Source organism: Acinetobacter sp. RIT698 (genome assembly GCF_009668065.1).
Lineage (GTDB): Bacteria > Pseudomonadota > Gammaproteobacteria > Pseudomonadales > Moraxellaceae > Acinetobacter > Acinetobacter guillouiae.
In genome coordinates, this window is record NZ_WJYH01000030.1 from 1 (window position 1) to 57630 (window position 57630).

Consider the following 57630-nt stretch of genomic DNA (forward strand, 5'->3'; position numbering starts at 1 on the left):
GAAAAGAAAGAATCGTATTTGGGTGCTGGGAGTCATTATTTTATTTTTGATTTGTATTTTTTTATTTATTTACTATAAGCATCATTTTACACATAGTATTTAAATTGTTAGACAATACCTATCAAAAGCTGTCCTTAACTGATATTTGTGTGACCTAATCTGCAATTATTAAACTTTCATATAAACGTAATATAAAGAAAGAGAAAAACAAACATAAAGAATTTAAGTGAAACTCACTTAATAGGAGGAATCGCAATGAATGCAAAAGTGAATATTTCAAACCGTGCTGGTGCATCTTTCCCTGTACGTCGTATGGATTTTAATTTTGACGATGTACCTGAATATTGGGCAAGTGGTTCAGCGGGTATTACACATTTCATGACTGCATTGTCAGCATTGTTCCCAGATGGCGAAAAACTTTTTATCGATTCTGTGCGTGCGGTACGTTATCACCCTGCGATCAAGGACAATGAAGCATTACAAAAAGAGATTAGTGCTTTCATCGGTCAAGAAGCTATGCACACCAAAGAGCATGAAAACTTTAATGCTTCAGCAAAAAAGTTTGGTCATGATGTTGAGAAATACGAGCGTGAAACAGGTGTGTTAATTCAAGGCGCACGTAAATGGTTTGCACGTGTAGTCAAGCCTTTTGGTATGACTCAAGAAATGGTGGATTTAACCGCGACTACTGCATTAGAGCATTTTACTGCAACAATTGCTTCGCAACTGCTGGTCAATGGGCATATCCAAAAGTTAATGACTGATCCAACCATGTCGTATATGTGGTATTGGCATGCTGTGGAAGAAAATGAACATAAAGCAGTGGCTTATGATGTTTATGAAGCGGTGTTTGGTAAAGGTATCAAGGCTTATGGCTTACGTACCACGGCTTTAGTTTTTGCAATGGTACTCATCTTTATGGCGCAATCATCTTTTGTGGTGCGTTTATTAAAAGAGGATGGCAAGCTCAACCTAAAAGAGCTCGGTATTATTTATAAATATGCTTATAGTCCATCTAAAGGCATTATCGCAGGAATGACCAAAGAAATGTTGGCATACTTTAAGCCAGGTTTCCATCCAAATGATCTCGATACAGTGAGTTTGCTCGAGACATGGAAAGCGAAACTGGGTCTGTGACGCTTAAAGTCAGCATTTTGCTTAAGGAGCAACAATTGTTGCTCTTTTTTATTAGACTTCTTGGTTTAATTTCTTATAATTCATTTTTTATATTGAGTTGATGAACGCAGATGATTCGTTTAATGCAATCTTCAGATCTGCACGCTGTTTCTCAAATTGAAGACTTGGTACAAAGTCATCCTTGGAAAAAAAGTCAATTTGAAGAGTCCATAACAAGTTATCTAAGTACAGTGATTGAGCAAGACCATCAAGTGGTGGGCTTTTGTATTCTGCAACCTGTTTTAGATGAAGCGAATTTATTGCTTATGGCGATTCATCCGAGCCAGCAGGGTAAAGGGCTCGGCTATCAACTGTTAGATGAATCGATTGCATTATTAAAAAATAATCCAGTACAAATCTTTCTTGAAGTGCGTGAGTCAAATAAAGCTGCGATTGCGCTCTATGAAAAGGCCAACTTTCATCAAATTGATTTAAGAAAAAATTATTATCCAAATCAACAGGGTGGCCGTGAACATGCAATTATTATGGTCAAAGCCTGTAGTGATGATTTTTCAAAATTATTTAAATAAGTCTAAGTAATATCGAAAATGCGAACAGCGAAAGCCGATTATTTGATAATCGGCTCATTCCATTCTGAAGGCAGGGTGGTCATCAACATATCGCCCAATTCTTGAATTTCTTTGGCTTCCAAGTGACGATTGATCCGTCGCCATTGTCCATCTAATAATAATTCAAATGGTGCATATTGAGATTTGTAATTCATTTTCTCGGCATGTGGAACCCAATACCCGAGGTAGACAAAATCTAAATTCAACGATTTTACATATTCAATTTGTTTGAGAATCGCAAAAACCCCGAGTGAGCGTTTACTCTCATTGGGATCAAAGAAGGTATATACCGCAGAGACACCATCATCCAATTGATCACAAGTAGAGACACTAATTAAACGATCATCCTTCCACAGTTCAAGGAAAAAACTGTTGGTACAGCTATGGATCAGGAATTTTTCAAATTGGTCATAACTGGGTGGGAACATATCACCATCAGCATGTCTTTCAATAATATAACGCTCGTACAGATGATAATGCGTTTGTGTTGCCTCTTGGGTCGAAATAATTTTAACGGTTAAATCTTGATTACGTTTCCAGGCTTTTTTCTGAGCACTGCTCATTTTAAATTCAGTCACTGGCACCCGACAAGATAAACATTGGCGGCAAAGATGACATTCAGGGCGATAAACAAAGTCGCCACTGCGTCTAAAACCTACACGCGATAATTCTGAAAGTGTGACGACATCAATACGATGTACAGGATCGAGAAACACCATCCGTGCAGATTTATTTTCTAGATAACTGCAATCATGCGGTGGCGTAATATAGTACTGTAAGTCGTTTAATAGGGACTTAGGATGATAAGAATTCATAAATCATGTCCCTCCTTTTATTTTCATTCCATTAAGCGCGATAAAATCGCTATTGTTTTACTTGAAAATACACGCTCTTGATAACTTTTCCAATCTATAGAGGGTTGTTTTATTACATCTTGTAACGATTTAAGGTATTCATGGCGAGAAAGTGTACAAGCACCGAGGCTGAGTAAGTGATCATTGACCAACTGACAGTCAATCCACGGTAAATTATTTTCTCGGCCTAATAACATCAGTGTGTAAAAAGCCATTTTGGAAACATCGGTTTGAGTGCTAAACATCGACTCACCAAAGCAACCATGGCCAATTGTCACACCATACAGCCCACCTACAATTTTGTCTTGATCCCAGACTTCAACACTATAGGCATAGCCAGCTTCAAATAGTTGACAATAACCGTGAATAATCTCCTCAGAAATCCACGTTTCATCCGCATAGCTACGTGGGAGCGAACAAGAACGAATGACCTGTTCAAAAGCATGATTGATGGTAATTTTATAATCAAACTTTTTCATATTTCGCAGTAGTGATTTACTTGGATGATAATCCTGAGGGCGAATGATGCACCGGGGTTCTGGACACCACCAACAAATTGGCTCACCTTCGGAAAACCATGGAAATAAGCCATGCGTATAAGCTTCATATAATGTAGAAGGTGCTAAGTCTGCACCTATACAAATCAAGCCTTGTTCATCTGGATCAGCTTCTATTGGATCTGGAAAAATAAATTGTGAAAGGGGGAGTTGATTCACGAGAATTCATCAATAAAAAAGATCAGCTTTATCTTAGCTGATCATGTAATTAAATGTCTAAACAGACCCTATGCAAAAAGTTTCAAATGTTTTGCAATTTTGAGTTTGTCACTATCTATAAAGAATTGGGCTTTCTCTTGAATGACTTCAAGGCTGGTTTTTGGATCTGAAACGGTGTTGCCTTGTTGGTCCAATACCAGCCAGCCTAATTGAGTCAGCACATCCCAAACATATTGTGCAAATTCTGCGGCAGAGTCTAAACCATCGATAAAGTGAGCGCGGTAGAAGAGTTGGGTAAACTGATCGGCTGGAATACCAATCCCTGTGAGTGGACAGGCCAATACTTGATAATTGGTATGATAGCTGGCTTGCTCAAGGAAATAACGATTTAATTTCTGAGCATGTTCAACCATATCTTGATTTGAAGCCGCCTGACAAGGTTGTGCCAAACCTAAGTGGCATAAAATCACCAAGGCATTGAGTAGCTTTGAATAGGTAATATCAGGAATGGCCTGTTCAAGCTCTGCAATCGTCTGTGGCTTATAGTCACATTGCTTAAAATAAGCACCGAGTGGTTGATAAATCTCTTGGATTAAATCGAATTCCCCTAAGTATCCTGAAATTGTTTTTGGCAATTTTTCTGGTGCTGTTAATAAGACAAAGGCTGTATTTCTCAAACGATGCTGAATTTCTAATGCAGTTAAGGTATTTTTCCCGCGGATATATAAATCTTTTCTAAATTGTGTATTGGCAAAATAATCACGGCATTGCTCTTTAAAAACAGGATGTTCAATGGTGTTTAAAAATTGCTGATGTTGTTCACTAAAATTAATGTTATCTAGATGTGAATTTAAATCTGTTGAACCCGCATAGGTCAGTTTAATTTCTTCTAAAATTCGCACCACTTGTTGAAAAGAAAAACACTGCCAATCTTGATTTAAGTATTCGTGGATCAAATAGTTTGGATTTTGTTTTTTTAAATCTTGCACTTTGTTGAGTGCATTTGGATTTCTCTGAGCAAAGAGGGGATTTTGCGCTAATAGCTCTTCACTAAAGTTAAGTGAATCATTTACTTTTTGTAGCGGGTTGGTACTGGTGCTATTAAATTTAAAATGACTGTGAAATAACTCGCGGACTGGCATATTGGCAGCCCAACCGGTCAGGCAGTTATAGCTGATATAGACAATCCCATTGGGACTTAAAAATTTTCGGATAAATTGCAAAATAATATGTTGGTTTTCGTGGCTAATCCAACTCCAGATTCCGTGTAAACTAATCGAGTCAAACATCGGTAAGTCTTTGTTGAGCAACTCTTCAAAACTTGCATCATAGAAATGATGCGGGACTTGATTTTGTTCAGCCAAGACATTGGCATGGGCAGCATGAGCAGGGTTAAAGTCTGTACCAAAAAATAAACCAAAACTGGATGCAGCATGAATATTTAGACTGACACCTTGACCAAAGCCGAGTTCACAATGTTTGTGACGTTCATTGGTGGGTGGGCAATCAACCCCATTGAGTAATAAGCAAAACTTTTGGTAGTTCGGGCTTAAGTCTCTGTAGTAACCATAGGTGTAATTTACTTCTGTCTGGTAGCCATCGGTCCACGCTGTTGTCATGTTTTTTCCTATAGTTTGTATTCGTTTAAAGTCATTTCTCTTGTTTATTTATAAATCAAAAATAAACAAACCGCCATGTAGGCGGTTTGTTTTTACACAAAATAAATCAATTATTCTAAGCCATCTAAATAGCGGTCAGCGTCAAGTGCTGCCATACAGCCTGAACCTGCAGATGTAATTGCTTGACGATAAACATCATCAGCAACATCACCTGCAGCAAATACACCCGCTACAGATGTCGCTGTGGCATTGCCCGCAGTACCACTGCGTACTTGAATATAGCCATTACGCAGTTCAAGTTGATTTTCAAACATTGCGGTATTTGGTTTGTGACCAATTGCCACAAACATACCTGATACGTCAACGTCTTGAGTTGAATCATCTTGGGTAGACTTAATACGTACAGAGGTCACACCAGAATTACTATCACCTAAAACTTCATCAACTTGATGGTTCCAGATGATCGAAATTTTACCTTCTTTAACTTTTTCGTTGAGATGGTCTTGAAGGATTTTTTCAGAACGTAATTTGTCACGACGGTGAACAAGGGTAACGTGTGAAGCGATATTGGAAAGATATAGTGCTTCTTCAACAGCAGTGTTACCACCACCCACAACCATCACTTTTTGGTTTTTATAGAAGAAACCATCACAAGTTGCGCAAGCACTTACACCTTGGCCCATATAAGCCTGTTCAGACTCAAGGCCTAAATATTGTGCTGTTGCACCTGTTGCAATAATTAACGCATCACAGGTGTACTCGTCCATATCGCCTTTAAGCACAAAAGGGCGCACCTGAAGATCAACTTCATTGATATGATCGTATAAAATCTCAGTACCAAAACGTTCAGCATGCGCTTGCATACGATCCATTAACGCTGGACCTGTTAAACCTTCAGCATCGCCAGGCCAGTTCTCAACATCAGTCGTCGTGGTTAATTGACCACCGAGTTGCATACCTGCAATTAAGGTTGGTTTTAAATTTGCACGCGCGGCATAAACAGCAGCACTATAACCAGCAGGGCCAGAACCTAAAATAATTAACCGAGAGTGACGAGCGCTCATGAGTCATCCTTTTTTATGAAAAATATAGAAATTGTTTGAATTATACGTGAAACTTTATCAAAGTTGTGTGGCTTCAATGTCGATAATATTGATCATCTAAATCGAATTGAGCTATATAGAATAATCAAATAATATTGTTTGGCATTTTTATCGAAATAAAAGCTTAAATTTCTAACAATGCTTTACAACACAAGTAAATAATAGTGCATCTTTTTTTTAAGAACAGGTGCATAATATAAAAATTTCTTCTCTCAAGAAAGCTGATCAAGCTTCAGAAAAGAGTAATTTGAACAATTGGTTACAGGATAGTATATGACTGCGGTGTCAAATGTTTATGCACAGCGCTTTTTAACAACAATATTCTTGATTTCATTTGGGATATATCTGTTCCTTGCAACAGTGACATATACCCCATTTGATCCAGGCTGGATGCATATTTCGAGTGATACACAACAGGTTTCAAATGCCAGTGGTGTAGCGGGTGCTTGGATTGCTGATTTGTTGTTTGGTTTTTTAGGTTGGGCAAGTTTACTCATTCCTGTATTTATTTTTATAGAAGCAGTCCAAGTATGGTGGCCACGAAGTTTTGTGAGTCGTCCGTTTCGTTACGCTGCTCAATTTTTTATTTTGCTTGCGACCTCAAGTCTATTGTATTTGCTTTGGAATGTACCAGCAGACACATTAGCCAATGCTTCTGGTGGAATCATTGGTTATGAACTTGGTGAAAGCCTATCTCAACTGATGAGTATTTATGGGGCAGTTGTATTTATTTTGCTCTTGCTCGTTGTTCTATTTACCTTAGCGTTTGGTATTCAATGGAATAGAACGTGGGCAACACTAAAAGCCACGCCTGCTTATTTACAAGATTTGTTTTATAAAAATGTTCCTGAAAGTGAATCTGCTTTTGATTTGACATCACCGCAGAAAAATAAAAATCATGCGCATACGCATAAAGCTGAACCAATAACAGCTCAAGCTGAATTTGTCGAAGCTGAAGATCAGGCACCAGCAAAAGAGCATTTGACTGTTAAAAATACGAAACACAATCAAACAGCAGAACGCTTATTTGATGACATGATTGAGCAAGAAAATAAAACTCAACATCATGTTCAATTTGATCAAGACGATATTGATGATTTGGAATTAGAGCGGACTTTAGAAAAAGCACATCGTCTAGAACAAGACAGTCAACGTACTGTTTCATCTGGTGAAGTATGGAAAGCCCTACATCAAGATCAAGACCATAATCGTGATATTGATGCCTTGATCAAAGCGTCAGAAGATCAAACTGAAGATAAATATGCAGACCATTTGCCACGCGCGCATCAACATGATGTTGATCCTGTGCAGATCAATAAAAAATCTTCGCTTGATTGGGATGATGATCAAGTGTTTGATGAATTGCTGTCGGTTGTGCCAAATGGACAAACTGCCACAGATATTCATAGCCCATTTAATACCGCTACGGTGCAGACTCAAGCTGAAGCTGGTTATGTAGATACTGCTGTTCATGGTGGAGTAAGCTTTGCGAGTGGGGTAGCAGCAGCGACAACTTCAGGCGTGGCAATACAAAATTTAGCCAATGAACTAGATGAGCTTGCATCGCTTGCAGATGAAGAACTTACTGAACCCCCAACTGCGTACCAACCAAATCAGCAATCTACAGATGTTCGCACAACCAGTAATTATGCTCAATCTACACCATTTACTCGTGCCAATATTCAAACCAATTTAAATGCTTCAACCTTGGTCAGTGAAGAAGAAAAGTCTTTAATTGCTGCAGATAAAGATGCATTTAGAGATGCTTGGCAAGAAACTGCGGGTAAACCTCAAGACGAATTGCAAAGTGAGTTTGCAGAACTTGAAGATGATTTCGACTTAGATGCACCATTAACCGATGCATTTGGTCGTCCAATGTCACATGCAATGCAAGTTGCAAATAAGCGTCGAGACCTACCAACATTGCCAGGTTATGAACTGTTGGATAAAGTCGACCCAAATAAAAAAGTCAACTTTACTGCAGAACAACTGTCACGTTTATCTGAACTGTTAGAAATTAAACTTCAAGAGTTTAATGTCAAAGCTAAAGTGATCGAAGCCCAACCTGGGCCAGTGGTTACACGTTTTGAGTTAGATTTGGCACCTGGGGTAAAAGCCTCTAAAGTGACCAATATTTCCCGAGATTTGGCGCGTTCTATGTCAATGGCATCTGTACGTGTGGTTGAAGTGATTCCCGGAAAACCTTATATCGGGATTGAAGTGCCGAATAGCAGTCGTGAAATGGTACGCCTGATTGAATTGTTAGAAACTCCCGTTTTTAAAGATCCAAATGGTTTGCTTTCAATGGCAATGGGTAAGGATATTTCTGGTAATCCTGTGATCACTGACTTAGGTAAAGCGCCGCATATGCTGGTTGCGGGGACAACAGGTTCAGGTAAATCAGTTGCTGTAAACTCAATGATCCTGTCGATGTTGTTGAAATATACTCCTGATCAATTGCGTTTGATTCTGATCGATCCAAAACAATTGGAATTAGCGAACTACAATGATATTCCTCATTTATTGACACCTGTTGTGACTGACATGAAAGATGCTGTCAGTGCATTGAATTGGTGTGTCAATGAAATGGAACGTCGTTATAAGCTGATGTCTTTTTTAAAGATCCGTAAATTAGCCGACTATAACCGTAAAGTGGAAGAAGCCATTGCAAATGGTGAGGATCTGATTGATCCAACTTGGAAACCAAGTGATTCTGCAACACAAGACAGAGCGCCACGTTTGCAACCATTGCCTTCGATTGTGATTGTTGCCGATGAATTTGCAGATATGATCATGCAAGTGGGTAAAAAAGCGGAAGAAATGATTACCCGTCTGGCACAAAAATCTCGTGCGGCAGGAATTCATTTACTGTTAGCAACGCAACGTCCATCGGTAGATGTCATTACTGGTTTGATTAAAGCCAATATTCCAACCCGTGTGGCATTACGTGTAAACAGTAAAATTGACTCGCGTACTATTCTAGATGGTGGTGGTGCAGAGGATCTCTTGGGCCATGGTGATATGTTATTCCTCGGTCCAGGTAAAATTGATCCTGAGCGTGTACATGGTGCATTTATTTCCGATGATGAAGTCAACCGTATTTGTGACGCATGGCGTGAACGCGGTGAACCGAATTATGTTGATGAAATTCTCACGCCGTTTGACGAAGAACCGACCACACGTGGTTTCGAAGATGGTGATGGCGATCCGAACCGTGATGCACTCTATGACCAATGTGTTTCATTTGTCTTAGAAACACGTAAGGTGTCTGTATCTTCACTGCAACGTAAGTTTAGCTTAGGTTATAACCGTGCTGCCCGTATTGTTGATCAAATGCAGGAGCAGGGTATTGTCAGTGAACAAGGACCGAATGGTAAGCGAGATATTTTGGTCTAATTTAAACAGCTTGCAATGAGCTTAGGCTCATTGCAAGCTGTTTAGGCTATAGAAATAGTCCGAGTAAATACAAGCACCAAAAAATAGAAAATAACACGATAAGTACCATTTGAGCTTTACTAAATTTCTTTTGTTCAATGACCACAAATTGATTGGATTGTTGTTTGGCAAAATTGAGAGCCTTAAATGCAGGTATTAGAAAAATGAAATTCAATACAGTAATCAGATCATAAGGTTCAGGCAGTTTAATCAGTACTGAAAAAACAATAAATCCTATAAATATCCAGCCTGATGAGAAATTTTCTGTATATCCTTGTTGCTTGGCATAGTTATTTATTTTTTTAAACAAGGGGTAAAGGAAAAAAATATAAAATACTGCCCGAAAAGCCGGCATGATGTCTAATTTGTCTTTTTGCATAAAGAAGCGCCATGCTTTAAACATCCACCAAATCTGATATAAACCCATTGTCAAAAAGCACAAGAGCATAAATTTATTGATGCTGATGATCTTCTGCACTTCCACAGGATGATGTGAGGGTTGCTCAATGGGTGAGGTTGAATTTTTTTCTAAATTAAGCATGATTTATTTTTTAAGCACGTTTTAATTTTTGATTATAAAGATAAAATATTATTTTCTCCAATAATTAAAATCCGTCTTTTTAAAAGATGGTTGATGTTTTATTTGTGGTATATGTTCATCGAAGTTCAACCTAAAGAATTTTATTGATGTACCGATATCGATGGAAAAACATGAATTTTCACACTAATATAAATCTGTCTCGCTGAACGGAATCTAGTCCATGTTGATCGCATTATGTACGTTAATCTTTATTCATTTTTGTGCCCTGATTACACCAGGCCCTGATTTCTTTCTGGTCTCGCAAACTGCGATTAGCCGTTCAAGAAAGCAATCTATTTTTGTGGTTTTGGGGATTACCGCAGGGGTGATGTTTTGGGCTTTTTTAGCTTTGGCGGGTTTGAATATCATTTTTGAAAAAATGGCATGGTTAAAGCAAGTGATGTTGGTTGTTGGTGGGATTTATCTGTGCTGGTTAGGCTACCAAATGCTTAGATCTGCTTTGAGTAAGAAAGAGAATATATCACAGCATCATTTTGAGTTACCGCAAAGCAATCTGCGTTTCTTTCTCAAAGGTTTCTTAACCAATTTATCAAACCCGAAAGCGGTAATTTATTTCGGTAGTGTATTTTCAGTGTTTTTAGCCAATCCACATTTAGATGGTGTGCATTCATTATTATTTATAATTGTTTCCGTGGAAACGCTGATCTGGTTTAGCTTTGTTGCCTTTGTATTTTCATTACCTAGCTTTAAAGCCGCTTACCAAAATGCCTCAAGATGGATTGATGGTATTTCAGGTGGGATCTTTACACTCTTTGGGGCATATTTGATTGGTCATCGCTAAAAAGCATGCTCCAAAATTTAAAAAAACCTGCTTCAAGCAGGTTTTTTGTGCTGTTATTCGGAAATAATTTTTAAATTATTCCACGTCTTTGGTTAATTGATAAAGTTCAGCATTTGGACCTTCAATCTTTTCACCCGTTGCAAAACTACGTGCTTCTAAGATATTTTCGCCAACAAAGTATTTGCGGTTATCTGCATTTTTATCTAGACCGATAATCGATCCAGATTCATCAAAACTAAAATGACCTTGAGTTTTAAATTCTTTGCCTTCACCTTTAACCCCTTCATATTCTTCAGTCAGTTCATAAGTGTGATCTGATTTGAGGATGAGTTTGGTTTTGATTCCTGAGCAATCAGCACACGGAAGTAAGCCTTTGTATTCCCCAGCCCAATCCAAGCTATTTTGAGCATTGTGTTCTGAATCTATGGTTGGGGTTGCTGCTTCATGCGATGCAGCTGCCTGTGTTTGAGCTGTCGCTTTGATATCCTCTGATGCATTATGAGTCGACTTAGAACAAGCGCTTAATGACAGCGCTAAAATAGACATGACGAAGAGTGTTTTTTTCATAACATAACCCAAATGAATAAATAATTATATGTGAATGATTTTATCCAGAATATAAATTATCTCCCTGATATGAAATGTGAATTATGTAAGAAATTGCTGAGTAATGTAGTTCGATGTTAAAAAGTTAGGCTATTATAGAAACTCTGTTATTGTCATATTTTAAGTATTGGAATCTATGTCTCATTTGGCTGAATATGTTGCTCGTATTTACAATGAAAAAAGTAATCATGAAAAAAACGATAATCAAAAAAGCAATGATCAAATCAAAATTGAAAATGTCATTTTGCAATGCGAAAAAAATTATGAGCAAGATATAGAGATCACTCAGACCACCAAAATTTATACATTTTCAGATGGCACACAATTGAAACAAAGCATAGAACAAGACAATCAGTTGTTTGAAGTGGAGTCTTGTCTAGAAAGCTGGATTGAATATCAGGTCATCCAGCAGTCAAATGCAAATATTCAGCCACAAAAAATTCATTTTGATAATCATTGTCGTGAATTACATTGGATTAACTATTTTAACCAAACGAAAAATTGATATATGCAAATTCATTGCAGAATTTAATCAAAACTGAATATTTACTTACAAGATTTACATCGAATTAATTTTATACATTTATATATTAATTGCTGTTTTTCTATACGAAGTGGATTTTTATCTGATCTATTGGTTGCTACAATCCAGCGCAAATTCTTTATATTTTGGTGTGCTGGGTGTTTGAAAAATTAGCTGAACAAAGTTTGGGTTGGATGGGATGGCAAATTGATAACCATTGGGATTTAAACATCGACCAATGTGTCATGATTGCAGCACCGCATACCAGTAATTGGGATGCACTATATGCACGTTTAGCACTGAAAGCTTTGGGTGTTCATGTGCGTATTACCATTAAAGACAGCTATATGAAATTGCCTTTTGGACCTTTTGTGCGTGCTATGGGCGGAATCGGGATTGATCGCCGTCCCAAGCAGGATGGTGAGGAACGTCCAAGTATGGTTCAGCTGATGAGTGATCTGTTTAAGACCCATCCTAAATTGGTGATGCTGGTGACGCCAGAGGGTACGCGTGCAAAGCAAGAACAGTGGAAAACAGGTTTTTATCATGTTGCCACCAGTGCTGGCGTACCTATTGCACTGGCGTATATGGATTATAAAAACAAAAAAACAGGGATTGGTAAAATTGTTTATCCGACTGGGGACTATGAACAGGACATGGCTGAAATCATGGAATTTTATGCTCAGATCAATCCGAAACATCCAGATTTATTTAGTATAGATACTAGATTTATTCCATAAGCTGAGTTTTGTTTTGCAAGTATCTTTGCAAGCTCAAATACAATGAATTTAATTTTTATATGGGAAGGGTGATTTTGCTCATTCCCATATTTTGTCGGTCTTAAATATTTGCTGTTGTCCCCTTGATACACCATCTGCGCATTTAGATATTATTTTATAAATAACCTATTTTTTAGCTCAATTAAAACACTACTTTAATAATTCAAAAGATCTACATCGTTATTTAAAAATTACTTAATTTTTTAAAATGACGTATATAAATAAATTGTTGAAATTGGCTTTAAGTTGTAAACAGCTTAAAGCAATCGCGTAAATAATTCTAAAAGTTAAATTCAACATTTATTGGGCATAGACAGGGATAACAAGATGAATAATAGCGTCTATTACAATGCAAAATTTCATACCGTGAATCAATCCCAACCTTGGGCAGAAGCCATGTGGGTAAAGGACGGTAAAATTTTAGCGATTGGCGATCAGGATGAAATTTTGAGTTTGGCAGCGGATGCTGAGAAATATGATTTAAAAGGGAAATTAGTAATGCCTGGCATTCATGATGCACATACTCACCTTTTAAAAGCGGCACTTCTGAGACTGGAATATTCTTGCCAATTAAATGATCCACAAACCTTGCAAGAATTGGCACAGCAACTCAAAGCATATTGGGAAAAATATGCCTCCAAACGAACATGGATTTTTGCAGGGCTCTATAACCCATTGATTTTTACAGCTGAGCTACTGACACGAGAATGGTTAGATCAAGTCATTCCAAACGTGCCGATTGTGATTCATGATTTTTCATTTCATAACGTCATGGCGAACAGCCAAGCACTACATCTTGCAGGTATCACCCGTGATACACCGAGTACGACCCGCGCAAAAATTGAAAAAGATCCCCTAACAGGTGAACCCACTGGAATTTTGCGTGAAGGTGGATGGGTGAAATTATATATGGTCGCACCCACAGAGACCGATGAGGAAAATAAGTTCGCGCTTAAAATGGCGGCAAGTATATGTAATCAATATGGTATTACTTCGGCACAGGAAGCTTCAGCAACAAGATCATTCCTGACAGCAGCTAAATCTTTGGATGATGACGATGAGCTTACACTGGATTTGATTTGTCATATTCCTTGGAAAGCAGAAATTATGTCATTGAGTGATCGTGAAGAAGATGAAAGGGTGATCGCAGAACGAATGCAATATGCATCAAAACGTGTCATGGTGAATGGAATCAAAGTGATGCTTGATGGTACATCTATGGCACCCACCTTTAGCCATGTGCCCTTAGATCCGATTTCAGATGAACCTATTACTTACAATTTACTTCTCGATTCTAATGAACTCACTGAAAAAATTCGTGAATGGACCAAAGAAGGTTTGATCGTTAAATCACATTGTACGGGTTATGGTTCTGTGCGTATTGGTTTAGACAATTATGAAAATGCCAACGATGTTGAACGTCAAACAGGGCAATTTCATGACATTGCACATGCCCATTATGTTTCTGCAAAAGATCGTAGCCGTTTTGCAGAATTAGACATTATTGCTGAAATGTCCCCCGCGATTTGGCATATCCCAGAATATCAACAAGCGCTTGGCAAAGCCTATGATTTTCGAACTTTGTATGATGCTGGTGCAACCATGACGATTGGTACAGATTGGCTTTTGCCACCTACGCCAAATCTCTTTCCTGCACTGGCAGGTATTTTACAGCACGGAGATGAAAGTGTGCCTTTGGACGTGGCGGTTAGGATCATCACATTGAACGGTGCAATTGCTGTTGGGCATAGTCATCGTACTGGGAGTTTAGAAGTGGGTAAGGAAGCAACCTTTATTGTTTTGGATCGTAATATTTTTGAATCAAGCCCTGAAGAAATTGCTGAGACTCAAGTCATCACCACAGTATTACAAGGTCAGCATGTGTTTCAGCGTGCTAATTAATCTACTGGGTTAAATTATCGTTTATGTGCGTAAGGGAAGACATATATGAGCGGAATAAAACGCATTCCTGTGACCTTACTGACAGGTTTTCTGGGGAGTGGTAAAACAACATTACTGCATCGTTTGTTGGCCGATGATCGCATGGCGCACACGGCAGTGATTATTAATGAAATAGGTGAGGTTGGCTTAGATCATTTATTGATAGGTCGACTTGACGATGACATTGTCTTGCTAAAAAGTGGTTGTGTCTGTTGTAGCATGAAAACAGAACTTTCAGAAACACTTAAACTTCTTTACTGTCGTGCTGAGGCAGGGGAAATTCCTGTTTTTGACCGTGTTATTGTCGAAACAACAGGTATGGCTGACCCGATTCCCTTGCTTAAACTTTTGCTAGCAGATGAAAGTGTCGCGACTTTATTTAGTGTGCAAACTGTGATTGCTACGGTTGATACCCTATTGCCCTTACATACCCCGCAACAGTGGACGGAAAGACTACGTCAAATCGCTGTTGCAGATAAAATCATTTTAACTAAAACAGATTTGTCGCATGCCTTTACAACATTTACCAAGCGCATCCGTACTCTGAATGCGAGTGCTGAAATTATTGATGGTGCGGATGTGGCAGCTGTTGCTTTGGTTATTTTTGATCGTGAAAAGTATCCTGTTACACGTAATTTACCTGATGCGCAATGGTTTATGCATCAGACAAATCCTCAAAACGCTTTCAATAACGCACCGCATCATAATATTTTTACCTTGTGTTTATATGCTAACCAAGCTTTGTCTTGGGCGCGTGTGACCTATTTTCTTCAGAAGTTGGCACGACTTTATGGCGTGAACTTGCTCCGAATCAAAGGATTGATTCAGGTGGAAGAGTCGTTAAGACCGGTGATATTACACGGTGTTCAACATTATCTATTTCCCGAATCCTACCTAAATGCGTGGCCTGATGATGACCACAGATCGAGAATAGTGGTCATTTTTGAAGGGGAAATTCATCAACAGATCCAAGCATTATTTGATGCGATTGTGCTTGAGCCAATGACCACATAGCAGAACGCCTGCACCCATAATCCTCAGCATTTTCAATTGCGCAATTTAGGCGTAGGGGGATTTGCATCTTAAAAAACAATTTGGTTGATCGTAATTTTTTAACGATTTCTCTATTAGGAGACACTCATGGAAGACAAATATGTTCACTCGATTGAACAACATACCATTCAGCAAATCCCATTAAATGCGCGATACGGTAAGGCTCGGGATCTATTCACACTTTGGTTTGGTGGAAATTTGATGCTACTGACGTTTGTGACAGGATCAGTTTCAGTCACCATTTTTCATCAATCTTTTGTCTCTGCTATTTTAAGTATTATTCTAGGGACGCTTATTGGTGGCATCTTTGCCGCACTCCATGCCGCTCAAGGACCGCATCTCGGTGTCCCTCAAATGATTCAAACCAAAGGGCAGTTTGGTGCATATGGCGCGCTTCCAATCCTTGGAGTCGTAGTCATCATGTATGTCGGCTTCCTAGCTTCAAATGCGACGCTGGCTGGACAAGCCATGAATTTGCTTATTCCCTCATTCAGTCAGTCATCTGGCATATTATTCACTTGTGTCGTTGCAGTGATCGGTACAATTGTTGGTTATCGATTAATTCATCTATTTACAAAAATAACCTTTGTGATCTCTGGTTTGGCTTTTTTGGCAGCATATGTATGGGTGTTTTTTATTCAAGGTTTACCTTCCGACTTTTTCGCGCGTAATTCTTTTTCAGCTACAGGTTTTCTCGCTACACTTTCGATTGCCGCACTGTGGCAGATAGCATATGCACCCTATGTCTCTGATGCTACTCGTCATTTGCCAAAAGAAACAGGGGCAAAGGCAGCGTTCTGGGCGACATATTGGGGATGTGGATTGGGGACCATCATCCCGATGTGTTTGGGAGTAACAATAGGATTGGTGACACCGGGTGGAGATGTTATCGCTGGGATGATCGCTTATGTACCTGAGATGGGGAGCGTATTTATTTTGATTTTAGTCATTTCCATATCAGCGATCAATTCAATGAATTTGTATTGTGGTGTACTGACTTTAATCTCTTTTATCCAGACATTTATCCCATCATTTATGCCATTGGCTAAGGGGCGAATTGCGATTTCATTTTTATTAATTGCTATTGCGCTGTGGATTGGAATCAAAGCATCCAGTAATTTTCTGCCCATATTTATTAATTTTATTTTCTTGCTCATCTACGTACTTATCCCTTGGACCGCTGTGAATTTGGTTGATTATTACTGGGTTCGTCATGGGGAATATGATGTCGATTCGTTTTTCCATCAAGATGGGGGAATCTATGGAAAATTTAACCTCATGGCTATTTCTGCATATATTTTTGGTGTCATTGTTCAAGTGCCTTTTATTGCGACAGACTTGTATACAGGTCCTATTGCCAAGGCACTTGATGGTGCAGATGTTTCATGGGTTGTCGGTCTAATTTTAACCTCTATTTTTTATCTGATGGGGATCAAAATTTTTGGTATCAAAGACCATTCATACAAGGCAAAAAAATAAATTACGGCACGTCTATTGTGATGATGCAGCAATCATATCACTTTGCCCATATTAGGTTTGCTACAGCCACTATTTTTGCTGATTTTGAGGCTGTTTTGATCATCAGATAAAATCTGGAGATGAGATCGCTATATCTCACTAGAGGGTGTATTTAAAAACTCAGCAGTATAGAGGATGGTCTAGGCAATTTTAAAAATGAACGCTGCTCATCATGATTTACGCTTATGATTTTAAAACACAATCATTGAAAACACGATATTTTTAAGATCATAAACATTTTGCAGTATTCAACAATAATCGGCTTATTTATTATTAGCGTTGCCTGTTGTTGAGTGTTGCACACCGCCGAGAGATTCACAGGCTGTCTTATAAATATCGTATTGTTGTTGAACCACTTCATCGAGAGGAATTTTAAATAATTCATCTCCAGATTTATAGCGATCGACGTACTCAGTGGCTTTTTCTTTACTCACAGCAAGTGAGCGTTCGTGATAAGTATTAATTGAACTATGGGCCAATTCTGCTGTTTCAATATTATTACATTGAAATTGGCTGAGCAGTTTTTCCGCAGTTTTAATTTCACTAGATGTGCCAAGTACACATCCTGTTAAGAGAATACTGGCACTTAACAAAAATGAGTTTTTCATCACAGATATTTAAGAAAAATGAGTGGCGGAATTGTAGGATGAATCGAATATTAAAAATAGAGTCGCTCGGATATTGTTTTCATTTTAGCAACCAAGTGCTGAATAAATAGCCAGTGAGATTCATTCAACTTTCTCTCTATTTTGCTAAAGCAATGATGTCAGCAATAAAAAACAACCTGAGGCAAATAATAAACTCAGCACCAATTGTTTAAATTGTTTTTCTGATATTTTATAAAACATTTGTGCACCAATCAGCGCTGGAATACTCACTGTGAGAATGATCAGTGCAAAATAGGGGAGATGGACCTTGTGGATGGTTCCTTGGCATAGATAAATAATAATTGTAAACAACTGAATCGCAAAATTAAAATGTCTTAAAATATAACGCTGTTGTTGTTTAGGCAGGTTTTTAAGCATGACCCAAGCTGATGGTGCTGCGCCACAAAAACCACCTAGACCACCTAAAATACCGCCAATAAAACCAATGCTTCCATCTGCAATTTTCCCCAATGCTTGAATACGGGGGAAAACAGGTGCAAAGAACATGGTTGGGCACCAAATCACTAAAAATAATCCAAGGATGGTCTTAAAGGTATTTCCATCAATGAGGTGTAACAGATAGGTACCGAGAGGTACACCGATCAATCCTGCAATGATATAAGGGAGAACAAGGGAAAATGGGAGTTGATGTTTTTGTTCTTTTCCTAATGCAATGATATGACTCCATAGAGAAGCAAACACCACCAATGGTGCTGCCAGTTGTGGTGGTAATACCCAAATCCAAAAAGACATCGCAATCAAAGCAAAGGCAAAACCGGTTAAACCTTGGACAAAACCGGCAATCATGGCACCGAGAATAAAAATAAACCAAGTCATTTTTAAATTAAGCAAAACTGGATAGGACTAGAGCATAGCATTGAGATAAGCAATCTTGGTTGAATTAGCCGATTTTAAAAGAAATCGTGAGTTTCCATCATGACTTATTGAGATAAGCATATCTGTATCGTTAACATCTATACCATTAAAAACGATCAGGTCTATTAGATCATGAATAAAAATCCATCCAATAAAAAGCCCCTGATGACAGAGGCTGGTAATTAAGGGATTATGAGGTCAGTTCTATTAGGGTCTGTAGACATTTCATAAATGGCTTGCGTTGTAGGTTAAAATTGAGCATGAGACGTATACGTCGTAAAGCATGAATGAGAATAGCGAGACTATTTTCGAGTTTCATAACGAAGGCTGAGATAATTTTAGCCACAACCCTGAGCAAGAACAAAGCACTGCTTTGTTTGCAGCGCAAGGCGCAGCGGGGGACTAGCGTGTTTTTTGCCGCTACGTTGTTACGAACTACTCATTTAGAATAACTAAATTTCGTATTTCGCGCCTAGTATCGCCTAAAAAACACACGTAGTCGCAAACCAAGACGAATTGTCAACAGACCCTAGTCATTGCTTGGTTTTAAGGATTGCGTTAAACCATTAATATCTCCGCCTTTAATGCCTAACTCATTCATTAAGCTATCAATCAGTGGGGCTTGAGAACGATAGCGCAGCGCACTATTGACCACTTGATCAGACAAAGCGATTTGATTTTGTTCACCAGATTCACCTGTTGTATTTGAACCTGCCATAGCGCCTAGACCATTGACTTGAAGAATCTTGATATCATCAATATTTTCCATTGGTTTAACACTTTCACGAATGATTTCAGGTAAGTATTTCAATAAAGCTAAACGGATTTGCATCTCAACTTGTTCTGTTGAAAGCACGTTGTTGGCTTCATTGACTGCACGCGTACCTTCAGCATCAACTTGATATTGCTTTTCTTGTGCCGCAGCAAGCAACATTTTTGCATCTGCTTCACCTTTGGCTTTTAAACGTATTTTTTCAGCATCCGCTTGTGCTGCAATACGCACTGCTTCAGCATCATCTGCAGCTGCTTGTTTAGCTGCTTCTGCTGCTACGGTAATCGCAATTGCATCTGTTTCAGCGACTTGCTTTGCAGCCACCAATTCAACGGCTTTTAAACGCTCTGCACGCTGAGTTTCACGAACAGTTGTCACTTCTTCTTCCGCTTTTACCGCTTGTGCACGTGCTTGGTCAGCCAACGCTTTGGCTTCAGATTCAGCACGTGATTTTTCAGCAATCGCAATTGCACGGTCTTGTTCGGCCAATTCAATGGTTTTCTTCTGTTCGACTTGAGCTTTTTGGATCAACTGTGCTTTTTGAATATTTTCATTTTCAACATCACGTGCAGATGCAATACGCTTTAATTCGACTTCACGTTCAGCAGCAATTTGGGCTTCTTCTGCTTCGCGTTTTTTTGCGGCTTCTTGTGTTGCAATTTCTGCCGATTGCTCAGCTTTACGAATGGCGATTTCACGTTCTTGTTGAAGTTTTGCATATTCTTCTTCACGTAGAATTTGCAAGCGTGCTTGTTCAGTTTCTAAGTTTTTTGCTTTAATGGCTAAGTCATTGTCTTGTTCAATGTCATTGCGTTTTTTACGGCGGTCTTCAATGGTTTCGGTCAGTTTGGTTAAACCTTCTGCATCGAAAGCGTTTTGAGGGTTAAAATATTCAAAACTGGTTTGGTCTAAACCTGTCAGTGAAACCGTTTCTAATTCTAAGCCATTTTTAAATAGATCTTCAGAAACAACTTGTTGAACTTTCTGAACAAAATCAACCCGTTTTTCATGTAACTCTTCCATTGCCATTTCAGCGGCAACAGCACGCAGTGAGTCTACAAATTTACCTTCCACCAAATCTTTGAGTTCTTGTGGAGACATGGTTTTTTTACCCAAGGTTTGGGCAGCTGTTGCAATAGATTCAGCAGTTGGTTTAACCCGTACATAAAATTCAGCCATCACATCTACACGCATACGATCACGAGTAATCAACGCTTGATCTGTGGCACGTTTGACTTCAAGACGAAGGGTATTCATATTGACGGGAATCACTTCATGTAAAACCGGCAATACAATTGCACCGCCATTTAAAATGACTTTTTCACCGCCAAAACCAGTACGGACAAAAGAAACTTCTTTACTTGAGCGTTTATACAGGCGGGCGATAATCACCCCGATGACAATCAGTGCCACCAATATAATGCCTGCTAAAACAAGGATTTGATATAAGTTTGAATTCAACATTTTATTATACCCAGGATTGTTATTGAAAAATTAAAGTGGCGTTGCTTGAAAGCCTAGTTTTGTTCTTTGTGTCAAAATCACACTTTGACCTTGTTGGAAGATTTCATCTAATTCTGGTTCAACCAAAATATAATGTGTCTGTCCAAATTGATCGATGACTTTGGCTTGTGCAGGGTAGTTTTGTTTTGCTTCACCTAAAATAATCTGAGCTGTACGCCCAATCAGTTCATCACTGTGAATCGCAGTGGTTTCATCTTTCGGTAAAATTTTTGCAACGAGTGCTGCACACACTCGAACAATCGGCATAGATAAAAAAAGACTGGCTGGCGCAATCAGCCAAATTGAAAAATAATTTCCAGTGAAATTGAAAAATATACTTTGCACAATAAAACCAAATAGCGCATAAACAGTCAGAAAAATGATCAACCAAACCAAGACGGGGACACGGCCAAGATAGAGCCAATCTAACAGCTGCACTAAAAGATTGTGATCTGTATGGATGTCTAGATCCGCATGATGGGTTTCTAACAGTTGATCTGGAATAAACTGGTCTAAGAAACCTTGAGAGGTTGAACCAATAATAAGGAGTAAACACTCCACAATACCCAATAAAAACATCAGGCACAGACTGACACTAAACAGTAAGTTGGATGAGTGTGTAAATAATTCCCACATATTGTTTTACTCAAAATTATTGTTGCGCATTTTTATAAATAAATTTTTAATTTGAACTGAATAATTAAATGATCATCAGTTAATTCAATTAATAAATTAAGTTTATCGGTTTTGTCGTAGTATTGCAACAAAATATTTTACGATATTAATTAAAATCAATATCTTATAATTTAATATATTCTTTTATATTTTGAAAATTGCTTGAAAAGTAATGCTTGCATTTTAGCCAACTATTCCTTATAACTGATTGAGTTTACAGAGGGAACTGAAGACAAAAAAATACGCAATGATTGGGGTGATCACTGCGTAGAACAACGAATCTGCTTTCACAGTTCGGTTAAGGAGAAATGTTATGAACTTTGGGGATTGTTCATAACTTAAGGTTGATAGTAGAGGTTCCCCTCTGTAAATTCATTGGTATTCACGTAAACAAGTGTTAAATCTCGTAAACATGATTAAAATGTGAACAACATCAACTAAAAACAATATGCTAATCAATGTTTTTAAACATATTATTTAAAATAAATAAATTTTGCGCTGCGTTTCCCCGATCAATCTTTTCTCTGCTTTTTAATGTAAACGAGACAGTTTTTATCAGCTATTTGAGTTAATTTTGCTATAGTTCAAAGCTTAAATTACAGCTTTCAAAAGTGCTGATTAGTCTATTGTATTGAACTCAACTTCCTATATTGCATCATGTTTGAGTATGCTGATTGAGAAGCAGAATTAAGATTTTAAAAATCGATACGCCCTAAACTGTGATTTAAAGCTAATTATTCACTTTTTAAGGAATTTATATTGTTATCGTAACTACTATTCGAAAAAGCAGGACAACAGTATTTTTTCTGAATTTTAATTCAAAAAATTATATTAAAGATTCCGTTCTCAATTTTAGTTCTGGTTTTGCTTGCAATCATGCCGTATTTTTTCATAATAGCCTTTCCTGTCTTGATTAGTTTTTTACCATGTCACCATTAGAAATATTCGCGGTTATTATCAGTATTATTGGTGTCACATTGACGATTAAGCGAAATATGTGGTGTTGGGTATTTAACTTCTTTGCCTTTGTTTTATATGCCTATTTATTCTTTGAATTCAAATTGTATGGTGAAACAATCTTACAAGTGTTCTTTATGGTGGTGAATTTTTATGGCTTTTATCACTGGCTAAAAGGCAAGCAGCAAGATCAAGAGATTCGAATAGAGCCCATTGCTCTACAAACAGTGATCCTGCAAATGATCATCGCTGCTGTTGGAGGGGGAGTATTTGGGTTATCGCTGCACTATTTTACCGATGCTGCTTTACCTATGTTAGATTCTCAATTGGCTGCATTTAGTTTACTGGCAACCTATTGGACCAGCCGGAAACATATTGCGACTTGGGTGCTTTGGGTTTTTGTTGATATCGTCTATGTGGGGATGTTTATGTATAAAGAATTATTCCTAACAGCTGCTTTATATGCGGCGTTTGTTGGACTGGCTGGATTTGGATGGTGGCAATGGCAACAGGTCAAAAAGAAACAATTGGCGAGCATGTATAAAGGAATTTAACATCCTTTAAGGGGCTGTCATGATTATTGATTTTGTTCAAATACAAAAACAAAAGTTTGAAGAACTTGTTGAAAAAATCATGGCCCAACCTGAGCAATATCTCGACTTTGATTCAGTCTCTGATTTTTACAAAGCCCAATGGTTAGATCAATTCCCAAAGGGCACAATTTGGAGCACTTCTGGTTTGGATGATGGTGCAGAAGAATTTTGTATTCAGATCAAATATAGAGAGTTGATTTTTAATATAGAAATCCAATCAACTTCTATCGGTTTAAAATTTAACAGTAAAAATATCAGAGTTTATAAAAAAATATAAAGCCAAGTTTTTTTGTTAAGCATTTGAAAAGATTATTTTATTTTAATCAAGCTTAAAACTGAATCCAAATGATTTTGGGATGGTGATAACAACGTGATTTGGGCATTGAATTTAAATGACAATATTGATGGTGTGCAGTTTAAAACAGTATGGACAATCAATACAGTGATTCAGGCTAGTCTAATTGGATTTTTCAAGTTTGAATTCGGCCTAAATTAATTTTCTAGAATGTTAAAATTTAAATTAAAAATACATTAGAGTAAATTAACAATAAAAACGATTAAGGCGACATATCTTATTTTAAAAGTGCTTGTATCCAGCTCTGCGTATATGTCCAAATAGGCTAAAGGTTGACGGATATCGCCAGTAAAATAAAAATAATTCAATTCGGCCAAAGCATGTAAGTGGAATCCCTTTGTTTATTGAAATATTAGGAAAAATTTAAAGTTAAAATTGATAAAATAAGCATGATAAAATGATTGTTATTTGGAAAATATTTACAAATAATATAAAGGATTAATATCCTAACCTTAAGGTTTATTTAGAATAAAAATCTATATTTTTGAAATACACTTACATAAAATTACTAGAGTGTTATATTTAAGTGATCAATACAGATAAATAAAACAACGTATAGAAATTCACAATTTTATGGAATAGTTATTATATGGAACAAAAACATAGAGCGGCGATACAGTCCTCAACGGAACACTTCACACATGACGTCATGATCATGAATTGGAGTAATCTTAAGAAGTGTAGCCTTGTGCTCCTCTTGGGAGGTATTGCTGTTTTATCGTGGATTGTCTGGTGGTTTTTTAGCAACAGTCAAGTTGAATTACAAGCTTGGATTAATCAAGATTTTTATCCAACCTATATGAAATTATTATCTTTAGCCGCACTGGGTTTTTTTGCACTTATTTTTATTATTCGTGCTTTAAGTAAAATTGCTATTTTTGAAATAATAATACCGTATATATCCGTCGCATATTTTGGTCTTATCTTTGTTTTTGGCGCACATTGCATCGGGATTTTTAGCCCAGCATCAAGTGCAGGTTATGTCAGCTTAGTCACGGTGGCACTGGTATTATTTGAACGAAAAGTAGTGTATCTAATCGTCATTCCAATCACTTGTTTTATGTTGATCAGTCTTGGATTAAGCCTGACGAATAAAATGACGTATGCACCAATTTTTAGTGAATATTTACAATCCATGTCGCTATATAAAAATACATTTTGGGTATTTTGCATGTTGTATTTTTATATTCCAATTTTTTTTGCAAGTCTGGTTTTATTCGAGGTTCTTTTAATTCAATGGCGCAAAAGAGAGCAAATGATCCAGCAAATTAGCGTTCTAGATCCACTTACAGGCATTTATAACCGAAGGAGGATTGGTGAGAATATTGATCTATTAAAACAGCAGCAAAGTTCTTTTGCGATCGTGTTATTAGATTTAGATTACTTTAAGAGTGTTAATGACCAGTATGGACACGATATTGGGGATGCAGTTTTAAAACAGGTTGCAAAAATTTTGACTGAAAATATTCGTGAACAGGATGTTGTTGGACGATTTGGGGGTGAAGAGTTTATTATTCTCATGAGCAATGGTGCATTAGAAAATGCGCTGAGACTTGCTGAGAGATGCCGTCAAGCAATTGAAAAAGAAGAAATACGATTAGATCATCAACAGACGCTCAAAGTGACGGCAAGTTTTGGTGTCGCAGTATCAACGAATCCTTTTTTATCAACAAAAGAAGAATTGATTCGTCAGGCTGATCAGGCCTTATATCTGGCAAAAAACAATGGGCGTAATCAGGTTTGTCATTTCTTTGAAGTAGAGCTTACCCATTCATTCGGATACAAACAACGCGGTTAAACCGTTTCAAATTTTTTGCGATAAACTACACTTGTCATAAGGGTGATTAGACAAAGCACAACAATATAGTACACAGCACCAATATCGCGATATAAACTTAGCCATTGGACCAATGGCAGGGTTAAGCCGCCTGCAATTGCGTATGCAACATTGTATGAGAATGAAATTCCTGAAAAGCGAATTGGAGCGGGAAACATCTTGACCAAGCTATAGGAAACCACACCGACTGTGCCAGAAAATAGTCCAAGCAACATGTACGATCCGAAGATCGTTGAATGAGCGGCATGACCTAAACTGTAATAAAAAAGCACTGCAGTGATGGCCACACTGAGCGATCCCAAACAAATCACACGCCCAGCACCAAAACGATCAGCGAGCAAACCTGCCAATATGCAACCCAACATTTGCATCAGAATTGCCATACTTTGCATCTGAAATGCATCCGCACGTTGAAAGTTAAATGTGGTGGTCAGTAAATTGGGGGTAGATAGGATAATTACTACAACACAACCAGTTAAAAACCAAGTGAACAGCATCCCAATGACAACAGCAGATTTATGGGATACCAAAACTTGCTTGATGGGTAAATCTTTTGAGAGTTCTTTACGCGCCTGCATCGCTTTAAATACTGGGGTTTCTTTAAGATAACTTCTTAGATATAAGGCAATTAATCCAAAAACCCCGCCGACTATAAATGGGAGACGCCAAGCCCAAGCATGGATTTCTGCTTCGCTAAACTTAAGTGAAATAAACAGCGACATCAAAGCGCCCAGTAAGATCCCCAGTGACAAACCTGCGGTAAGCAAACCATTGGCAAAACCAATTTTCTTTGTTGGTACATGCTCTGAAACAAATGTCCATGCTGCGGGAATTTCTCCACCAATCGCAATGCCTTGAACCACGCGCATCAACAACAGTAGCAGTGGAGCAGCTAAACCAATGTCTGCATAAGTTGGCATTAGACCGATAAACAAAGTAGGGAGTGCCATCAATAATATGGATAAACTAAACAGGCGTTTACGTCCTACGAGATCACCAAAATGCGCCATGATCACGCCACCTAAAGGACGGAAGAAATATCCTGCGGCAAAAATTCCGTAAGTATTCAGCATTGCCCAAAAAGGACTTAAAGAACTAGGGAAAAATAGTTCAGCAATGATTTTTGCGTAAAATACATAAATGACGAAATCATAAAATTCGAGCGCACCGCCCAGAGAAGACAATGCAAGCGTTCTTTTTGCTTCCTTATTGAGGCCCAATTTTTCGTCCATGATGATGCAATGCCTTAAAAGAGATATTGAATGTGAATGTAATCATTTTAATTGACTATTTTTTACTTAAAAAATCAATATTTATTTTTATGCATCCTACTTATTTTTATAGGTGATCGAGGCGGCTTAAAAATCATTTTTGCTTTAAAAGCATTGCGCTAAGCTAGATTCTAATAGATTTAAATATTGATCACTTACATGCGAATTAACCACGGGATAACACTCAGAATAATACCGCATACAGACATAATCATTGTATTTTCAATAAAATAAGGAAAAATCATCAAAGTGATGCCACAGATAAAAGGCATGTTCATTCGCTGTCTTTTTCCATAGATAAAATAGCCTAAGCCAATTGAGCTAAAGATCAAGCCTAAGAATAGGGGTGCTGTATTCATTATTTTCCACGATAGGCTGGACGTTTGTTATTTACACGATCATGATTAAAAATGGCTTAAAAGACAAGCTGTCATTTGGCTTGGGTAAATAGAAATTCATTTGTACATAACCTACATACTTTTGCACAATAATTGAATTGGAAACCGTATTTCAAATGCTAAACTCATCTTTATTCAATTTACATTTGATCAAGGTACAAGATAATGAGTGCCGTGTTACCTGTCGCCCAACGTGGTGAAGACGTTTTAAAATTAATCGCAGCGCCTGTGGCTGAAGCTGAGTTTTCAAGTACTTTGCTAAACGAATTATCCAAGGCCTTACAGGCCACCATGTTAGAGCGTAATGGTGTTGGGATCGCCGCACCACAAGTCTATGTTTCTAAACGGGTGATTATTATTGCTTCAAGAGCGAATCCACGCTATCCAGACGCACCTGAAATGGATGCAATCACAATGATTAATCCTGAAATCTTAGAGCAGTCTGAACAGACCATCTTGGGTGAGGAAGGGTGTTTAAGTGTGCCCAATGAAAGAGGGCAAGTGGCTCGTGCTGAAGCAGTTACTGTACAATTTTTCACGCTGACTGGCGAAAAGATTATCCAGCAATTTCATGGTTTTCCTGCACGCATTGTGCAACATGAAATCGACCATTTAAATGGGATACTGTTTGTTGAAAGACTTTAAACTGAGTAAGCTTGGCTAAAAATATATCTTGAATTTTATCTTTAATTTTAGCCAAGCTTTTCTACGTAGAATTGCTAATTGGATATTGTTAATTGGACTTCGCGCGCTGCAAAGCACCATTCCATAAGCTTAAATGATATTGTCTTTGGTCTGCGCTCATCTTCGGCTCAAAAGCACGATCTAATTGCCAAGATTCGGAAATTTCACTGAGATTATTAAAAACACCTGCCTTTAATCCTGCCAATGCAGCAGCACCCCAAGCGGTAGATTCCAAAAGTTTAGGGCGTAGCACAGGTACATTTAAAATATCTGCCTGAAATTGCATTAGCATATCATTTTGGCTTGCGCCACCATCCACACGTAATTGTTTTAAGGGTTGTGCAATATCCGATTGCATTGCAGTTAATACATCAGAAACTTGGAAGGCAATTGATTCTAAGGCAGCTCTGGCAATGTGTGATTTATTGGTTCCACGTGACATTCCACAGAGTAAAGCACGTGCCTCACTGTCCCAATGTGGCGCTCCCAAACCTGTAAAGGCTGGAACCAGAACGACACCATCAGTAGTGTCAGCTTGGCAAGCTAACTTTTCAACTTCAGCACTATTTTTGATAATTCCTAAACCATCTCTTAACCATTGCACAATCGCACCAGCCATAAATACACTGCCTTCTAAGGCATAATGGGATTGGTCTTGGCATTTCCACGCTAAGGTGGTGAGTAATTTATTTTTACTATATTGAATATCTGTTCCGGTATTGAACAGCATAAAACAGCCTGTCCCATAGGTATTTTTGGCTGTTCCAGCTTCAAAACATGATTGCCCAAAGAGTGCAGACTGTTGATCACCTAATACGCCACAAATTGGAATTTCCGCACCAAGAAGCCCTGTGGCGGTATTGGCAATATAACAATCAGATTGAATGATTTTAGGTAGAACACTCGCCGGGATATTAAATAATTCAATTAATTCCGCATCCCATTGCTGTGTTTTTAAATCCATCAACATGGTACGTGAAGCATTACTTGCCTCGATGACGTGCTCGGAACCTTGGGTTAAATTCCAAATCAACCAACTGTCGACTGTACCGAATGCGACATGATTTTGTTCAGCCAGTGCTCTTAAGCCTTGCACATTTTCCAATAACCAAACCAGTTTTCCAGCACTAAAATAAGGATCTATTCTTAATCCTGTTTTTTTATGAATTTTTTCAGATAAATTGTTTTGAACTAACTGATTGCACCAGTCTGTAGCGCGGCGGTCTTGCCAAACGATGGCAGGGGCAAGTGGTTTACCTGTTCGCTTATCCCAAACTACAGTGGTTTCACGTTGGTTGGTTAAACCAAGTGCTTTAATGTCTTTGGCCAATAGTCTTGCCGATGCGATTGCTTGCTGTACGACGGTGATTTGTGTGGTCCAAATCTCCATGGCATCTTGCTCAACCCAGCCCGAATGTGGGGTTTTAATTTGGGTTTCCCGTTGAGCAGAGGCATATACCTTTCCGTGCTCATCGAAGATAATTGCTCTGCTAGAGGTCGTTCCTTGATCAAGTGAGAGTAAATAGCTCATCTTTTTTATATTTGTCCCTTGAAAAATAGTGATAGTAGCGCAATTATAGAACTAGGCGCATCATTTGATATAAATGTAGTGAATTATCTGCTTAATTTGCAACAATTATGTTATGATGGCCGTGTTATCTGGGGATGTTATTGGCTTCGACGCCGATGATGAAGCTCATAGATGCATGCCGAGAGCGCATTTTCTCTCGTAAATCAAATTTGCATATTTTAGTCGCAAACGACGAATCTTACGCTCTAGCTGCCTAAGGGCAGCTTGTCCGCTTCACTGAATACTTGTGGTCAGTGGACCCGACTGTAGCGCACGCACACAAGTCCGTATAAAGTCAAGCCTCGGGGCTTTATACTAAACTTAGAGGATCGCGTTTTGTACCCTGTTCGTCGGGTCACTTAATGTTAAAATAATTGACGATATCTAAGCATGTAGTATTCTCGAGTGTAGTGTTGGCGGACGCGGGTTCAACTCCCGCCATCTCCACCAAATTTCTTGTTATAAATCAGCCACTTATATTAAGTGGCTTTTTTATTGCCACATTTTTGCCACACTTCCCACTTTTTGCGCCACATTCTTATAAATAAAAAAAAGGCACTTATTGAGTGCCTGTATTTAGTTTTGCCATCTCTATCCTGTTTTTATCACCATGAATCCATTTAGCGTAACGTTTTTTGACTATTATTCTTGAGAAATTCAATTTTTCCGCTGAGGATCATTTGAAAGCATGATGGCTTCAAACTATCTTACTAACTCAGTATTTTCTAAAAAATCCTGGTCTCGAATGTTTGCTAAAATTACGAAGAGATGTAAGCAATAATATAATTACAAGTACAATTTGAAAATCACGCACATTACAAATAAGGTATGATACGTAGCTATGACTTTCACTATTTTGAGTTGAGTATACTTGATGAAAAAAATATTAATGTTGCTGATCAGTCCTGTAATTGCTGGTTCTGTGTATAGTGCTGAAGATTGGTCGAAAAAACCTCAATCCTATGTATTTTTACAAAATGAAGAACCTCAATATGGGAATAACAATAGTGAACATGTTGATTTTTTTGAGTTGTCAAAGCAACAAGAGCAAGATCGTATCGCTCAACGTGAGGTAAATGTCGCAAAAATGTATGAAAGTCGGGCAAATACTTCTAATATGAGTCCATTTGAAAGATCTCAATATCTTCTGAAAAATAACGATACTTATGCTTTGAATGCACATGAAAATGAACAGCAGTTAAAATCATTGCAAAAGGCACGCAATAGAGGGGTAATTTCAGAGCGCGATTATCAACAGAAAATGATTAAGCAAAATCAGATGCCTTTAGAACAGAAAAATAATCAACTTAAATATTCAATCCCTGTAGGGGAGTGATGATGAATATCTTTAAGTGTGATTGGTGTTGAACGGGTTTTCTAATGAGTTATGCTTTTAAAGATTAATAATTGGAAAGCTGGTGTCACTTTTTATTTAGTCTCTACAAGTGAATAATAGTTGGGATCTTGTTGGGCAGAATCTAATTAAAAACTAAACCTTCTTTGGAGTGTTTGGTTTTTTAATTAATTATTAGTAACTTATATAAACTTTAAAGTAGATCAAGCTTAATAAAATTATGAATATATTTAAGTTGGCGCGTAGAATTTCACTTGTTGTAGCTGGCCTTGCAATTATTTATGCAATTTATTATGCGACAACGTATAAACCATACTTAATGGTTAGTTACTCCATTTCAGATCCATTATCTAAGCCGATAAAAATAAAAAATGAAGAATTATGTCCTGAAAAAGGTGAATATGTAAATTTTATCAGATCAACAAAGCTAGGTGCCCCTTATATAGTCTATATTTGCTTATTACCAATAGCGTTTGGAGAAGATCAGCAATTGTTGATTCCTTATAAGGTTGATAGTGACAATACGATATATGGGGCAGAAAACTTCAGTGCTGAAGTTCACAACTATAAAAAGAAAGTTGAGGACAGTTTTGTTTTATCTAAAACAGAAAATGCTTCTATTGAAAGAGATACTTCTCATTTGTATTGGAAAAATTGGATAAAAGTTCTTTTATTTCTAATTTTTAGCTTACTTGTATTCCGTAGACTCATATGGTTCATAGGGCTGATTGTTAGGCGAAAAATGGAAATTCCAAGTGGAATGGATAAAAAACCAATGTGTGATATTTAGATTAAATTTTACAAAAACATTTAACCAAGTGGTTTTTATTGGGCGTAATTTGTGAGAAATGAAAATTTGAATATTATAGAATTTAGCTATCACATAGGTAGTTTAGAAATGGAACATAGTGAATCTCAGTTATCATGATTTCTTCAATAGGCAGCTTAATCAAACGGCCCAACTTATTGGGGGCAGGTCATAAGATGCTTTTTGCTTGATTTTGCATAGCCCTCAGAGTAGTTTGCATAGCCCTCAGAGTAGGGGGCTACTTAAAATTTAGAGAAAGTGATGGTTCACTGGATGCTTACGGCTTTACTGAATTAAACCAATAATTATGCATGGCTTGTAAAAATTCTGGTTGTACAGAATATCCTGATGTATCACCAATAATTTCATCATAATCAAACTCATTAAACAATGGAAACACCCCAGCTTTCGCTATCTAACAATTCATCTCTATGATGTGAACTGTATTTATGTGCATTGATTACTTGATTCAATGAAATATCGTTATTATTTTACATTATTAATTTTCCTTAAATCACTGACAGCTCCTCACAAGGAATGTGCTGTCGGAAGATTGCAACTGAGTTAGAAGTATCCAAGTTGATTGTTGCTATGTGGATACAATTTCCAGTTGACCCTAAATCAGATATAAGCTCATTTGAAATTATAGGCTTTAGCTACGCTATCACTTCTTTTTATCACAACCGATCACTATGGCATCGGTGATGATGTTCTTTTTATCGGTGTAGAGGGTGATATTGCAAAAGTAATCGATAACAGTCCGATTTTCTGTATATCCAGTCTTCCGATATACAGGTTCGCTACCAACTGGCATTTGGCCAACCACGCCACCGCCACCGATTCCAACCATGGTCGTCTTTTGGCCAATATACTCAACACCTGTCTGCACGAAAACTTTTTCTGGTGTTACATGAGTTTGCACTCGATTCCACCCATAGAAGCCACCACTACCATACGACGATGGACCTAGACCATGATCAGGTTTGCCAAATATTTTAAATGCATTACTGGCTGGTTGCCCGACTAGTTTTTGTGCAGCCACTTCGACTTCATTGGGTTTGGTGGCCAAGGTGGCGCAAGCGCTGATACTAAGCACCATGAGGGTGACACAACTATATTTGAATAAAGGCATGGAAAAGACTCCTAAAATAATCAATGTCATACGTACAGAGCAGAGCGAGATATTAATTCATCATAATTTATTATTTGGTATATATTTCACACGATTATATCGCATAACTATTGATAGTCAAAAGCCCATTCTCACTAAAATAATTTGGTGTTAACTTTCCTCTGCTCATAGTCCATTGATGATCTTTTTAGAAGGCGCGATCCTCGTATTGAACGCTGTTTTGAATAAACTTTATTATATTGGGTTTGTTAGTCAATATATTGATTTAATTAGAAATATTTCATAAATATCAAGTTGTGATGAGCACGATCATCAGAATAAAAATAAGTAATGCCAATTCAAAATTTGAGTTTAGTGATGAATTATTTTAAGATTTAGAACGACTAAAAGTTAATTTATAAATGATAGATATTTCACAAAATAATTTACGGCATGGATGAAAAATTATGGCTAAATACAATAGACCGCAGATCATACAATTTTTTATATCGTTAATTTCTCTTACTCTATTTTCTTTAACGATGTCAGGTGTTGCGCATGCTGAGGGGAATTGTCCTCCGGGCTATTATCCTGTTGGTGGTCAAGGTGTACAAGGCTGTGCGCCTATTCCGAATTATGGAAGCAGTGGGGGATATTCAGCTCCAAGCTACCGGACACCAAGTACAGAAGGTTATGTAGCTACGGGTACAAATGGTGTAATCGGTGTGGCTACTGCAAAAATTTTCCGTGGAAAGTTAGAAGAGAAAGCATTACAAGCTTGCGAAAAAAAGGGTGGGACTGATTGCAGAATTTGGTTTACTTATGATGACAACCATTGTGCGACTATAGGGCAAGCTGAAGGAACAAATAGATTGTATAAAGCACGAACAACGGCGGGTGAAGTAAGCGATGTTGTTCCAATGTTAGTCCCAGGAAGTAGAAAAGCTTTAGGACGGAAAAAAGTTTTGGAGGCATGTCGTTATGATGGTTTCCCAGAGGCCCAATGCAAAATTATTTATGAAGATTGCCGTAGGCTTAATCTTCCATAAGCGTTTTATTTTGTGATTAAAATATGAAATACAAAGCTTGGGAATAAGGATTCGGCATCGAGCAAATATGATTTTTTGGGATATATAAAACCACTTTTGGGTGGTTTTTGTTTAATGGATGATTCTAGCTTGGTACTGGAAATACGTGCTATTTCGTATAAGCATCATTTTGTTAATGGAGGAAGTTTTGAGCTAGGGTGATCAAATTTTGTATAGTTTCTTTCTTATACTTTAATATCAATGTAATGGGCAGAGGACTCATGCTAGAAACATTAGAGTGGACTTTACCTGATTCTGTCTATGACCCATATGATTATGAATTAAATAAAGATACAGATTTTAAAAAATTGAATCCTGAGCAACAGGCTAATATTGTAGCTGATTATTTTGGATGAATTGAAGGATATAATCAGATTAATTTCAGTTTAGCTTGGCGAAATCATATAGCTGATAATTCACAGTATATAAGACAGGTAATGCAACCGATTATAAGTAATCCTTCAGGATATACACTGGTTTCTAATTCTACTCCGACTCCATTAATTCCTTTAATTTCTTTAATTTACTGAATTATCATCTCATGAAAAATATTAATTTATTAAGTGTTTTTTTTATATCAATAATATTAATTGGTTGTAAAGAGAAACGTGTAGCTGATTTCCAATATGAAATATTAGAAGATAAGAGCATTTGTTCATTAAAACCCCAAGAAATTTATGATTCTAATGAGTTTTCAATGTTTGACACATCATTTAAAAATGAAAGTGGAAGTTTCAATGATGAATTATCAAAGAAAATATATGCACAAAGTTTAGAAAATTTGTCTAATAAAGATAGTAAGTATATTTTTTGCTTTTCAAAAGATATGCTTATGTCAAATTATTTAGAGACTCAGATCCGTATTGAGTTAAAAAAAGGAAAATCCTTTAGACAATATGAATTTATAAATTACTTCTGTCTAAGTAAAAAAAATTCAATTATGAATTTCAATAGTCGGGATAAGAGTATACAAGAATGCCAATAATTCTGATTTTCGGAAAATTACCATAATACAGGTGACTTGAAATCTTACTTTCAACATCTATATCTTAGCCAAAGCAGTTCTAGAATTCGGCATGATGGAATAGTTTTATCGAATAAGTCTTAAGTTTTTAGAAATGGGCTTTGATCTGTTTATCTGCCGTTCTGCATCGTATTCTTTGCTGTTCTATAGGTAAACCAATGAGTTCATCATAAGCATTCATTACCTGTTCATCTGTAGGGTCAATCTGTTCACGGGAAACCTTACATTTGTTTTGATTTTTTAAAAACAAAGCACTTAAGCTTTTTCCGTAAGTTGAATTTTCATCTTTATCACAAAGACTACTAAGAGCAACTAAACGAGCAAATTTTAATTGTTGAACTTGGATTTGACATGATGATTTGGATTTTGGTAACTCAGCCCAAGTTCCACCACTAATTAAGAGGGTGAGAAGTAGGAATTTTTTCATTTTTTGATCCTTTATTTTGTTTATTCAATGATAGATTTTTTATTGGAAATAACAAGATTGAGCTAATAGGAAATTAGAAAACTAACTTTTATTTTTTATTGAATAGTTAGTAAATTTTTATCGGATTTATTTCATATAACTCATTTTCTGTTCTATATTTTATTTTCAAAATAACAAGGAATGGATAATGAAAAAATTAACAATAGCACTAGCAACTGGATTGATGAGTATGAGTGGGTGGAGTGCTTGTACTTATAATTTTGATGCGACACAAGCTCAAATATCTGCAGTTTTCTCAGGATTTCAGAAATTCCCCAGTATAGTTGGACAAAAGACATCATTTACAACAGCTGTCACTCCAGAGAACTCTCAACAGATGTATATTGCAGCAAATGGTAATGCAATTTCAGGTCAAAGTAATGGTAGTGCTGTTCCACAGAGTGGAATCTTCGCTTATGAATACAAGATTAAAGTGCCAACAACATTGCTTCCTAATAATGAACAGATATTTATGTATCCTAATTATGCTGATGCTTATTACGATAATGGAAAAGGTCAAATAGTAGCTCTATATGCAAATCATTTACTCGGTAGTACCACTCCAAATAAAGTCACAATTGGCGTGGGGAGTACTGTTGATGGTGCAACAGGTATGATTGAGCTGCCTTTGACAAGTACAACTGATGGATATCAAAAAATTGGTATATATGTAAACCAAGATACAAAGCAGGTTGGTGTCATTTATAATGGCGTTAATAAGGGTTATGTTTCAACAAATCCAAGTAAGATTAATAGCTTAGCTTTTACAAATGGAATGGCTTACTATGGAACAGATTCGACTTCACCTAATATTGGAAAGGTCCATTCAGTAGAACTTATTACTGATAAAAATCAATTCCAATTTACTTATCCAACAGGTACGAAAGACATTTGTGGAAATGTAATTTAAAATATTGTTGTAATGTAAAACTCTTCGATTTTCATAAATGAAAAACGAGTTTTAGTGATTTTAAACAATTAGGCCTAGTCAGACAATATGGCCATATATTAAGCGACAGTCAGTTGAGATAAACGTTTTTTCCTCACATCCATGCCTGATGAAATTCATCAGGCATGGATTGACGCTATTTCGAGACGAGATGATTAGAACTTATATTGATAATTGATAAAGAAACGATTTTCTGTAAAATCACTCCCATAATCTTGCTGGTAACGTGTAAATAAGTGCTGTAAAGACAGTCCTTTTAGCGCAGGTTGCTGAAAATTATAAGTCGTCAGAACATCAAGTTCGGACTCTTTATTTTTATCACCATTGCTCATTTTAATATCCCGCCCAACCGCATATTTTGCAATGCTGTTTAAACCGAGGATATAATCTTTAAAGTCATAACCATAAATAAAATGCCATGATTTTTCATTTTCTTTAAAAAAGCCGGTGACATTCCAGTTAATAAAATAAAGCTCAGGTAAAAAACCATCAGGCAAAGGGTAGGCGTCCCCAATAATTCTTTGATAACCAACACCTAAAGTGTGATTGTTCAGTTTCAATGTTTCCAACAAACCTACATTTTGGCTATCGATATCTAAAGCATTACTATTATCTTGCGAATTAAAATATCGTAATTTTGAATGCAAGGCGATATTGTCAGCAATTGGGTATCGATGCTCCACGCCTAAATAGTGTTTATCATATAAATTTTCTAAATGCCCATAGTAATAATTGATATTAAAATCTTTATTTACATCATAAGATAAATTCAGGTAATCCAATCCATCTGAATAATGTTTTATACCTTTCTGCGTATAAGAAAATTTATAAAAATCCTCCTCATTGCGAGGAGAGTTTTTCGACACATGACCAAGTTCGACTTTAAGTTTTTCCTGAATTGGAAATTTTAAGTTCACACCTTGATAAGTCGTTAAAAGCTGACGGCTTGTGTCGATTGCGGTCATGGGTAAATTGAGCCATAACTCACCCACTCTCAATTCTGCCTGATCATATTTAAGTTTAAGTGTACCCCCATATTTTAAATAGTCTGCTGCCTGTTCTTGTTTGATTGGGTCAAAAGGCAATACGGTATCATTGACATGTTTGTCATTGCTTAGACGTACCGCATATTGTATTGAACCATCAACGCCAATTTGCAGAGGATGTTTTAAAATTTCAATGGGTGTGTCATAAAATTGTGAGTGATAAAATAATGATACGCCTTGTGACCAACTCCCCGAATCTTTGACATTTTCTTGGTCAAAATTGCGATCAATATAGGCATTTTTTAAAGTTAATTTCCATTCATCTTTGGCTAGCGTTAGTTGTGTAAAAGCACAAGTATTGATGAATATGAGCGTAGTAAAAATCTTTGTAAATGGTGTATTGAATAACATAAGGCATCCTTGACTTAAGTTTATTTCCAGATGAAAGGTGATTTTTTTTGGGTTTCTTCAGCATCAGGTTCTAAAGCAATACCTGTACGGTCTTTAAAAATACAAATCGCTAAAAAAGCAATCACGGACATCACGGTTAAATACGTACTGACTAAATAAATACCGTTTACTTTGCCGATTAATGCTGCTGCAATTAATGGCGCGAACGCACCGCCAATGATCGAGCCAATTGCATAAGTGATGGATATACCTGAAAAGCGAATAGAAGCAGGGAAGAGTTCAGAATAAAAGACAGCTTGTACACCATAGGTGATTCCAATACCCATTGATAATAGGGCTAAGCCTGACATGATGTAGCTATAGTTGCCTGTACTGATCAGTGGGAAAAGTACCAGAGCGGTAATGATTTGAATCAATGAGCCGAAAATATAAACTGGTTTGCGTCCAAATTTATCTGAAAGCACTGCAGATAACCAAGTAAAGAAGGTCCAAATAACGGCAGAAATACTGATCAAGGTCAAAATGATTGGACGCTCTAAATTCAGACCATTTGGATTGGTGGTAAAGCTTTGAATAAAGCCACCAGCAGTCATGTAGCCCAGCGCAGTTGTACCAGCTATCAATAATGCTGAGCTAAAAATGACTTTTTTATACTGTCCAAAAAGTTCACGGATCGGTTTCTGTGTGGTGCCTTTCTGTTTTAATTCCTCAAAAATAGGGCTTTCTTCAACAGAACGGCGAATCCAGTAGCCTAAAGCAAAGAGGAAAATACTGCATATAAATGGAATTCTCCAACCCCATGCTAAAAACTCTTCTCCTGGTGAAACATAGCCAGTCATGATCACTAAAACCAGTGATGCCAGTAATAAACCAAGTGGAACACCGAGTTGTGGGAATGAGCTAAATAATCCACGTTTGTGGGTTGGTGCATGTTCAACGGCCATCAATACAGCGCCGCCCCATTCACCGCCTGCGGAAATTCCTTGTAAAATACGCAGTAAAATTAAAATGATAGGCGCAATGATACCCACGCTGTCGTAAGTGGGTAATAAGCCAATCAGAGTTGTGGTTCCACCCATCATGATTAACGTAGCGGCTAGAACGGTTTTACGTCCAAACTTATCGCCAAAATAACCTGCGATAAATGCGCCAAAAGGCCGAAAAATAAAACTAATACCTACAGATGCAAAAACCAACAGGGTGGCAAAGGCCGGACCTGCGGGTTTAAAAAACAGTTGATTAAAAACTAAGCCTGCTACAGCGGCATAAATAAAATAGTCATACCACTCTATTGTGGTCCCAACAATCGTTGCTATCGCAATTTTGCGAGTACGTGATGCCGATGAAGTGGGAAGTGCAAGCGTCGAGCCGTGCAATTCTGCTTGAGAGTTTTCCATAGCTTTTCCTTTTTGTATTTCACTTATGCTTCAATCTATTCTTGGTTTTTTGATTGAAACAAAATCCTTGTCGTATTGACTCATCATGAATCAATCGAATAATTATGCTTGAATATTTTTTAAATGGATACACTATTTTTAAAATAAAATAAAAATGGTATCTTTTTAATTTAAATTGGTAATGTTTTGAATTTTAAATAATGATATTAAAATATTTTAAATCAAATGATTATAATTTTTATCGATGTATTGGTTTTAATTTTTATTTGTAATTTGATACTAAAATTAATTAAATTATAATTTTTTGGTATCTTTTTATGTCTTTTATTAAGTCTTTTGCAACAAGAAAACCCAAATAAACTGATTTGGGTAAATATGATTTTGCAGACGAAGTTGAATCAGGTTTTGTATAAACCCTTATAAGTTATATCTTCACTCAGTCATCCAATCGATTAAGCTGTAATGTGTGCTGTCGTGTTATCAATCAACGTTGTATCCGTGTGAGCAATCACCTCATCTAAAGTTATTTTGGTCGCGTGTTTAATTCCATGAATTTCATCTTTATTTAGGCAAATACATCATCACGACCAACAATGTGATTTATTAATGCCGAGATCGCTGACTGAAATTGCATCTGTTCAGTATTTATTCTGAGATAATTTATTCTAGGATATGTTTGAAAAACTCCCCTAAAGCCTAGCTTTATTGCCACAAAATGACTGAGGCTAACTTTGGAAATTTAGGGGAGCTGATTCAATAAAAATTAGTTTTAAACAGACGTTTAATTAGTCACGATTGACTAAGGTTAAAATATCGTAAGTGGCAACTAATTCATGACGCTGGTTTTTTACTTTAATGTCCCAAACAACAACGCCGTGGGCTTTTTGGCTTGGGTCTTGTAAAGGTTTCGGGGTTTTTTGTTTACAGGTTAATTCGACTTGAATGGTATCTCCGATTTTAACAGGCTCTACAAAACGTAAATTGTCCATCCCATAGTTTGCAATCACTGGACCTGGTGCTGCATCTACAAATAACCCCGCAGCGGCGGATACGATAAAATAGCCATGCGCAACACGATCACCAAATATTGAGTCAGCCGCAGCAATTTTGTCCATATGTGCATAGAAGTGATCGCCACTTAAGCCAGCAAAATTGACAATATCAGCTTCTGTCACAGTGCGGCGAGCAGTCAATAGGCGTTCACCGATACGTAATTCATCAAATGATTTTTTAAAGGGATGAACTCGATCTTCAAAAACCTCTGAACCAATGGTCCAACTATGACCAATTTGTGTCATGGCTTTGGGTGAACCTTGGATTGCTGTGCGTTGCATATAATGTTTTACCGCACGTAAACCACCTAATTCCTCACCACCACCAGCACGACCTGGACCGCCATGAACTAAGTAAGGAAGAGGCGAACCATGACCTGTACTTTCTTTGGCATTTTCACTATCTAGGATATGTACACGACCATGCCAAGGTGCAATTTTGGCAATGATCTGCTCTACATTTTCATCCGCATTGCGCACCACAGAAGCAACTAAACTACCTTCTCCTCGTGCAACTAAATCAGCCAGCTCTTGAAGGTTTGCATAAGGCATTAAAGTAACAACTGGACCAAAAGCTTCTATTTGATGAATGGTCGTGGCTTGGCTTGGATTTTTACAGACTAAAACAGTCGGTGGATAAAATGCACCTTGTTCAGGATTTTCAGCTTGAATGGTGAAATCTTGACGGAGGTGGCTACCAAATACAATTTCAGCCTCTTGATTGAGTTGCTCTACTTTTTCTGCCACATCATGTTTTTGTTTTACACTGGCTAATGCCCCCATGGTGACATTTTCACGTTCAGGGTTGCCCACGACCACATTTTTTAATTTTGCGATTAACCGTGTTTGTACTGTTTCAAGTAGTTCTACGGGAACAAAAGCACGACGGATTGCAGTACATTTTTGCCCGGCTTTAGTGGTCATTTCACGAAAAACTTCTCGTACAAATAGATCGATTGTTTCCGTAGATGTGTGTTGAGTCAAAATAGCACTATTGACAGAATCTGCTTCCATGGTAAATGGAATTGAATAATGATTTAAATGCGGCGTTGCGCGTAATTTTTGCCCAGTGGATGCAGAACCAGTAATCGTTACTGTATCTTGAGGGTTTAAATATTCAAATAAATCATAAGTTTGACCACAGATAAGCTGTAATGCACCTTCTGCTAAGATGCCGCTAGCCAAAATGTCTTTGACAACAGCGTGGGTCAATTCTGCACCTTCCGTGGCCGGTTTAACGATACATGGCACACCTGCCAATAATGTAGGGGCAATTTTTTCTAACATTCCCCAAATTGGAAAATTAAAAGCATCAATATGCACAGCGACACCAGCCTTTGGGCTAAGAATATGCTTTGCACCAAAGGTACCGTTTTTAGACAGCGGAATCCAAGCATCTTCAACCAAGGCGGTTTCATCGCTGAGTTCACGACGAACTAAACTTGAATAGGCGAATAAAGTTCCGATCCCACCCTCGATATCAATCCAAGCATCTTTACGGGTACAACCTGTTGCTTTGGCAAGTTCATAATAGCTTTCTTTGCGTTCCAGCAAATATTGAGCGACTTGTTTTAATGCATTGGCACGTTGATGGAAAGTCAGTGATGCAAGTGCAGCACCTTTTTGTTTTGCATAATCAACAATGGCTTGCGTGTCGATTCCTTGACTACTCACTTGATAAATGGCTTCACCTGTTATCGCATGATAGACAGTACGGAAGTCTTGTTGAGCGAAATATTCTTGTCCATAAACCAAAGAGCTTAATGTTTTAATCGCAGGCTGCGTGGTTGATTTTGTGGTCATTTCATCGGGTTCCGTATGGGGTATTGCCGTATCTAAATCAAGCATTACTCAAACTCCTTTTGTGATACGTTTTAGATGGTTTTCTATTTTTAATGACTCATAATTTGTATTTTAAATTTTAAAATGTCAAATTTTTTTAGCTAAATATTGTGATATTAAAAATTTAATAAAAATAATTTTAATTAAAACAATTGTTTGAAAAAGTAAATTTTAAAATAATTATGATACATAAAAATATGTATTGATTTTTTATTTGTATCGTTTTAATTTAAATAGCATAACACTTGGGATAAGTGAGGACACAATGAATAATCATCAAAAAGATTTCGATCAATCTCTCGAAAAGGATATTTCGATTGAGCCTAAAGATTGGATGCCAGATGCATATCGTAAAACTTTAATTCGCCAGATTGGACAACATGCACACTCAGAAGTTGTGGGAATGTTACCTGAGGGCAATTGGATCACGCGTGCACCAAGCTTAAAACGTAAAGCTGTTTTACTTGCTAAAGTTCAAGATGAAGCAGGGCACGCATTGTATTTATATAGTGCGGCTGAAACCTTGGGTGCCGATCGTGATGACATGATGGATAAACTCATTGCTGGGCAGATGAAGTATTCATCAATTTTTAATTATCCAACCCTAACTTGGGCTGATGTTGCTGCCATTGGCTGGTTGGTTGATGGTGCGGCAATTGTCAATCAAGTTGCGTTATGTCGTACCTCTTATGGCCCCTATGCACGTGCCATGGTGCGTGTATGTAAAGAAGAAAGTTTCCATCAACGCCAAGGCTTTGAAGCCATGATGCAGTTGGCAAATGGGACACCTGAGCAAAAACAATTGGCACAAGATGCAGTGAATCGTTTTTGGTGGCCTGCACAAATGATGTTTGGTCCGAGTGATGACAATTCTCCAAACAGCGCACAAAGTATGCAATGGAAAATTAAACTCTTTAGTAATGACGCACTCCGTCAGAAATTTGTGGATAACACGGTACCACAAGTTTTACAGCTGGGTTTGACTGTGCCAGATCCTGACTTACGTTTTAATGAAGCAACAGGACATTACCAGTCTGGTGAAATTAATTGGGACGAATTTTTTGACATTCTTGCAGGTAAAGGCCCATGTAATCACGAACGTATCGAAGCACGCCGTAAAGCGTGGGAAGGTGGCAAATGGGTACGTGATACCGCTGTGGTCTATGCACAAAAAAAGCAACAACAAGCTGCTGCCAAAGTTGCTTAGTTCAGCGTTTTAGTCAAATTTAATAAGGATTTTATGATGGACAATAAAAATAACTGGTCGCTATTTGAAGTTTTTGTACGAAGTAAACAAGGTTTAAGCCATCGTCATGTGGGGAGTTTACGTGCGCCAGATGCAGAAATTGCACTCCAGAATGCCCGTGATGTTTATACCCGTCGCAATGAAGGGATCAGTATTTGGGTGGTGAAATCTGAATGGATTACCTCATCTCAACCTGATGAAAAAAATGAATTTTTTGATCCAGCATTAGACAAGGTATATCGTCATCCGACGTTTTACCATATTCCAGATGGCATTGAGCATATGTAAGGGGGACGAAGATGAGTCATTCAGTATTTGCACAGTTCCTATTGCATTTGGGTGATAGCCAACTGATTTTATCGCATCGTTTGGCCGAATGGTGTGGTCATGCGCCTGAGCTAGAGCTGGATATTGCATTAGCCAATATTGGTTTGGATTTGCTAGGTCAAGCCAGAACATTGTTAAGTCTTGCCGGTGAAGAGGAAGGCTTAGGTCGTGACGAAGATCAATTGGCATTTTTCCGTAACGAACGTGAATATCGCAATTTATTGTTATGTGAACAACCCAATGGTGACTTTGCACAAACCATGGTACGCCAGTGGTTAATGGATCATTATCATCATTTGTTATTTGCTGCATTAAGCCATAGCCAACACAAAGCGTTAGCTGCATTTGCGCTGAAATCATTACGTGAAGTGAAATATCACTTACGTTTTTCTACTGCTTGGATGGAACGTATAAGTTTAGGGACGAGCGAAGCACATGCAAAAACCCAATTAGGTTTAAACGAACTGTGGCGTTTTAGCAAAGAATTATTTGTCTTAACCACCGAAGAACAAGGCTTGGTGACTGAAGGCTTAATTCCAAATATTGAACCTTTAAAAGCGCAATGGCTGGATGTCGTAACAGTTGAACTGCAACGTTTTGAGCTTAGTTTACCTGAAACAGGGGCGTATCGTAGTGGTGCAAAACAAGGCTTGCATACCGAACATTTAGGTTTCGTTTTGGCTGAATTGCAATATATGCAACGTACTTATCCCAATATGAGTTGGTAAGTTCAGCATTTCACAAGGAGTGAACTACATGAATTTAATTCGACAATTTAGCGATGATTGCTGGGATATTTTACAACAGATTTCTGATCCTGAAATTCCAGTGTTATCGGTTGTGGATTTAGGCATGATTCGTGGGGTGGAGTTGAATCAGGACAATAATATTGTGGTTCGACTTACACCCACCTATAGCGGTTGCCCTGCAACAGACGTGCTGAAAGATGAAATCGTACACGCGTTTACTGCAAAAGGTTTCACACCGATTCAAGTTGTGGTGGATTTATCTGAAGCTTGGACCACCGATTGGATGAGCCAAAATGGCAAAGACAAGCTGAAACAATATGGTATCGCACCTCCAAAAGGCGAGGCACACAGTTGTGGTACGCATGTCGCATTAACCGATGGGATTGAATGTCCACATTGCCACAGCATACACAGCAAATTATTAAGCGAATTTAGTTCTACTGCATGTAAAGCCTTATATCAATGCCAAGACTGCTTAGAACCATTTGACTATTTCAAATGCATTTAAGTTGAACATTGTTCAACAGTTTGAAAAGTTAAAATGAAAGAGGGATTTTCACATGAGTCAATTTGTACCATTAACCATAAAATCAATTACGCCCCAAACTGAGCAGGCGATTTGTATTGCGTTTGATCTTACCCCAGAACAGCAACAGCGCTTTCAGTATCAACCAGGGCAACATTTAACTATTCGCCATTTAACAGAAAGTGGTGAAATTCGTCGTTGTTATTCGATTTGTAGTGATGTTCAAGAAGATATGAGTATCGCGATTAAAAAAATTGATCAAGGTCAATTTTCAACTTGGGCAAATGACAATTTAAAAGCTGGTGATCAACTTGAAGTAATGCCACCGCAAGGGATTTTTTTTCAAAAAGTTGCCAAAACTGGAGGAAAAAACTACTTAGGATTTGCCGCAGGCAGTGGAATTACCCCAATTTTATCCATTATAAAAACAGTGTTATTACAGCAACAAGCTGCCAGTTTTACCCTGATTTATGGCAATCGTACTTGGAAACAAACCATGTTTGCTGAGCAAATTATGGATTTAAAAGATCGTTTTAAAGAGCGTTTTCAATTGATCAATGTCTTCTCTCGTGAAATGAATGACAGTGCTTTGTTTAATGGTCGGATTGATGCTGAAAAACTGCAATTATTATTTAAAGCAAATCTGATTCATGCAGAATTTGATCATTGTTTTGCCTGTGGTCCCAATGAAATGATGGAGGCCATCGAAACGGTTTTACCTGAATTTGGCATTGAACGCAGTAAAATTCATACTGAACGTTTTAATACTGGGGCTGTGAAAAAAGCCACAGCGCAGCATATTGGCAATCGTAATGAAGAAAAAGTCAATATTGTGCTGGATGGGCGCGAGTTGATCATTGAAGTCGCCAAAGAAGATGACAGTATTCTAGATGCTGCATTACGTGCCGGTGCTGATTTACCTTATGCATGTAAAGGTGGCGTGTGCGCAACCTGTAAATGCAAAGTACTTGAAGGCAAGGTCGAGATGGCAATTAACTATAGTCTTGAACCTGAAGAACTTGCAAAAGGTTATGTACTCAGCTGTCAAGCATTGCCAACGACTCCAAATGTGCGTTTGAGTTTTGATGAATAAAACGGAATAACATTGGAGCAGAGAGATGGATTTCTTAAAAACCAGTTTAGTGAAAACAGGCGTGATGCTTATCGAGTTAAATCGCCCAGAAAAACATAATGCGCTAAATAATGCCACCTTAAAACAACTTGTGGATGTGCTGCAAGATTTAGAGCGGGACCAAAGTATTAAAACTGTTGTGATTACTGGTAATGAAACATGTTTTGCAGCGGGTGCTGATCTAAATGAATTGGCAGCCCTTGATGTGGTGACAATCCAGCAAGATCAACGTCCGTTACTATGGAAACACATTGATGAGTTTTCAAAACCAATCATTATGGCGATCAATGGCTTTGCCTTTGGTGCAGGCTTTGAGCTCGCCTTGCATGGCGATATTGTGCTGACTGGTGAAAATGCACAATTTGCCTTACCCGAAATTGGTTTGGGTATGTTGCCAGGTGCAGGTGGTACACAGCGTTTAGCACGTTTGGTCGGACAGCAATTGGCCATGCGTTGGGCAATGACAGGGGAACGTATTTCTGCAGCGCTTGCATTGCAACATGGCATTAGTAGCCAAATTTGCCCAAGCGCACTGACGGTGCAATATGCAATTGAACTGGCTGAAAAAATTGCCAAACAAGCGCCATTGGCAATCAGTGTCATTAAACAATCGTTGAAATCCATCCATGAAGTAACTTTAAGCCAAGGCTTGAAGCAAGAACGTCAGCATTTTGTCTGGCTTACGGCAACTCAAGACCGTAAGGAAGGTATTGATGCATTTTTTGAAAAAAGAAAACCAGAATTTAGAGGTGTGTGATGGATTACCAAACCATAATTGTTGAAGAAAAAAATGCAGTCGGTTATTTAACTTTTAATCGCCCAAAGCAACTGAATAGTTTTAATGAAACGATGCATCATGAAGTATCACAAACATTAAAGGCCTGGGCCAAAGATTCAAATATTCGCGCGGTGGTGATTTCAGCCGAAGGTCGTGGTTTTTGTGCCGGGCAGGATTTAGCTGATCGAGTGGTTGATCCCAATGCAGACGCACCTGATTTGGGGGTATCGATTGAAAAATATTACAACCCATTAATCAAACTGATTACAGAAATGCAGAAACCCGTGATTTGTGCAGTAAATGGTGTGGCGGCTGGAGCAGGTGCAAATATTGCCTTGGCCTGTGACATTGTTCTTGCCGCAAAATCTGCGTCATTTATTCAAGCCTTTTGTCGCTTAGGTTTGGTGCCTGACTCGGGAGGCACTTGGTTTTTACCCCGTTTGGTTGGACGCGCGCAGGCAATGGGTTTGGCAATGCTGGGCGATAAAATTCCTGCTGAAAAGGCAGAGCAACTGGGCATGATTTGGCAAAGTGTTGCAGATGAACAACTCAAAGCTGAAGCGGAAAAATTGGCTAAGCATTTGGCAACACAACCCACCTATGGCTTGTCTTTAATTAAAAAAGCAATCCATGCTGCTGCTGACAATAGCCTAGATGATCAATTGATTTTAGAGCGTGACTTACAGCGTTTAGCAGGTCGTTCCAGCGATTATAAAGAAGGCGTACAAGCATTTATGCAAAAGCGTAGCCCTGAATTTAAAGGATGCTAATCATGCAACAATTCAATTTACAGCAAGCAAATGTTGCTGTTATTGGTGCAGGAACGATGGGTATCGGGATTGCTCAACTGGCTGCGATGAATGGTCATCAAACGCTGCTCTTTGACCATGATCTCAATATAGCCAAGGCATCACTTGCACAGCTGACAGTACAACTGAATAAACGTGTACAAGCTGGAAAAATAACACAGGCCCTTGTGGACAGTGCATTGGTGAATTTAACTGTGGCGGATGATATTCAACAACTTGCGGCAGCAGGATTAATTATTGAAGCTGTAGTTGAAAATAAAGAAGTGAAACAAAGCATTTTTCAACAACTTGCTGCAATTTGCTCAGAACAGACTATTTTTGCTTCTAATACCTCCTCCATTTCAATAACTGCAATAGCGTCTGCGATTCCACAACCTGAACGTGTGATTGGATTACACTTTTTTAATCCTGCACCAGTAATGAAACTAGTTGAAATTGTACAAGGCTTAAAAACTGCCAAAGTGAATGCAGATGCTTTGTTTAATCTGATGCAGACATGGAACAAAGTACCGGTTTTAGCCAAATCTACGCCTGGTTTTATTGTGAACCGCGTGGCTCGTCCGTATTATGCTGAAGCTTTCCGTGCTTTACAGGAAAATGTGACGACGCCTGAACAGTTAGATTTCATTTTACGTGAATGTGGTCGCTTTGCGATGGGACCATGTGAGTTGACGGATTTAATTGGTCAAGATGTGAATTTTTCAGTAACACAGAGTGTCTATCAGGAATTTTTTTACGAGCCGCGTTATCGCCCCTCTCTTATTCAAAAACAACTGGTAGATGCAGGTTGTTTAGGCCGTAAAAATAAACAAGGCTTCTATAATTATCATCAAGAACAACCAACACCAGTGTATCGCTTACCTGAAATGACTCAGGATAGCTCACAGAACATGAATGTGAGTATCCATGGTGAATGGGCCAATCAAGCTGATTTTATTCAGCGCCTAAAAAATCAAACGACATTCAATATCAACAAAGTTGTGTCTCAACAAAATTATATTCAAATTGATGATATTGATCTCCAACTCACGCAAGGCGAATCTGCCGATATTGTTTATACACATCAAAAAGTTGTACTGATGGATTGGCATGCGGATTGGAACAAGGCTAAAGCAATTGCAGCGACGGCATCTCCAGCATGTTGCCAAGCAGATCAAGAAAAAATGACACAATTCTTTGCTGCAATTGGTGTTCATGTAGTTTGGACAAAAGATCATCCTGGGTTATATGTAATGCGAAGCATTGCAATGTTAGTCAATGAAGCTTGCGAGGCGGTTTTGCATGATGTCGCGACAGAACACGATATTGATGCTGCCATGAGATTTGGGGTGAATTATCCGCAAGGTCCGTTCCAATGGATGACGCAACTGGGTGCACAACAGATTTTGATGATTTTAGAAAATTTACATCAAGTTTATGGTGAGGAACGCTATCGCCCAAGTCTGTATTTAAGAAAAAAAGTTGCTGCTTTGGCTTTACCCGTGCAGCAAGCACAACAATTAAAACAAGCAGGATAAGGCGTAAAAAATGGAACAAGTGTTTATTTGTGATGCTATTCGTACTCCAATTGGTCGTTATGCAGGAGCTTTAAGTAGTATCCGTACAGATGATTTGGCTGCTTTGCCGATTCAATATTTAAAACAACAACATCCTACGTTGGCTTGGGATCAGTTAGATGAGCTTATCCTTGGTTGTGCCAACCAAGCCGGTGAGGATAATCGTAACGTCGCTCGAATGGCATCATTACTTGCGGGACTACCAGAATCAGTACCTGCGATTACGGTAAACCGTTTATGTGCTTCGGGATTAGATGCGATTGGTTTGGCTGCACGTGCTATTAAGTCAGGTGAAGCACAATTTGTATTGGCAGGTGGTGTTGAGTCAATGAGTCGTGCGCCATTTGTACAGTCCAAGCCAGAAACAGCTTTTAGCCGAACGGCAAGTATTTATGATACAACTATTGGTTGGCGCTTTATCAATCCAAAATTTAAAGCGAATTTTGGGGTGGACAGCATGCCTGAAACCGCAGAAAACGTTGCTGAAAAGTTTCAGATTAGCCGTGAAGATCAGGATTTATTTGCTTTCAATAGTCAGAAAAAAACGGCAACTGCGCAACTTAATGGCGTGTTTGCAGAAGAAATATGTGCTGTAGAAATAATCGATCGTAAAAAAAATCTAACACGTATAACTGAAGATGAACATCCACGCGCAGATACCTCACTGGAAAGTTTGGCAAAATTAAAAGCACCATTCCGCAAACAAGATGGTTCTGTCACAGCAGGAAATGCATCGGGTGTAAATGATGGAGCCGCTTGTGTGTTATTGACCAGTGAAGCTTTTGCAACGGCAAATCAGTTGAAACCACTTGCCAAAGTTATTGCAATGGCGAGTGCAGGCGTTGAAGCAAAATATATGGGAATTGGTCCAGTACCAGCAGTACAAAAACTGCTGAAACAGACAGGTTTAAGTCTGGATCAAATGGATGTCATTGAGCTGAATGAAGCATTTGCAGCACAATCACTTGCAGTAATGCGTGCACTGGGTCTGGACGATGATGATGCACGGATCAATCCCAATGGCGGAGCAATTGCCTTAGGTCATCCATTGGGTATGAGTGGTACACGTTTGGTGATTACGGCAATGAAAGAATTGAAACGCCGTAATGGAAAATATGCACTATGTACGATGTGTGTGGGTGTTGGGCAAGGTGTTGCGCTTATTTTGGAAAATTTTGACGCATAACAACCACTGCAAGACCAAACCAAGGATTTTAAGAAACAGCCAAAGGATGGCTGTTCAGGGAGTAACAATATGAATAACAATACATTGGAACATTTAGAAAAAGCATCGGTTGATGAATTACGCAATGTTCAATTTGAACGTATGAAACAAACATTGCAACATGCTTATCAGAATAGTGTCGTCTATCGTCAGAAATTTGATGAAGTTGGGATACATCCTGATGATTTTAAAACTTTAGCAGATCTAGCTAAATTTCCATTTACCTCTAAAAAAGATTTACGCGAAAATTATCCATTTGGCATGTTCGCAGTTCCACAACAGCAAATAGTCAGAGTACATGCCTCGTCAGGTACAACGGGGCAACCCACTGTTGTAGGATATACCCAAAAAGATATTCAAGTTTGGTCTGATGTTGTGGCGCGTTCATTACGTGCTGCAGGTTTAAGTAATCAAGATATTATTCAAGTGTCTTATGGCTATGGACTATTCACTGGTGGTCTAGGTGCGCACTATGGTGTTGAGCGCTTAGGCGCAACGGTCATTCCCATGTCAGGTGGGCAAACTGAGAAGCAAGTACAATTGATACATGACTTTAAACCCACGGCAATTATGGTGACACCATCCTATTGCTTAAATATTATTGAAGCATTGGAAAAAAGATTTGGTACTGCCAAAGAGTGCTCCATTAAAACCGGAATATTTGGTGCGGAACCGTGGACCAATGAGATGCGTAAAGAAATTGAAGATCGTTTAAGGATTGATGCACTGGATATTTATGGCTTATCTGAAGTGATGGGACCCGGTGTTGCGATGGAATGTCTGGAGACTAAAGATGGTTTGACCATTTGGGAAGATCATTTTTATCCTGAAATTATCAATCCAGAAACAGGAGAGGTACTAGCTGATGGTGAATTGGGCGAATTAGTTTTTACCACGATTACCAAAGAAGGCATGCCTGTCATTCGTTACCGAACCCGAGATTTGACTCGTTTATTGCCAGGCACAGCAAGAACAATGCGCCGTATGGATAAAATTGTTGGGCGTAGTGATGATATGATGATTATTCGTGGTGTAAATGTATTTCCATCTCAAATTGAAGAACAAATTTTACAAATCCCTGAATTGGTTCCTAATTATGAGATTCAAATTTGTAAACAAGGTCATCTGGATGGATTGCACATCCGTACAGAAATGCGTCAAGATATACCTCAGGAAATACACGCACAACTGTGTACTCAGCTCAAAACTAAGATCAAAACGATGGTTGGAATTACGGTAAGCATTGAAATTTTGGCAGAAGGGGCATTGCCACGTTCAGAAGGTAAGGCTCAGCGTGTATTTGATTTGCGCAACAATAATCATGTTACACATCCATCAAGTACGCTTAGCCTTGGTTAATTTGAGTGTTGTTATTTGAGATTGTTAAATTAAGGTCCTATCGAACATTATGAATTCAAAATTAAAACTTGCTATAGATGATTTTATTACCAAAGAAATGTTAAGTGGAACTTCACTGATCATGACGGTTTTTGGTGACTGTGTGCATCATCATGGTGGGATTATCAGTCTTGCAAGTTTGATTCAGTTAATGAGTGTTTTTGGACTCAATGAGCGTTCGGTACGGACTGCTGTATTTAGACTGGTACAAAATGGTTGGTTAGTGTCTGAAAAAATTGGTCGTACAAGTTATTATCGTGTGACTGAAAGTAGTCTCAACGGTTTTACACTGGCAGATACTAAAATTTATAATTTTAATCATAAAGAATGGGATCAAAGTTGGGATTTGGTCTTACTCAGTTCATTAGATATTGATAATAAACAAATTTTAAAGAAAGAATTGGAGTGGCTGGGTTTTGCCAGTATCGCAAGTAATGTAATGGCTTATCCAAGTTGCGATAAATTGAAATTACAGAATTTATTGCTCAGTCAGAACATGACAGATCAAGTGGTAATTTTTAAAGCTGAAACTTTGCAACTGTGGCAAGAATCTTATCCAACGGTAAAACGAATGGTGGAAGTTAATTGGCCAATTCTTGAGTTACATTCACGTTATGAAAAATTTATCCAAGATTTTCGAGAGTTCTTAAATCTTGTGGAAAATTCAGATGATATGGATGCTGCACAAGCATTTCAAATCCGTATTTTGCTTATTCATCAATTCCGCCGAATTTTATTAAAAGACCCAAATTTACCATTTGAATTATTACCTTCAAACTGGTTATCACTGAATGCGAGAAATTTGAGTAGTAACCTCTATCAACTGGTTGTTTTTGCAGGGGAAGAGTACTTTATGCAGTTTGCTCGTACATCAGAAGGTTTTATGCCACCTTTACATCCTATGTTTTATAAGCGATTTGGTGGTTTAAAAGTTGAGGAAATGGGTGTTTAAACCCACTAGTTCATTTAATTATTTAAATGAGTTGGGCTTTGAAAAATATGGATTATTCACATGCCTTGTTATGCTATTGATAATGTAATTCCAGTCGTACACCCTAACGCCTTTGTACATCCAACTGCTGTATTAATTGGTGATGTTATTCTTGAAGAGGGCGTTTATATTGGCCCTTTTGCTTCGTTACGTGCTGATTTTGGACAGATTCATGTCTGTAAAAATTCCAATGTACAAGATAACTGCGTGATTCATGGCTTTCCGAAAAGTATTACTTTAATCGAAGAGTATGGGCATATCGGTCATGCTGCTATTTTACATGGCTGTACAATTGGCAAAAATGTTTTGGTTGGCATGAATAGTGTCATTCTTGATGAAGCTGAAATTGGTGAAAATACCATTATTGGGGCCAATAGCACAGTTAAAGCCAAGGCAGTTATACCCGCAAATGTGCTCGCTCTTGGAAGTCCTGCAAAAGTCGTTCGTGATTTACTAGAACAAGAAATTGAATGGAAGCGAAATGGAACAAATGAATATATTCATCTTACACAGCGTTGTATAAATTCATTACGAGAGGTGGAACCTTTGATTTCTTTAGAGAATCGGTTAGATTTTACAAACTTTAAAGCTGAGCATAAGTTGTACTAATTTGTGGCTTAATCTTCATTGATGGCGAGTATCACAATATTGTGAATTGGATCAATGCGTACTGAATTTACAATCAGAAAATAGGTTCAACACATTGTTTTGTCTCGTCCTAAAATAGTTTAACAATATTTCATTGAGAACCAAGTTAAGCAATGAATTCGGTTCTTGCTTTTCCACACATATGATTTTTTCGCCAATCTCTTAAAATAAGAAAAAACATCCTCTTACTGACGATTATCCAAAGCTTATGGTGGTCACGCAACAAATTGAACAAGTCAAGCTGTTGAGCAAAAGGCTGTTGTCATAGATGTCTCAGTGGTTCTTTTATTTGTTAAGATTGGGTAAAATTACTGCAAATTTAGCACTTTATAAAATGTAGATTAGGATGATGATGAACAAAATTTTAGTGATTGCCTTAGGGATATTGCCAGTATTTGCACAAGCACAAAGCTTCAAATACACAAACACCGAGTCTGGTTTTAAAAATTATCAGGGACTAGCCACTTTAACAGGAAAATTTTCACGTAATTTAGACCCTGAATATTTAGATTATATGGGCGATGATATTTGCTTTGAACCTAACAAAACATCAGCTGCACTTATTCCACGCCCAAAAGGTGATACACGAGATGTCTGGTTTTGCTTTAGCAACTTTGATGCAGCAAAAAAGACTTTTAAGTTACCAGACAATATTAAAAAAGGTTATTGCCAATATGAGGGACAGGCAACGATTCATATTAAAGACTATCATTTATTTATAGAGGAAACTGAAGGTTTTGATTCAACTCAATTAGTTTCAGCGACCAATATTACTCCTGCAAAAGCAATAAAATGTAAAGTGCAGAATTAAGAGTGTTTAAATACTGTAATGAGATTTGATCGCGACAGGAAAATAGAGCTTAACTTGGCTAACCATTCGCAAACAAAAAAGATCGCATTAATGCGATCTTTTTCTTTTAAAACTGATACTTAAGCTATTTATGCTTATTTATTCTTTTTGCTGGCTTTTTTATATTCCAGATAGGCTTCTTCAGCAAATTTTCGTAATGAAGTCCCGATTGCTGCATATTGGAATTCATTTAAGTTGGCAAGCGAGGCGCGTGCAGAAGGATGTTGAACACCAAAACCTGAACCCGGAAGTAGTACTACACCTGTTTCATCAGCAACTCGGAAAAGTAATTCTGTTGGATTCTTATTTTTCATCACCCAATCAGCAAATGCATCACCATATAGTTTCCGTGAGGTATTTTCTAAATTGACCAAGGTATAGTAATCAACGGCATTTGGATCTTGTGGGACTTCAACCCCAAGCTGTCTATAAAGCGCAGCATCACGTTCTCGAACCACAGATTTCACTGCTTTTTTATAGCTTTGACGAGAATCCATCATATTAAATAAAGCAAAAAGAACCATTTGTACTTGTTGAGGTGTGGATAATCCAGCCGTGTGATTTAAAGCAACATTACGGCTATCGGCAACAAGGCGATCAATAAACTTAATACTAGATGGATCTGTGGTGAGGGATGAGTAACGTTCTTCGAGTTCTTTCTTGTCTTTTTTAGAAAGCGCAGCAATTTTTTTATCTAAAATATTATCATTACTCAAGGCAATAACCCCAAGTCTCCATCCTGTTGCACCAAAATATTTAGAGAAAGAATAAACCAGAATGGTATTGTCAGGGCAAATTGCAAATAAGGATTTAAAGTTATCTGCAAATGTGCCATAAACATCATCTGTTAAAATAATCAGGTCAGGACGTTTTTTAACAATATCAGCCAAAATCGCTAAACCTTCATCACTCATTTTAACCGAAGGTGGGTTGCTTGGATTCACCAAGAAAAATGCTTTAATCGATGGATCTTCTAATTTGCGTAATTCGGATTCAGGGTATTGCCAACCAAGATTAGGATCAGCCTTGATGAGTACTTCTTCGAGCTGATAATCATTGAGTTTTGGAATTTCGAGATAAGGGGTAAAAATAGGCGAACCTATGGCAATACGATCACCATGTGAAATAATTTTATTTTCTTTTAATGAATTAAAAATATAAGCCATTGCAGCTGTACCGCCTTCCACTGCAAATAAATCGATTTCCTCTTTAGGCATACCTTGTACGCCCATTTCACGTAAAACATATTCTTTAATAATCTTTTCGCTGACTCTTAGCATTCGATCTGGGACAGGATAATTACAGCCAAGTATACCTTCGACCATTTCGAGTAAGAATGCATCGGGATCAAGTCCCAATTGGTCACGAACATAAGAAATCGCTTTACCCAGAAAAACAACACCTGGCTTGTCACGATTTTCTAGGATGAAGTGGTCAAAGCGTGATTGCAATCCTTCCGCACGAGGAAATCCACCAAGTCCTTCTGGCATATAGGAAAAAGAAAATTCTGATTCAGTGGCAGAAAATAAACCCAATTGGAAAAAGGCACGCCGTGGAACAGTTGCAAGAAAGTTTGGATTTCCTCGTCCCGCATTGAGCATCATACGATCGGTATGGCTTTGTGCTAAAGCAATCAATTCATCTTTGAGTTCAAATGGGCTAAGTTTTGCATATTTTGAATAATCAACGTTCCCCATGGGAAGTCTCCTTAATTATCTTGAAGTGAATGAGTTTGAAATTTATAAAATTATTTATGCTAAACCGACAATCAGAGGGCCAAGCAAGGTTAAAAATACATTTGCGAGTGCATAGGTAATCGCAAATGGGACGGTCGGAATTGAGTTTCCAGCTTTGTCGAGTACGCCACCAAAAGCGGGGTTTGCACTGCGTGAGCCAGTTAATGCTCCAGCCATTACGGCGACATTGTTATAACGGAGTACATAACGGGCAAACAGCATTGAAAGAATCAGCGGTACTAGCGTGACCACCACTCCGATCATAAACAGGGACAAGCCACTTTCTTTGATGGTTTGAATGGCCTGTAAACCTGATTGCAAACCGACAGCAGCAACAAAACCAGCAAGACCTAAATCTTTGAGAAGTTGTGAAGCGGCTAAAGGCATATTGCCGTGGACTTGGTTACGGCTACGTAGCCAACCAAATAACAGACCTGATAACAGCGCACCGCCACCTGCACCAAGGGTTAAAGGAACATCTCCAATACGGACAACAAATAGGCCAATGACTAAACCAACAACTAAACCTGCACCATGGAAAATCCAGTCTGTTTTTAAGCTTTCGGGTAAAGCTTTACCCGCCTCTTTGACTAGGCGTTCAAGATCACTTTTAGTTCCATATACGGTGACCACATCGCCTTGACGCAGGACCGTATCATCACTTAAAGCTTGTGCTTCACTGTTACGTTTAATTGCCAGCACATAAATGCCATGCTTTAAGTAATCTGGGGTATTGGCTTTGATATCTCCAAGGGTACGGTTGGCATACTTTGAGTTTCGTAATATGACATCTGTGGTATCCATGATCATTTCCATGCCTTGTGAGGATTGCAACTCAGATCCAATAAACTCGGCAATGGAAACGATACTTGTCCTGCGACCAACGACCAGAACAACATCATCTTTCTCTAAGGTAATTTCGGGCGCAACATCAATAAATTGATCTTTGCGTTTTAATCGTTCAATGGTGACGCTCGGTACTTTTGTTTCGAGTTCGGCAATGGTGTGTCCTGATGCTTGTTTGACTTTGTAAATACGACCAACAATTTCAGGCATAGCCAATTCTTGACCAGGTGCCAGTTCAAATGCACCTTTTAACTGTTCCGCTTGCGCTTTTAAGGCATCATCATGAATTTCTCGTCCCATAAATTTTGGCAAGATATTCACACAGACAATAATTGCGCCTAGAGAACCAAAGATATAGGTCACAGCATATCCAATCGCAACATTGGCTTGAAGTTTTTGAATTTCTGCAAGTGGTAAGTCTAGACGAGAAATCGCATCGCCCGCCGTACCAATAATCGCAGATTGGGTCATCCCACCTGCAGCTAGACCTGCGGCTAAGCCTTTATCTAGATTAAAGATTTTTGCCATGACTAAGACCGTAATGAGTCCACATACAGCCATAAAAATAGCCAACAAAATTTCTTTAATGGATTGTGGTCCAAGCGATTTAAAAAACTGTGGACCACTTTCAAAACCGACTGCGTAAATAAATAAAGCAAAAAGAATCGCTTTTACACCATTGTCGATTGGTACCCCAATAAGACTTAGAATAACAGCGACAAGTAATGATCCTGCAACACCACCAAATTGAAACTTTCCAAATTGAAATTGACCGATCCAAAACCCTATTGCTAAGGATAAAAATAATAGGATTTCAGGACTATGTTTTAATTCACCTTGTAGCCATTCAATCATTTTACGGCCCCACCTTTATTATTTAATCTATATTTGATTATGAATAGAATGTTCATTT

52 protein-coding genes and 1 other RNA gene are annotated in these 57630 nt (G+C 38.0%); 33 read left to right on the forward strand and 20 right to left on the reverse strand.

Annotation, left to right across the window (positions count from 1 at the left end; genetic code table 11):
- Positions 1 to 255: 255 nt before the first annotated feature.
- A complete protein-coding gene (locus GJV03_RS13650; RefSeq protein WP_004723652.1) occupies positions 256 to 1137 on the forward strand; it encodes a metal-dependent hydrolase in 882 nt (293 codons plus the stop codon).
- 110 nt (positions 1138 to 1247) lie between these two features.
- Positions 1248 to 1706: a ribosomal protein S18-alanine N-acetyltransferase gene (rimI, locus tag GJV03_RS13655; protein WP_004723651.1), complete on the forward strand. Its 459-nt coding sequence runs from the start codon at positions 1248 to 1250 to the stop codon at positions 1704 to 1706.
- Between the two features lie 38 nt (positions 1707 to 1744).
- On the opposite strand, the gene GJV03_RS13660 is transcribed toward rimI, so the two are convergent.
- From GJV03_RS13660 to trxB, 4 genes are all read right to left on the reverse strand, one after another.
- Entirely contained in the window at positions 1745 to 2560 is an 816-nt protein-coding gene (locus GJV03_RS13660; protein ID WP_004723650.1) for an arginyltransferase, read from the reverse strand.
- 23 nt (positions 2561 to 2583) lie between these two features.
- Complete coding sequence (gene aat / locus GJV03_RS13665; RefSeq protein ID WP_004723649.1) at positions 2584 to 3315, reverse strand: leucyl/phenylalanyl-tRNA--protein transferase; 732 nt, start codon at positions 3313 to 3315, stop codon at positions 2584 to 2586.
- Between the two features lie 68 nt (positions 3316 to 3383).
- Complete coding sequence (locus GJV03_RS13670; RefSeq protein ID WP_154130297.1) at positions 3384 to 4934, reverse strand: class I SAM-dependent methyltransferase; 1551 nt, start codon at positions 4932 to 4934, stop codon at positions 3384 to 3386.
- 110 nt (positions 4935 to 5044) lie between these two features.
- Positions 5045 to 5998 (reverse strand): thioredoxin-disulfide reductase, encoded by a 954-nt coding sequence (gene trxB, locus GJV03_RS13675; RefSeq protein WP_004723647.1) that lies wholly within the window; start codon positions 5996 to 5998, stop codon positions 5045 to 5047.
- 312 nt (positions 5999 to 6310) lie between these two features.
- Between trxB and GJV03_RS13680 the strand changes: the two genes are divergently transcribed.
- Entirely contained in the window at positions 6311 to 9433 is a 3123-nt protein-coding gene (locus GJV03_RS13680; RefSeq protein ID WP_154130298.1) for a DNA translocase FtsK, read from the forward strand.
- Positions 9434 to 9479: 46 nt separating this feature from the next.
- Here the strand turns inward: GJV03_RS13680 and GJV03_RS13685 are convergent, their stop codons facing one another.
- Positions 9480 to 10013, reverse strand: a complete 534-nt coding sequence (locus GJV03_RS13685; RefSeq protein WP_154130299.1) for a hypothetical protein — start codon at positions 10011 to 10013, stop codon at positions 9480 to 9482.
- Positions 10014 to 10233: 220 nt separating this feature from the next.
- On the opposite strand from GJV03_RS13685, the gene rhtC reads away from it, so the two are divergent.
- Positions 10234 to 10854, forward strand: a complete 621-nt coding sequence (gene rhtC / locus GJV03_RS13690; protein ID WP_004723644.1) for a threonine export protein RhtC — start codon at positions 10234 to 10236, stop codon at positions 10852 to 10854.
- 75 nt (positions 10855 to 10929) lie between these two features.
- On the opposite strand, the gene GJV03_RS13695 is transcribed toward rhtC, so the two are convergent.
- Entirely contained in the window at positions 10930 to 11421 is a 492-nt protein-coding gene (locus tag GJV03_RS13695; RefSeq protein ID WP_154130300.1) for a copper resistance protein NlpE, read from the reverse strand.
- A gap of 175 nt (positions 11422 to 11596) precedes the next feature.
- Here GJV03_RS13695 and GJV03_RS13700 point away from each other — a divergent pair, with 175 nt between their 5' ends.
- The 5 genes from GJV03_RS13700 (at position 11597) to GJV03_RS13720 (ending at position 17235) form a co-directional block, all read left to right on the forward strand.
- On the forward strand, positions 11597 to 11965 hold the full coding sequence (locus tag GJV03_RS13700; RefSeq protein ID WP_154130301.1) for a hypothetical protein: 369 nt from the start codon (positions 11597 to 11599) through the stop codon (positions 11963 to 11965).
- 176 nt (positions 11966 to 12141) lie between these two features.
- Entirely contained in the window at positions 12142 to 12723 is a 582-nt protein-coding gene (locus GJV03_RS13705) for a 1-acyl-sn-glycerol-3-phosphate acyltransferase (protein ID WP_004723641.1), read from the forward strand.
- 366 nt (positions 12724 to 13089) lie between these two features.
- Positions 13090 to 14664: an amidohydrolase gene (locus GJV03_RS13710; protein ID WP_154130303.1), complete on the forward strand. Its 1575-nt coding sequence runs from the start codon at positions 13090 to 13092 to the stop codon at positions 14662 to 14664.
- A 45-nt stretch (positions 14665 to 14709) separates the two neighbouring features.
- Positions 14710 to 15717 carry a GTP-binding protein gene (locus GJV03_RS13715; RefSeq protein ID WP_154130304.1) on the forward strand — a complete coding sequence of 336 codons (1008 nt, stop codon included), beginning with the start codon at positions 14710 to 14712 and terminating at the stop codon, positions 15715 to 15717.
- A gap of 126 nt (positions 15718 to 15843) precedes the next feature.
- Positions 15844 to 17235 (forward strand): cytosine permease, encoded by a 1392-nt coding sequence (locus GJV03_RS13720; protein ID WP_154130305.1) that lies wholly within the window; start codon positions 15844 to 15846, stop codon positions 17233 to 17235.
- Between the two features lie 302 nt (positions 17236 to 17537).
- On the opposite strand, the gene GJV03_RS13725 is transcribed toward GJV03_RS13720, so the two are convergent.
- The 4 genes from GJV03_RS13725 to GJV03_RS13740 all read right to left on the reverse strand — a co-directional run bounded on the left by GJV03_RS13725 (position 17538) and on the right by GJV03_RS13740 (position 21708).
- Positions 17538 to 17882, reverse strand: coding sequence for a hypothetical protein (locus GJV03_RS13725; RefSeq protein ID WP_154130306.1), 345 nt, complete (start codon positions 17880 to 17882; stop codon positions 17538 to 17540).
- 144 nt (positions 17883 to 18026) lie between these two features.
- Positions 18027 to 18758, reverse strand: coding sequence for a sulfite exporter TauE/SafE family protein (locus tag GJV03_RS13730; protein ID WP_105714683.1), 732 nt, complete (start codon positions 18756 to 18758; stop codon positions 18027 to 18029).
- 568 nt (positions 18759 to 19326) lie between these two features.
- Entirely contained in the window at positions 19327 to 21033 is a 1707-nt protein-coding gene (locus GJV03_RS13735) for a flotillin family protein (protein ID WP_004817529.1), read from the reverse strand.
- A gap of 30 nt (positions 21034 to 21063) precedes the next feature.
- Complete coding sequence (locus GJV03_RS13740; protein ID WP_004817527.1) at positions 21064 to 21708, reverse strand: YqiJ family protein; 645 nt, start codon at positions 21706 to 21708, stop codon at positions 21064 to 21066.
- Between the two features lie 965 nt (positions 21709 to 22673).
- Between GJV03_RS13740 and pnuC the strand changes: the two genes are divergently transcribed.
- The 3 genes from pnuC to GJV03_RS13755 all read left to right on the forward strand — a co-directional run bounded on the left by pnuC (position 22674) and on the right by GJV03_RS13755 (position 25450).
- Positions 22674 to 23258 (forward strand): nicotinamide riboside transporter PnuC, encoded by a 585-nt coding sequence (pnuC, locus tag GJV03_RS13745; protein ID WP_154130307.1) that lies wholly within the window; start codon positions 22674 to 22676, stop codon positions 23256 to 23258.
- A gap of 19 nt (positions 23259 to 23277) precedes the next feature.
- Entirely contained in the window at positions 23278 to 23574 is a 297-nt protein-coding gene (locus GJV03_RS13750) for a hypothetical protein (protein WP_154130308.1), read from the forward strand.
- Positions 23575 to 24241: 667 nt separating this feature from the next.
- A complete protein-coding gene (locus GJV03_RS13755) occupies positions 24242 to 25450 on the forward strand; it encodes a GGDEF domain-containing protein (RefSeq protein ID WP_004723630.1) in 1209 nt (402 codons plus the stop codon).
- Here GJV03_RS13755 and GJV03_RS13760 read toward each other — a convergent pair.
- The gene (locus GJV03_RS13760) at positions 25447 to 26721 is read right to left on the reverse strand and encodes an MFS transporter (RefSeq protein ID WP_154130309.1); all 1275 of its coding nucleotides are present in this window, start codon (positions 26719 to 26721) and stop codon (positions 25447 to 25449) included. The genes GJV03_RS13755 and GJV03_RS13760 overlap by 4 nt on opposite strands.
- A gap of 194 nt (positions 26722 to 26915) precedes the next feature.
- Positions 26916 to 27119 carry a hypothetical protein gene (locus tag GJV03_RS13765; protein ID WP_004723627.1) on the reverse strand — a complete coding sequence of 68 codons (204 nt, stop codon included), beginning with the start codon at positions 27117 to 27119 and terminating at the stop codon, positions 26916 to 26918.
- 204 nt (positions 27120 to 27323) lie between these two features.
- On the opposite strand from GJV03_RS13765, the gene def reads away from it, so the two are divergent.
- Complete coding sequence (gene def, locus GJV03_RS13770) at positions 27324 to 27803, forward strand: peptide deformylase (protein WP_154130310.1); 480 nt, start codon at positions 27324 to 27326, stop codon at positions 27801 to 27803.
- Positions 27804 to 27891: 88 nt separating this feature from the next.
- On the opposite strand, the gene glpK is transcribed toward def, so the two are convergent.
- Positions 27892 to 29373 (reverse strand): glycerol kinase GlpK, encoded by a 1482-nt coding sequence (gene glpK / locus GJV03_RS13775; protein ID WP_154130311.1) that lies wholly within the window; start codon positions 29371 to 29373, stop codon positions 27892 to 27894.
- Positions 29374 to 29503: 130 nt separating this feature from the next.
- Here glpK and ssrA point away from each other — a divergent pair.
- The 3 genes from ssrA to GJV03_RS13790 all read left to right on the forward strand — a co-directional run bounded on the left by ssrA (position 29504) and on the right by GJV03_RS13790 (position 31556).
- Positions 29504 to 29862, forward strand: a transfer-messenger RNA (tmRNA) gene (ssrA, locus tag GJV03_RS13780).
- 424 nt (positions 29863 to 30286) lie between these two features.
- The gene (locus tag GJV03_RS13785) at positions 30287 to 30748 is read left to right on the forward strand and encodes a hypothetical protein (protein ID WP_105713440.1); all 462 of its coding nucleotides are present in this window, start codon (positions 30287 to 30289) and stop codon (positions 30746 to 30748) included.
- 238 nt (positions 30749 to 30986) lie between these two features.
- Positions 30987 to 31556, forward strand: a complete 570-nt coding sequence (locus tag GJV03_RS13790) for a hypothetical protein (RefSeq protein WP_105713441.1) — start codon at positions 30987 to 30989, stop codon at positions 31554 to 31556.
- Between the two features lie 682 nt (positions 31557 to 32238).
- Here GJV03_RS13790 and GJV03_RS13795 read toward each other — a convergent pair.
- Positions 32239 to 32706 carry a hypothetical protein gene (locus GJV03_RS13795; RefSeq protein WP_004717787.1) on the reverse strand — a complete coding sequence of 156 codons (468 nt, stop codon included), beginning with the start codon at positions 32704 to 32706 and terminating at the stop codon, positions 32239 to 32241.
- A 446-nt stretch (positions 32707 to 33152) separates the two neighbouring features.
- Here GJV03_RS13795 and GJV03_RS13800 point away from each other — a divergent pair, with 446 nt between their 5' ends.
- The 3 genes from GJV03_RS13800 (at position 33153) to GJV03_RS13805 (ending at position 34758) form a co-directional block, all read left to right on the forward strand.
- Entirely contained in the window at positions 33153 to 33734 is a 582-nt protein-coding gene (locus GJV03_RS13800; RefSeq protein ID WP_154130312.1) for a DUF4189 domain-containing protein, read from the forward strand.
- 260 nt (positions 33735 to 33994) lie between these two features.
- On the forward strand, positions 33995 to 34129 hold the full coding sequence (locus tag GJV03_RS21900; protein WP_289844907.1) for a hypothetical protein: 135 nt from the start codon (positions 33995 to 33997) through the stop codon (positions 34127 to 34129).
- 185 nt (positions 34130 to 34314) lie between these two features.
- A complete protein-coding gene (locus GJV03_RS13805) occupies positions 34315 to 34758 on the forward strand; it encodes a hypothetical protein (protein ID WP_105713444.1) in 444 nt (147 codons plus the stop codon).
- 127 nt (positions 34759 to 34885) lie between these two features.
- On the opposite strand, the gene GJV03_RS13810 is transcribed toward GJV03_RS13805, so the two are convergent.
- Positions 34886 to 35224, reverse strand: a complete 339-nt coding sequence (locus GJV03_RS13810) for a hypothetical protein (RefSeq protein WP_154130313.1) — start codon at positions 35222 to 35224, stop codon at positions 34886 to 34888.
- Positions 35225 to 35411: 187 nt separating this feature from the next.
- Here GJV03_RS13810 and GJV03_RS13815 point away from each other — a divergent pair, with 187 nt between their 5' ends.
- Positions 35412 to 36173, forward strand: coding sequence for a DUF4882 family protein (locus GJV03_RS13815; protein WP_105713445.1), 762 nt, complete (start codon positions 35412 to 35414; stop codon positions 36171 to 36173).
- 194 nt (positions 36174 to 36367) lie between these two features.
- Here the strand turns inward: GJV03_RS13815 and GJV03_RS13820 are convergent, their stop codons facing one another.
- The 3 genes from GJV03_RS13820 to paaZ all read right to left on the reverse strand — a co-directional run bounded on the left by GJV03_RS13820 (position 36368) and on the right by paaZ (position 41861).
- Positions 36368 to 37609 carry an OprD family outer membrane porin gene (locus tag GJV03_RS13820; protein ID WP_154130314.1) on the reverse strand — a complete coding sequence of 414 codons (1242 nt, stop codon included), beginning with the start codon at positions 37607 to 37609 and terminating at the stop codon, positions 36368 to 36370.
- A 20-nt stretch (positions 37610 to 37629) separates the two neighbouring features.
- The gene (locus GJV03_RS13825) at positions 37630 to 39006 is read right to left on the reverse strand and encodes an MFS transporter (RefSeq protein WP_154130315.1); all 1377 of its coding nucleotides are present in this window, start codon (positions 39004 to 39006) and stop codon (positions 37630 to 37632) included.
- Positions 39007 to 39791: 785 nt separating this feature from the next.
- A complete protein-coding gene (paaZ, locus tag GJV03_RS13830) occupies positions 39792 to 41861 on the reverse strand; it encodes a phenylacetic acid degradation bifunctional protein PaaZ (protein WP_252720712.1) in 2070 nt (689 codons plus the stop codon).
- A gap of 304 nt (positions 41862 to 42165) precedes the next feature.
- Between paaZ and paaA the strand changes: the two genes are divergently transcribed.
- The 13 genes from paaA to GJV03_RS13895 all read left to right on the forward strand — a co-directional run bounded on the left by paaA (position 42166) and on the right by GJV03_RS13895 (position 54096).
- Complete coding sequence (gene paaA, locus GJV03_RS13835) at positions 42166 to 43107, forward strand: 1,2-phenylacetyl-CoA epoxidase subunit PaaA (RefSeq protein ID WP_004717768.1); 942 nt, start codon at positions 42166 to 42168, stop codon at positions 43105 to 43107.
- Between the two features lie 36 nt (positions 43108 to 43143).
- Positions 43144 to 43434 carry a 1,2-phenylacetyl-CoA epoxidase subunit PaaB gene (gene paaB, locus GJV03_RS13840; protein ID WP_004717766.1) on the forward strand — a complete coding sequence of 97 codons (291 nt, stop codon included), beginning with the start codon at positions 43144 to 43146 and terminating at the stop codon, positions 43432 to 43434.
- Between the two features lie 11 nt (positions 43435 to 43445).
- On the forward strand, positions 43446 to 44201 hold the full coding sequence (gene paaC, locus GJV03_RS13845; protein ID WP_154130317.1) for a 1,2-phenylacetyl-CoA epoxidase subunit PaaC: 756 nt from the start codon (positions 43446 to 43448) through the stop codon (positions 44199 to 44201).
- A gap of 28 nt (positions 44202 to 44229) precedes the next feature.
- Complete coding sequence (gene paaD, locus GJV03_RS13850) at positions 44230 to 44730, forward strand: 1,2-phenylacetyl-CoA epoxidase subunit PaaD (RefSeq protein WP_151957653.1); 501 nt, start codon at positions 44230 to 44232, stop codon at positions 44728 to 44730.
- A gap of 52 nt (positions 44731 to 44782) precedes the next feature.
- Positions 44783 to 45841 (forward strand): 2Fe-2S iron-sulfur cluster-binding protein, encoded by a 1059-nt coding sequence (locus tag GJV03_RS13855; protein WP_004717759.1) that lies wholly within the window; start codon positions 44783 to 44785, stop codon positions 45839 to 45841.
- 25 nt (positions 45842 to 45866) lie between these two features.
- Positions 45867 to 46637, forward strand: coding sequence for an enoyl-CoA hydratase-related protein (locus tag GJV03_RS13860; protein WP_154130318.1), 771 nt, complete (start codon positions 45867 to 45869; stop codon positions 46635 to 46637).
- Complete coding sequence (gene paaG / locus GJV03_RS13865; RefSeq protein WP_154130319.1) at positions 46637 to 47428, forward strand: 2-(1,2-epoxy-1,2-dihydrophenyl)acetyl-CoA isomerase PaaG; 792 nt, start codon at positions 46637 to 46639, stop codon at positions 47426 to 47428. The genes GJV03_RS13860 and paaG overlap by 1 nt, the downstream gene beginning before the upstream one ends.
- A gap of 2 nt (positions 47429 to 47430) precedes the next feature.
- The gene (locus tag GJV03_RS13870) at positions 47431 to 48984 is read left to right on the forward strand and encodes a 3-hydroxyacyl-CoA dehydrogenase (RefSeq protein WP_154130320.1); all 1554 of its coding nucleotides are present in this window, start codon (positions 47431 to 47433) and stop codon (positions 48982 to 48984) included.
- A 10-nt stretch (positions 48985 to 48994) separates the two neighbouring features.
- Entirely contained in the window at positions 48995 to 50209 is a 1215-nt protein-coding gene (pcaF, locus tag GJV03_RS13875; protein WP_154130321.1) for a 3-oxoadipyl-CoA thiolase, read from the forward strand.
- 69 nt (positions 50210 to 50278) lie between these two features.
- Entirely contained in the window at positions 50279 to 51607 is a 1329-nt protein-coding gene (gene paaK, locus GJV03_RS13880) for a phenylacetate--CoA ligase PaaK (RefSeq protein WP_154130322.1), read from the forward strand.
- 49 nt (positions 51608 to 51656) lie between these two features.
- Positions 51657 to 52598 (forward strand): PaaX family transcriptional regulator C-terminal domain-containing protein, encoded by a 942-nt coding sequence (locus GJV03_RS13885; RefSeq protein ID WP_105713457.1) that lies wholly within the window; start codon positions 51657 to 51659, stop codon positions 52596 to 52598.
- Between the two features lie 60 nt (positions 52599 to 52658).
- Positions 52659 to 53246, forward strand: a complete 588-nt coding sequence (locus tag GJV03_RS13890) for a hypothetical protein (RefSeq protein WP_004717747.1) — start codon at positions 52659 to 52661, stop codon at positions 53244 to 53246.
- A 391-nt stretch (positions 53247 to 53637) separates the two neighbouring features.
- Entirely contained in the window at positions 53638 to 54096 is a 459-nt protein-coding gene (locus GJV03_RS13895) for a hypothetical protein (RefSeq protein WP_154130323.1), read from the forward strand.
- A 134-nt stretch (positions 54097 to 54230) separates the two neighbouring features.
- On the opposite strand, the gene GJV03_RS13900 is transcribed toward GJV03_RS13895, so the two are convergent.
- Entirely contained in the window at positions 54231 to 55832 is a 1602-nt protein-coding gene (locus GJV03_RS13900; protein WP_154130324.1) for a bifunctional aspartate transaminase/aspartate 4-decarboxylase, read from the reverse strand.
- 54 nt (positions 55833 to 55886) lie between these two features.
- The gene (aspT, locus tag GJV03_RS13905; RefSeq protein WP_105713461.1) at positions 55887 to 57572 is read right to left on the reverse strand and encodes an aspartate-alanine antiporter; all 1686 of its coding nucleotides are present in this window, start codon (positions 57570 to 57572) and stop codon (positions 55887 to 55889) included.
- Positions 57573 to 57630: the final 58 nt, after the last annotated feature.

Bases quoted from the DNA above. Each gene is read 5' to 3' on its own strand.
- GJV03_RS13650 (WP_004723652.1), top strand. From the start codon at position 256: ATGAATGCAAAAGTGAATATTTCAAACCGTGCTGGTGCATCTTTCCCT.
- rimI (WP_004723651.1), top strand. From the start codon at position 1,248: ATGATTCGTTTAATGCAATCTTCAGATCTGCACGCTGTTTCTCAAATT.
- GJV03_RS13660 (WP_004723650.1), bottom strand. From the start codon at position 2,560: ATGAATTCTTATCATCCTAAGTCCCTATTAAACGACTTACAGTACTAT.
- GJV03_RS13670 (WP_154130297.1), bottom strand. From the start codon at position 4,934: ATGACAACAGCGTGGACCGATGGCTACCAGACAGAAGTAAATTACACC.
- trxB (WP_004723647.1), bottom strand. From the start codon at position 5,998: ATGAGCGCTCGTCACTCTCGGTTAATTATTTTAGGTTCTGGCCCTGCT.
- GJV03_RS13680 (WP_154130298.1), top strand. From the start codon at position 6,311: ATGACTGCGGTGTCAAATGTTTATGCACAGCGCTTTTTAACAACAATA.
- GJV03_RS13685 (WP_154130299.1), bottom strand. From the start codon at position 10,013: ATGCTTAATTTAGAAAAAAATTCAACCTCACCCATTGAGCAACCCTCA.
- rhtC (WP_004723644.1), top strand. From the start codon at position 10,234: ATGTTGATCGCATTATGTACGTTAATCTTTATTCATTTTTGTGCCCTG.
- GJV03_RS13695 (WP_154130300.1), bottom strand. From the start codon at position 11,421: ATGAAAAAAACACTCTTCGTCATGTCTATTTTAGCGCTGTCATTAAGC.
- GJV03_RS13700 (WP_154130301.1), top strand. From the start codon at position 11,597: ATGTCTCATTTGGCTGAATATGTTGCTCGTATTTACAATGAAAAAAGT.
- GJV03_RS13710 (WP_154130303.1), top strand. From the start codon at position 13,090: ATGAATAATAGCGTCTATTACAATGCAAAATTTCATACCGTGAATCAA.
- GJV03_RS13715 (WP_154130304.1), top strand. From the start codon at position 14,710: ATGAGCGGAATAAAACGCATTCCTGTGACCTTACTGACAGGTTTTCTG.
- GJV03_RS13720 (WP_154130305.1), top strand. From the start codon at position 15,844: ATGGAAGACAAATATGTTCACTCGATTGAACAACATACCATTCAGCAA.
- GJV03_RS13725 (WP_154130306.1), bottom strand. From the start codon at position 17,882: ATGAAAAACTCATTTTTGTTAAGTGCCAGTATTCTCTTAACAGGATGT.
- GJV03_RS13730 (WP_105714683.1), bottom strand. From the start codon at position 18,758: ATGACTTGGTTTATTTTTATTCTCGGTGCCATGATTGCCGGTTTTGTC.
- GJV03_RS13735 (WP_004817529.1), bottom strand. From the start codon at position 21,033: ATGTTGAATTCAAACTTATATCAAATCCTTGTTTTAGCAGGCATTATA.
- GJV03_RS13740 (WP_004817527.1), bottom strand. From the start codon at position 21,708: ATGTGGGAATTATTTACACACTCATCCAACTTACTGTTTAGTGTCAGT.
- pnuC (WP_154130307.1), top strand. From the start codon at position 22,674: ATGTCACCATTAGAAATATTCGCGGTTATTATCAGTATTATTGGTGTC.
- GJV03_RS13750 (WP_154130308.1), top strand. From the start codon at position 23,278: ATGATTATTGATTTTGTTCAAATACAAAAACAAAAGTTTGAAGAACTT.
- GJV03_RS13755 (WP_004723630.1), top strand. From the start codon at position 24,242: ATGGAACAAAAACATAGAGCGGCGATACAGTCCTCAACGGAACACTTC.
- GJV03_RS13760 (WP_154130309.1), bottom strand. From the start codon at position 26,721: ATGGACGAAAAATTGGGCCTCAATAAGGAAGCAAAAAGAACGCTTGCA.
- GJV03_RS13765 (WP_004723627.1), bottom strand. From the start codon at position 27,119: ATGAATACAGCACCCCTATTCTTAGGCTTGATCTTTAGCTCAATTGGC.
- def (WP_154130310.1), top strand. From the start codon at position 27,324: ATGAGTGCCGTGTTACCTGTCGCCCAACGTGGTGAAGACGTTTTAAAA.
- glpK (WP_154130311.1), bottom strand. From the start codon at position 29,373: ATGAGCTATTTACTCTCACTTGATCAAGGAACGACCTCTAGCAGAGCA.
- GJV03_RS13785 (WP_105713440.1), top strand. From the start codon at position 30,287: ATGAAAAAAATATTAATGTTGCTGATCAGTCCTGTAATTGCTGGTTCT.
- GJV03_RS13790 (WP_105713441.1), top strand. From the start codon at position 30,987: ATGAATATATTTAAGTTGGCGCGTAGAATTTCACTTGTTGTAGCTGGC.
- GJV03_RS13795 (WP_004717787.1), bottom strand. From the start codon at position 32,706: ATGCCTTTATTCAAATATAGTTGTGTCACCCTCATGGTGCTTAGTATC.
- GJV03_RS13800 (WP_154130312.1), top strand. From the start codon at position 33,153: ATGGCTAAATACAATAGACCGCAGATCATACAATTTTTTATATCGTTA.
- GJV03_RS21900 (WP_289844907.1), top strand. From the start codon at position 33,995: ATGCTAGAAACATTAGAGTGGACTTTACCTGATTCTGTCTATGACCCA.
- GJV03_RS13805 (WP_105713444.1), top strand. From the start codon at position 34,315: ATGAAAAATATTAATTTATTAAGTGTTTTTTTTATATCAATAATATTA.
- GJV03_RS13810 (WP_154130313.1), bottom strand. From the start codon at position 35,224: ATGAAAAAATTCCTACTTCTCACCCTCTTAATTAGTGGTGGAACTTGG.
- GJV03_RS13815 (WP_105713445.1), top strand. From the start codon at position 35,412: ATGAAAAAATTAACAATAGCACTAGCAACTGGATTGATGAGTATGAGT.
- GJV03_RS13820 (WP_154130314.1), bottom strand. From the start codon at position 37,609: ATGTTATTCAATACACCATTTACAAAGATTTTTACTACGCTCATATTC.
- GJV03_RS13825 (WP_154130315.1), bottom strand. From the start codon at position 39,006: ATGGAAAACTCTCAAGCAGAATTGCACGGCTCGACGCTTGCACTTCCC.
- paaZ (WP_252720712.1), bottom strand. From the start codon at position 41,861: ATGACCACAAAATCAACCACGCAGCCTGCGATTAAAACATTAAGCTCT.
- paaA (WP_004717768.1), top strand. From the start codon at position 42,166: ATGAATAATCATCAAAAAGATTTCGATCAATCTCTCGAAAAGGATATT.
- paaB (WP_004717766.1), top strand. From the start codon at position 43,144: ATGGACAATAAAAATAACTGGTCGCTATTTGAAGTTTTTGTACGAAGT.
- paaC (WP_154130317.1), top strand. From the start codon at position 43,446: ATGAGTCATTCAGTATTTGCACAGTTCCTATTGCATTTGGGTGATAGC.
- paaD (WP_151957653.1), top strand. From the start codon at position 44,230: ATGAATTTAATTCGACAATTTAGCGATGATTGCTGGGATATTTTACAA.
- GJV03_RS13855 (WP_004717759.1), top strand. From the start codon at position 44,783: ATGAGTCAATTTGTACCATTAACCATAAAATCAATTACGCCCCAAACT.
- GJV03_RS13860 (WP_154130318.1), top strand. From the start codon at position 45,867: ATGGATTTCTTAAAAACCAGTTTAGTGAAAACAGGCGTGATGCTTATC.
- paaG (WP_154130319.1), top strand. From the start codon at position 46,637: ATGGATTACCAAACCATAATTGTTGAAGAAAAAAATGCAGTCGGTTAT.
- GJV03_RS13870 (WP_154130320.1), top strand. From the start codon at position 47,431: ATGCAACAATTCAATTTACAGCAAGCAAATGTTGCTGTTATTGGTGCA.
- pcaF (WP_154130321.1), top strand. From the start codon at position 48,995: ATGGAACAAGTGTTTATTTGTGATGCTATTCGTACTCCAATTGGTCGT.
- paaK (WP_154130322.1), top strand. From the start codon at position 50,279: ATGAATAACAATACATTGGAACATTTAGAAAAAGCATCGGTTGATGAA.
- GJV03_RS13885 (WP_105713457.1), top strand. From the start codon at position 51,657: ATGAATTCAAAATTAAAACTTGCTATAGATGATTTTATTACCAAAGAA.
- GJV03_RS13890 (WP_004717747.1), top strand. From the start codon at position 52,659: ATGCCTTGTTATGCTATTGATAATGTAATTCCAGTCGTACACCCTAAC.
- GJV03_RS13895 (WP_154130323.1), top strand. From the start codon at position 53,638: ATGAACAAAATTTTAGTGATTGCCTTAGGGATATTGCCAGTATTTGCA.
- GJV03_RS13900 (WP_154130324.1), bottom strand. From the start codon at position 55,832: ATGGGGAACGTTGATTATTCAAAATATGCAAAACTTAGCCCATTTGAA.
- aspT (WP_105713461.1), bottom strand. From the start codon at position 57,572: ATGATTGAATGGCTACAAGGTGAATTAAAACATAGTCCTGAAATCCTA.